Annotated in this window: 53 protein-coding genes and 2 pseudogenes (2 of these 55 only partly in view); 26 read left to right on the forward strand and 29 right to left on the reverse strand. The window is 66.8% G+C overall.

Features of this window, described 5'->3' with window-relative positions; genetic code table 11:
- Positions 1 to 821: the end of a PHA/PHB synthase family protein gene (locus ACZY0R_RS27965; protein ID WP_488862951.1), read on the forward strand. It extends 967 nt beyond the left edge of the window; 821 of the gene's 1788 nt are visible here — the last part of the coding sequence; its start codon lies off the left edge, out of view; its stop codon occupies positions 819 to 821.
- Positions 822 to 1059: 238 nt separating this feature from the next.
- On the opposite strand, the gene ACZY0R_RS27970 is transcribed toward ACZY0R_RS27965, so the two are convergent.
- From ACZY0R_RS27970 to ACZY0R_RS27990, 5 genes are all read right to left on the reverse strand, one after another.
- Complete coding sequence (locus ACZY0R_RS27970) at positions 1060 to 2418, reverse strand: MBL fold metallo-hydrolase RNA specificity domain-containing protein (protein ID WP_488862953.1); 1359 nt, start codon at positions 2416 to 2418, stop codon at positions 1060 to 1062.
- 12 nt (positions 2419 to 2430) lie between these two features.
- Positions 2431 to 3267: a universal stress protein gene (locus tag ACZY0R_RS27975; RefSeq protein ID WP_488862955.1), complete on the reverse strand. Its 837-nt coding sequence runs from the start codon at positions 3265 to 3267 to the stop codon at positions 2431 to 2433.
- Between the two features lie 56 nt (positions 3268 to 3323).
- Positions 3324 to 3746, reverse strand: coding sequence for an Hsp20/alpha crystallin family protein (locus ACZY0R_RS27980; protein WP_488862957.1), 423 nt, complete (start codon positions 3744 to 3746; stop codon positions 3324 to 3326).
- 116 nt (positions 3747 to 3862) lie between these two features.
- Entirely contained in the window at positions 3863 to 4507 is a 645-nt protein-coding gene (locus ACZY0R_RS27985) for a response regulator (RefSeq protein ID WP_488862959.1), read from the reverse strand.
- Complete coding sequence (locus ACZY0R_RS27990; protein WP_488866229.1) at positions 4504 to 5751, reverse strand: PAS domain-containing sensor histidine kinase; 1248 nt, start codon at positions 5749 to 5751, stop codon at positions 4504 to 4506. Before ACZY0R_RS27990 ends, ACZY0R_RS27985 begins: the two co-directional genes overlap by 4 nt.
- A 381-nt stretch (positions 5752 to 6132) precedes the next feature.
- Here ACZY0R_RS27990 and ACZY0R_RS27995 point away from each other — a divergent pair, with 381 nt between their 5' ends.
- Together ACZY0R_RS27995 and ACZY0R_RS28000 are read left to right on the forward strand one after the other, a co-directional pair.
- Positions 6133 to 6564 (forward strand): response regulator, encoded by a 432-nt coding sequence (locus tag ACZY0R_RS27995; RefSeq protein ID WP_488862961.1) that lies wholly within the window; start codon positions 6133 to 6135, stop codon positions 6562 to 6564.
- A gap of 110 nt (positions 6565 to 6674) precedes the next feature.
- Positions 6675 to 7469, forward strand: a complete 795-nt coding sequence (locus ACZY0R_RS28000; protein WP_488862963.1) for a helix-turn-helix domain-containing protein — start codon at positions 6675 to 6677, stop codon at positions 7467 to 7469.
- Between the two features lie 62 nt (positions 7470 to 7531).
- Here ACZY0R_RS28000 and ACZY0R_RS28005 read toward each other — a convergent pair whose 3' ends face one another.
- The 3 genes from ACZY0R_RS28005 to ACZY0R_RS28015 form a co-directional block, all read right to left on the reverse strand.
- On the reverse strand, positions 7532 to 8038 hold the full coding sequence (locus ACZY0R_RS28005) for a helix-hairpin-helix domain-containing protein (RefSeq protein ID WP_488862965.1): 507 nt from the start codon (positions 8036 to 8038) through the stop codon (positions 7532 to 7534).
- On the reverse strand, positions 8035 to 8301 hold the full coding sequence (locus tag ACZY0R_RS28010) for a hypothetical protein (RefSeq protein ID WP_488862967.1): 267 nt from the start codon (positions 8299 to 8301) through the stop codon (positions 8035 to 8037). Before ACZY0R_RS28010 ends, ACZY0R_RS28005 begins: the two co-directional genes overlap by 4 nt.
- 383 nt (positions 8302 to 8684) lie before the next feature.
- Complete coding sequence (locus ACZY0R_RS28015; protein ID WP_488862969.1) at positions 8685 to 8876, reverse strand: DUF2188 domain-containing protein; 192 nt, start codon at positions 8874 to 8876, stop codon at positions 8685 to 8687.
- Between the two features lie 46 nt (positions 8877 to 8922).
- Between ACZY0R_RS28015 and ACZY0R_RS28020 the strand changes: the two genes are divergently transcribed.
- The 5 genes from ACZY0R_RS28020 to ACZY0R_RS28040 all read left to right on the forward strand — a co-directional run bounded on the left by ACZY0R_RS28020 (position 8923) and on the right by ACZY0R_RS28040 (position 14377).
- Positions 8923 to 9147: a hypothetical protein gene (locus tag ACZY0R_RS28020; RefSeq protein WP_488862971.1), complete on the forward strand. Its 225-nt coding sequence runs from the start codon at positions 8923 to 8925 to the stop codon at positions 9145 to 9147.
- 69 nt (positions 9148 to 9216) lie between these two features.
- On the forward strand, positions 9217 to 9378 hold the full coding sequence (locus ACZY0R_RS28025; RefSeq protein ID WP_488862973.1) for a hypothetical protein: 162 nt from the start codon (positions 9217 to 9219) through the stop codon (positions 9376 to 9378).
- 161 nt (positions 9379 to 9539) lie between these two features.
- Positions 9540 to 9824 carry a DUF1488 family protein gene (locus ACZY0R_RS28030; RefSeq protein ID WP_488862975.1) on the forward strand — a complete coding sequence of 95 codons (285 nt, stop codon included), beginning with the start codon at positions 9540 to 9542 and terminating at the stop codon, positions 9822 to 9824.
- Positions 9825 to 10181: 357 nt separating this feature from the next.
- A complete protein-coding gene (locus ACZY0R_RS28035) occupies positions 10182 to 12902 on the forward strand; it encodes a bifunctional acetate--CoA ligase family protein/GNAT family N-acetyltransferase (protein ID WP_488862977.1) in 2721 nt (906 codons plus the stop codon).
- A gap of 158 nt (positions 12903 to 13060) precedes the next feature.
- Entirely contained in the window at positions 13061 to 14377 is a 1317-nt protein-coding gene (locus tag ACZY0R_RS28040; RefSeq protein WP_488862979.1) for an erythromycin esterase family protein, read from the forward strand.
- Positions 14378 to 14487: 110 nt separating this feature from the next.
- Here ACZY0R_RS28040 and ACZY0R_RS28045 read toward each other — a convergent pair whose 3' ends face one another.
- Positions 14488 to 14991, reverse strand: a complete 504-nt coding sequence (locus ACZY0R_RS28045; protein ID WP_488862981.1) for a BCAM0308 family protein — start codon at positions 14989 to 14991, stop codon at positions 14488 to 14490.
- 126 nt (positions 14992 to 15117) lie between these two features.
- Positions 15118 to 15498 (reverse strand): TraR/DksA family transcriptional regulator, encoded by a 381-nt coding sequence (locus ACZY0R_RS28050; protein WP_488862983.1) that lies wholly within the window; start codon positions 15496 to 15498, stop codon positions 15118 to 15120.
- 477 nt (positions 15499 to 15975) lie between these two features.
- On the opposite strand from ACZY0R_RS28050, the gene ACZY0R_RS28055 reads away from it, so the two are divergent.
- Positions 15976 to 17493: a bifunctional aminoglycoside phosphotransferase/ATP-binding protein gene (locus tag ACZY0R_RS28055; RefSeq protein WP_488862985.1), complete on the forward strand. Its 1518-nt coding sequence runs from the start codon at positions 15976 to 15978 to the stop codon at positions 17491 to 17493.
- A 209-nt stretch (positions 17494 to 17702) separates the two neighbouring features.
- Here the strand turns inward: ACZY0R_RS28055 and ACZY0R_RS28060 are convergent, their stop codons facing one another.
- The 5 genes from ACZY0R_RS28060 to ACZY0R_RS28080 all read right to left on the reverse strand — a co-directional run bounded on the left by ACZY0R_RS28060 (position 17703) and on the right by ACZY0R_RS28080 (position 20943).
- A complete protein-coding gene (locus ACZY0R_RS28060) occupies positions 17703 to 18233 on the reverse strand; it encodes a flavodoxin family protein (RefSeq protein ID WP_488862987.1) in 531 nt (176 codons plus the stop codon).
- Between the two features lie 10 nt (positions 18234 to 18243).
- The gene (locus ACZY0R_RS28065) at positions 18244 to 18744 is read right to left on the reverse strand and encodes a lipid-binding SYLF domain-containing protein (protein ID WP_488862989.1); all 501 of its coding nucleotides are present in this window, start codon (positions 18742 to 18744) and stop codon (positions 18244 to 18246) included.
- Between the two features lie 93 nt (positions 18745 to 18837).
- The gene (locus tag ACZY0R_RS28070) at positions 18838 to 19491 is read right to left on the reverse strand and encodes a BON domain-containing protein (RefSeq protein WP_488862991.1); all 654 of its coding nucleotides are present in this window, start codon (positions 19489 to 19491) and stop codon (positions 18838 to 18840) included.
- 36 nt (positions 19492 to 19527) lie between these two features.
- Complete coding sequence (locus ACZY0R_RS28075) at positions 19528 to 20358, reverse strand: universal stress protein (protein WP_488862993.1); 831 nt, start codon at positions 20356 to 20358, stop codon at positions 19528 to 19530.
- A 105-nt stretch (positions 20359 to 20463) separates the two neighbouring features.
- Positions 20464 to 20943: a universal stress protein gene (locus ACZY0R_RS28080; RefSeq protein WP_488866231.1), complete on the reverse strand. Its 480-nt coding sequence runs from the start codon at positions 20941 to 20943 to the stop codon at positions 20464 to 20466.
- 221 nt (positions 20944 to 21164) lie between these two features.
- Between ACZY0R_RS28080 and ACZY0R_RS28085 the strand changes: the two genes are divergently transcribed.
- From ACZY0R_RS28085 to mepK, 4 genes are all read left to right on the forward strand, one after another.
- On the forward strand, positions 21165 to 22172 hold the full coding sequence (locus ACZY0R_RS28085) for a zinc-dependent alcohol dehydrogenase family protein (RefSeq protein WP_488862995.1): 1008 nt from the start codon (positions 21165 to 21167) through the stop codon (positions 22170 to 22172).
- 98 nt (positions 22173 to 22270) lie between these two features.
- Entirely contained in the window at positions 22271 to 22726 is a 456-nt protein-coding gene (locus ACZY0R_RS28090; protein WP_488862997.1) for a universal stress protein, read from the forward strand.
- A gap of 174 nt (positions 22727 to 22900) precedes the next feature.
- Entirely contained in the window at positions 22901 to 24517 is a 1617-nt protein-coding gene (locus tag ACZY0R_RS28095; RefSeq protein ID WP_488862999.1) for a L,D-transpeptidase family protein, read from the forward strand.
- Between the two features lie 19 nt (positions 24518 to 24536).
- Complete coding sequence (gene mepK / locus ACZY0R_RS28100; protein ID WP_488863001.1) at positions 24537 to 25097, forward strand: peptidoglycan L,D-endopeptidase MepK; 561 nt, start codon at positions 24537 to 24539, stop codon at positions 25095 to 25097.
- A 185-nt stretch (positions 25098 to 25282) separates the two neighbouring features.
- Here mepK and ACZY0R_RS28105 read toward each other — a convergent pair whose 3' ends face one another.
- Entirely contained in the window at positions 25283 to 25876 is a 594-nt protein-coding gene (locus tag ACZY0R_RS28105; RefSeq protein ID WP_488863003.1) for a hypothetical protein, read from the reverse strand.
- A gap of 224 nt (positions 25877 to 26100) precedes the next feature.
- On the reverse strand, positions 26101 to 26292 hold the full coding sequence (locus ACZY0R_RS28110) for a DUF3562 domain-containing protein (RefSeq protein WP_045237101.1): 192 nt from the start codon (positions 26290 to 26292) through the stop codon (positions 26101 to 26103).
- Between the two features lie 462 nt (positions 26293 to 26754).
- Between ACZY0R_RS28110 and ACZY0R_RS28115 the strand changes: the two genes are divergently transcribed.
- Genes ACZY0R_RS28115 through ACZY0R_RS28130 form a run of 4 tightly spaced genes read left to right on the forward strand, consistent with a single transcriptional unit; the run spans position 26755 to position 33126 of the window.
- Complete coding sequence (locus ACZY0R_RS28115) at positions 26755 to 27741, forward strand: HlyD family secretion protein (RefSeq protein WP_488863005.1); 987 nt, start codon at positions 26755 to 26757, stop codon at positions 27739 to 27741.
- 4 nt (positions 27742 to 27745) lie between these two features.
- Positions 27746 to 30502: a ribosome-associated ATPase/putative transporter RbbA gene (rbbA, locus tag ACZY0R_RS28120; RefSeq protein ID WP_488863007.1), complete on the forward strand. Its 2757-nt coding sequence runs from the start codon at positions 27746 to 27748 to the stop codon at positions 30500 to 30502.
- Positions 30503 to 30517: 15 nt separating this feature from the next.
- Complete coding sequence (locus tag ACZY0R_RS28125) at positions 30518 to 31645, forward strand: ABC transporter permease (protein WP_488863009.1); 1128 nt, start codon at positions 30518 to 30520, stop codon at positions 31643 to 31645.
- 50 nt (positions 31646 to 31695) lie between these two features.
- Positions 31696 to 33126: an efflux transporter outer membrane subunit gene (locus ACZY0R_RS28130; RefSeq protein ID WP_488863011.1), complete on the forward strand. Its 1431-nt coding sequence runs from the start codon at positions 31696 to 31698 to the stop codon at positions 33124 to 33126.
- Between the two features lie 107 nt (positions 33127 to 33233).
- Here ACZY0R_RS28130 and ACZY0R_RS28135 read toward each other — a convergent pair whose 3' ends face one another.
- The gene (locus tag ACZY0R_RS28135) at positions 33234 to 34778 is read right to left on the reverse strand and encodes a serine hydrolase (RefSeq protein WP_488863013.1); all 1545 of its coding nucleotides are present in this window, start codon (positions 34776 to 34778) and stop codon (positions 33234 to 33236) included.
- 185 nt (positions 34779 to 34963) lie between these two features.
- On the opposite strand from ACZY0R_RS28135, the gene ACZY0R_RS28140 reads away from it, so the two are divergent.
- Both ACZY0R_RS28140 and ACZY0R_RS28145 read left to right on the forward strand, forming a co-directional pair.
- A complete protein-coding gene (locus ACZY0R_RS28140; RefSeq protein ID WP_045237106.1) occupies positions 34964 to 35305 on the forward strand; it encodes a zinc ribbon domain-containing protein YjdM in 342 nt (113 codons plus the stop codon).
- Between the two features lie 39 nt (positions 35306 to 35344).
- Complete coding sequence (locus ACZY0R_RS28145; RefSeq protein WP_488863016.1) at positions 35345 to 35674, forward strand: hypothetical protein; 330 nt, start codon at positions 35345 to 35347, stop codon at positions 35672 to 35674.
- 127 nt (positions 35675 to 35801) lie between these two features.
- Here the strand turns inward: ACZY0R_RS28145 and tam are convergent, their stop codons facing one another.
- The gene (gene tam, locus ACZY0R_RS28150) at positions 35802 to 36572 is read right to left on the reverse strand and encodes a trans-aconitate 2-methyltransferase (protein WP_488863018.1); all 771 of its coding nucleotides are present in this window, start codon (positions 36570 to 36572) and stop codon (positions 35802 to 35804) included.
- 61 nt (positions 36573 to 36633) lie between these two features.
- Entirely contained in the window at positions 36634 to 36933 is a 300-nt protein-coding gene (locus tag ACZY0R_RS28155; protein WP_488863020.1) for a hypothetical protein, read from the reverse strand.
- 104 nt (positions 36934 to 37037) lie between these two features.
- Here ACZY0R_RS28155 and ACZY0R_RS28160 point away from each other — a divergent pair, with 104 nt between their 5' ends.
- Entirely contained in the window at positions 37038 to 37952 is a 915-nt protein-coding gene (locus ACZY0R_RS28160; protein WP_488863022.1) for a LysR family transcriptional regulator, read from the forward strand.
- Positions 37953 to 38318: 366 nt separating this feature from the next.
- On the opposite strand, the gene ACZY0R_RS28165 is transcribed toward ACZY0R_RS28160, so the two are convergent.
- A complete protein-coding gene (locus tag ACZY0R_RS28165; RefSeq protein WP_488863024.1) occupies positions 38319 to 38966 on the reverse strand; it encodes a hypothetical protein in 648 nt (215 codons plus the stop codon).
- Between the two features lie 349 nt (positions 38967 to 39315).
- Between ACZY0R_RS28165 and ACZY0R_RS28170 the strand changes: the two genes are divergently transcribed.
- On the forward strand, positions 39316 to 41520 hold the full coding sequence (locus ACZY0R_RS28170) for a TonB-dependent siderophore receptor (protein ID WP_488863026.1): 2205 nt from the start codon (positions 39316 to 39318) through the stop codon (positions 41518 to 41520).
- 83 nt (positions 41521 to 41603) lie between these two features.
- Here ACZY0R_RS28170 and ACZY0R_RS28175 read toward each other — a convergent pair whose 3' ends face one another.
- The 4 genes from ACZY0R_RS28175 to ACZY0R_RS28190 form a co-directional block, all read right to left on the reverse strand.
- Complete coding sequence (locus tag ACZY0R_RS28175) at positions 41604 to 41927, reverse strand: FmdB family zinc ribbon protein (protein WP_488863028.1); 324 nt, start codon at positions 41925 to 41927, stop codon at positions 41604 to 41606.
- Positions 41928 to 42053: 126 nt separating this feature from the next.
- Entirely contained in the window at positions 42054 to 43286 is a 1233-nt protein-coding gene (fmdA, locus tag ACZY0R_RS28180; RefSeq protein WP_488863030.1) for a formamidase, read from the reverse strand.
- Positions 43287 to 43403: 117 nt separating this feature from the next.
- The gene (locus ACZY0R_RS28185) at positions 43404 to 43916 is read right to left on the reverse strand and encodes an AmiS/UreI family transporter (RefSeq protein ID WP_035873613.1); all 513 of its coding nucleotides are present in this window, start codon (positions 43914 to 43916) and stop codon (positions 43404 to 43406) included.
- A 315-nt stretch (positions 43917 to 44231) separates the two neighbouring features.
- Positions 44232 to 45407 carry a LuxR C-terminal-related transcriptional regulator gene (locus ACZY0R_RS28190; protein ID WP_488863033.1) on the reverse strand — a complete coding sequence of 392 codons (1176 nt, stop codon included), beginning with the start codon at positions 45405 to 45407 and terminating at the stop codon, positions 44232 to 44234.
- 335 nt (positions 45408 to 45742) lie between these two features.
- Between ACZY0R_RS28190 and ACZY0R_RS28195 the strand changes: the two genes are divergently transcribed.
- Together ACZY0R_RS28195 and ACZY0R_RS28200 are read left to right on the forward strand one after the other, a co-directional pair.
- Positions 45743 to 48493 carry an ATP-binding protein gene (locus tag ACZY0R_RS28195; protein WP_488863035.1) on the forward strand — a complete coding sequence of 917 codons (2751 nt, stop codon included), beginning with the start codon at positions 45743 to 45745 and terminating at the stop codon, positions 48491 to 48493.
- Positions 48490 to 49800: an EAL domain-containing response regulator gene (locus ACZY0R_RS28200; protein WP_488863037.1), complete on the forward strand. Its 1311-nt coding sequence runs from the start codon at positions 48490 to 48492 to the stop codon at positions 49798 to 49800. The genes ACZY0R_RS28195 and ACZY0R_RS28200 overlap by 4 nt, the downstream gene beginning before the upstream one ends.
- 252 nt (positions 49801 to 50052) lie before the next feature.
- Here the strand turns inward: ACZY0R_RS28200 and ACZY0R_RS28205 are convergent.
- From ACZY0R_RS28205 to ACZY0R_RS28215, 3 genes and pseudogenes are all read right to left on the reverse strand, one after another.
- Positions 50053 to 51203 (reverse strand): annotated as a pseudogene (locus ACZY0R_RS28205) (AAA family ATPase).
- A gap of 50 nt (positions 51204 to 51253) precedes the next feature.
- Positions 51254 to 51646 (reverse strand): annotated as a pseudogene (locus tag ACZY0R_RS28210) (RNA ligase family protein); the annotation flags it as partial.
- Between the two features lie 15 nt (positions 51647 to 51661).
- Positions 51662 to 51970: a hypothetical protein gene (locus ACZY0R_RS28215; protein WP_488863039.1), complete on the reverse strand. Its 309-nt coding sequence runs from the start codon at positions 51968 to 51970 to the stop codon at positions 51662 to 51664.
- A gap of 708 nt (positions 51971 to 52678) precedes the next feature.
- Here ACZY0R_RS28215 and iscB point away from each other — a divergent pair.
- From iscB to ACZY0R_RS28230, 3 genes are all read left to right on the forward strand, one after another.
- Positions 52679 to 54079, forward strand: coding sequence for an RNA-guided endonuclease IscB (gene iscB / locus ACZY0R_RS28220; protein ID WP_488863041.1), 1401 nt, complete (start codon positions 52679 to 52681; stop codon positions 54077 to 54079).
- Between the two features lie 113 nt (positions 54080 to 54192).
- Positions 54193 to 55149, forward strand: coding sequence for an energy transducer TonB (locus tag ACZY0R_RS28225; RefSeq protein WP_488863043.1), 957 nt, complete (start codon positions 54193 to 54195; stop codon positions 55147 to 55149).
- A 119-nt stretch (positions 55150 to 55268) separates the two neighbouring features.
- Positions 55269 to 55637 carry a hypothetical protein gene (locus ACZY0R_RS28230; protein WP_488863045.1) on the forward strand — a complete coding sequence of 123 codons (369 nt, stop codon included), beginning with the start codon at positions 55269 to 55271 and terminating at the stop codon, positions 55635 to 55637.
- 150 nt (positions 55638 to 55787) lie between these two features.
- On the opposite strand, the gene clpB is transcribed toward ACZY0R_RS28230, so the two are convergent.
- On the reverse strand, positions 55788 to 55930 hold the final stretch of the coding sequence (clpB, locus tag ACZY0R_RS28235; protein ID WP_488863047.1) for an ATP-dependent chaperone ClpB. 2446 nt of this gene lie beyond the right edge of the window; only the last 143 of its 2589 coding nucleotides appear in the window; the start codon falls outside the window, past its right edge; its stop codon occupies positions 55788 to 55790.

Genomic DNA, 55930 nt, shown 5'->3' on the forward strand with positions numbered 1-55930 from the left:
CGCGCATCCACGCCGCCGGCTATTGCCTGGGCGGCACCCTGCTGGCCATCTGCGCCGCGGCGCTGAGCCGCGACGACGATGGCGCGCCGCTGCAAACCCTGACCTTGTTCGCCAGCGAGACGGACTTCACCGAGCCGGGAGAACTCGGCCTGTTCATCGACAGCAGCGCCTTGTCCACGCTGGACGCGATGATGCACCAGCAGGGCTACCTGGATGGTCCGCAGATGGCCGCCGCCTTCCAGATGCTGCACTCACGCGACCTGGTCTGGTCCCGCATGATGAGCGAGTACCTGCTCGGCAAGCGGCTGCGCCCGAACGACCTGGTGTCGTGGAACCGCGATCTCACCCGATTGCCGTACCGCATGCATTCGGAATGCCTGCACAAGCTGTTCCTCTCCAATGAACTCGCCACCGGGCGCTACTGCGTGGACGGGCGGCCCGTGGCCTTGTCCGACCTGCGGTTGCCGGTGTTTGCGGTGGGCACCGAGCATGACCACGTGTCGCCGTGGCGCTCGGTCTACAAGCTGCATCTGCTCACCCCTGCTCCGCTGACCTTCCTGCTTACATCGGGGGGGCACAATGCCGGCATTGTCTCCGAACCTTCGCACCCTGGCCGGCGATATCGGGTGGAAACCCGTGACGCCAATGCGCCTTATGGCAGTCCGGAACGGTTTCTTGCCAGGGCTGAGCGGCATGAAGGGTCGTGGTGGCCATGCTGGCAAGCGTGGCTGGCGGCGCGTTCGACCGGGCGGGTTGGTGCGCGGGATGCGGCGCCTGGTGCGCTTGCGGAGGCGCCTGGGGGTTATGTGTTGGAGCGGTAGTGGGTGGATTTGATGGGGAATTGGGGTAGGGATGAGTGCTCGTGCATATCTTCAACTTCAACTTCAACTTCAACTTCAACTTCAACTTCAAAGGCCTAAAGTCAAAGGCGGTTTCGCCCCCCGCAGGGGTGGTGAAACTGCCTTTGACTTTAAGCTTTTGACTTTGACGTTAAGCAGTTGCAGTTGCAGTTGCAGTTGCAGTTGCAGTTGCAGTTGCAGTTAAACCCCACCCCCTCCCCTAATCCAACAAATACGACCGAAGATACTCCGGCATCGTAACCGCCCAACGCAACTCCCGCTCAATCCGCTGCCGCAAGGCATCACTGGCCGCCGGCTCCCCGTGCACCACGAAAGTCCGCCGCGGCGCGCTGCCGAAGCCGCCCAGCCATGTCATCAGTTCGTTGGCATCGGCATGCGCCGAGAGCGAAGTAATCTGCGCCACCGAAGCCTGGATCACCACCTGCTTCCCGTGGATCCGCAACTCCCGCATCCCCGACGCCAGCGCCGCACCGCGCGTACCGGCAGCCTGGAACCCCGACAGCAATATCGTATTGCGCGCATCCTGCCCATACGTCTCCAGGTGATGCACCACCCGCCCTCCGGTAGCCATGCCGCCGCCGGCCAGGATGATCTTGGGCGTATGGTCGCGGTTCAGCCAGACGGACTGCTGCATGCTCTGGATCAGGATCGCCATATTGCAGGCTGCCGCGCAGGCGGAGCGGTCGATCCGCAGTTCGTCCGGGTGCAACGCAAAGACCGTGGTGGCGTCGATGGCCATCGGGCTGTTGAGGTAGACCGGCACGTGCGGAATGCGGTTTTGCTGGCGCAGCTTGTAGAGGCAGTACAGCAGCGCCTGGGTGCGCCCGACGGCAAATGCGGGGATCACCACGCTGCCGCCGCGGCCGATGGTGCGGCTGACGATTTCACCCAGCGTATCGAGTGGATCATCCGCGGGATGGGCGCGGTCGCCATAGGTGGACTCCACCAGCAGGTGATCCGCCTCGCGAACGATCTCCGGGGCGCGCATCACGATGTCCTGCTGCCGCCCCAGGTCACCCGAGAATACGATCCGCTTGCCGTCCACATGCAACGTGACAATCGCCGAGCCGATGATGTGCCCTGCGCGATGGAACTCCGCCTCCACGTCGGGCGTCACCCTCACCCGCGTATCGTAGTGAAACGGGTCGAGCCGGCGCAGGGCGCGCACGGCATCCGCGCCGTCGTAGAGCGGCAGCGCGGGCTGATGGCGCGAAAAACCCTTGCGGTTGGCGTAGTGCGCATCCTCCACCGCCAGATGCGCGCTGTCGGGCAGCAGGATGTTGCACAACTGGGCAGTGCCCATGGTGCAGAACACCCGCCCCCGAAAGCCGTTGCGCACCAGCAGCGGCAGGTACCCGCTATGGTCGATATGCGAGTGCGTGAGCACTACCGCATCGAGCGTGGCCGGATCGACTGGCAAGCGGTCCCAGTTGCGCAGGCGCAGCGCCTTGTAGCCCTGGAACAGCCCGCAGTCCACCATGACGCGGCTGTGGCCGGTGTCGAGCACATACTTGGAGCCCGTGACCGTGTCTGTCGCGCCGAGAAATTGCAGTTGCATGGCGGCGCCCCGTCAATGCGACAGCAGCAGTGGCACCGGCGCCTGATACATCAGGGTGCGCGTGGTGCCACCCATGACCAGCTCGCGCAAGCGCGAGTGCCCGTAGCCGCCGGCCACCAGCATGTCGGCTCCCAGCGCACCGGCCGCGTCGAGAAGGTTGGCGCCGACCGGCCCTGCCTTCTGCACGTTGCGCACGCCGGCAACAATGCCGTGGCGCTGCAGGTAATGCCGCAAGCCGGCCACCGGCCCCGAGTCTGCCTGCGGTTCGCCGCGATCGTCCCACACGCCGACGACGGTGACGTGGCTGGCGCGCAGCAGCAAGGGCATGGCATCGGCCACGGCGCGGGCCGCCTCGCGCTGGCCGTCCCACGCGACGACCACGTGCCCGCCATGCAGGCTCCTGAGCTCCGCCGGCGCCAGCAAGACCGGGCGGCCTGCGTTGAGCAGCACGTACTCGGCCGCCCCGGCGCCTAGCAAGGACACATCCTGCGTTGCCACCGGCCGGGCCATCACCACCAGGTCGGCGACGCGGGCTTCCTGCGCCACGACCCAGCCGGCTTCCTCTTCCACCACGCGATGCGAATACGGTACGCCCGGCGCGTACGCTTTCATGGTTTCGCTCAGCAATTCTCCCTGCAGTACCGCCTGAGACAGCAGCCGGCCACGGGAAGCCGCCAAATGCCGCGCAGCGTCTTCGCCGCCGTCACGGATCGGGTCCATGCGCAGGCCGGTGGCGCTGACGCCGGTGATATGCGCGCCAAAGGCGGCAGCCAGGTCGGCGGCCATCCTGACGCGAGACGCGCAGGCGGGATCCGCCCCGAGCGCAACCAGCACGGTCCGGTAGTCCATGATTTACTCCGTGTATTGGCGAGCGCGCCCGCGGGCGGACCCGGAAGACGGCGATATCAGCGGATGGTCACGCGCTGCTGCGGCGAGGCTTCCTTCTTGGGCAGTACCACCCGGAGCACGCCGTTCTCGTAGCTGGCATCGACCTTGCTCTCGTCCACCGTGCTGTCGAGCGTAAAGACGCGTTGCATCGAGCCACTGTAGCGCTCGCGCCGGATCACACGCTCGCCTTCCTTCTGCTCGGAAGACTTTTCCACCTTGGCCGAGATCATCACGGTGCCGCGATCGACGGATACTTCGATATCTTCTTTCCTGGCGCCGGGAATTTCCGCGACCAGTTTGTAGTCCTTGTCGGACTCGGTCACATCGACCTTGAACGCGAACCCGCCTTCATTGCTGCCGCGAAAAGCGCGCAACATGCCTTGCAGCATGTCACCCACCGGTTCGATCGATAGCGGGTCGTAGATTCTGAGGTTGCTCATTGTTGCCTCCTTGGGTAAAGAGCCCACATCGGAAACGGGCCTTCATTCCATGGTGGCACAGCGCCCATATCGCACCTTGTCCCAGATCAAGCGCGGCGTGCTAGGGGTGCCAGGTGCTAGATATCCCCTTCGTCGAACAGGCGATGGCGGATCGCATAGCGCACCAGCGCCGCCTCGCTTGGCAACTGCAGCTTTTCCATCAGCCGCATCTTGTAGGTGCTCACCGTCTTGGCGCTGACGCAGAGCCCGGCGGCGATCTCCGTGAGCGGCTCGCCCAGCACAAGGCGGCGGTAAACCTCCATCTCGCGGTCCGACAGGCGCAGATGGGGATCCTCGCGGTGCTCGTCCTGCAGGCTGTTGACCAGTTTCTCCGCCATTGCAGGGCTCACGTAGGTGCCGCCGGCCGCGACCTTGCCGATGGCGCTGACCAGTTCAGTAGCCGCACTTTCCTTGGTCAGGTAACCCGCTGCCCCCGCCCGGAACGCGCGCACCACGTATTGCTCCTCGGCATGCATGGTCAGTACCAGGATACGCAGCTCGGGCTGCTCCACGCGCAACTGCCTGATCAGTTCCAGCCCGCTGCGGCCTGGCATGGAGAGGTCGAGCAGGATGACGCGGGGCTTGCAGTCGCGCGCCATCTGGAGCACGGCGTTGCCGTCCACCGCCTCGGCCACCACCTCGAAGCCCCCTGCGCGGCTCAAGATATGGCGCAGGCCGTCGCGTACCACGGCATGGTCGTCCGCGATCATCACGGGAATCATGTGCTTGCCTCCGCGCTCGAGGTCACGGCCAGCGGGAAGCGTACGGTCAGGCAGAAGCCGCCGCCGGGCGCCTGCCTGGTCGCCACGGTGCCCGAAAGCAGGCGTGCGCGCTCCCGGATCCCGACCAGCCCCAGCGATATGTGCTCGCCGCCGGCTGGCGGCGTGGCGGCATTGCCGCGGCCATTGTCCCGCACTGTCAGTTCGTAATGGTCGTCCTGGCGCACCAGTTCGATATCGACCCGATCGGCCTGGGCATGCTGCACGACATTGCTGAGTGCCTCCTGCACGATACGGAATACCGCGGTGGCCGCGCGCTCGCCAACGTCTTCCTCCTCCGCGGCGTGGGTGATGACGGTGATGCCATAGCGCGCCGAGAACTCCTTCGCCAGCCATTCGATCGCCGGGATCAGGCCAAGCTCGTCCAGCAATGCCGGGCGCAGGTCGGCTGCAATGCGCCGCACCGAAGCCACGGTCTCGTCAATCACCAGGTGCATCGCGGCGGCCTGGTCCAGCAGGTCAGCGGGCGTTCCCGCGTCCTTGAGATCACTTGCAAGGATCGCCAGGTCCATCTTCAGCGCGCTCAGCCGCTGGCCGAGGTCGTCGTGCAGCTCGCGGGCGATGCGCCGCCGCTCGTCTTCCCGCGACGCCTGGACCCGGTCGGACAACTGCTGAAGCTCTTCCCGCGAGCGCCGCAAGGCCGCCTCCACCCTCACCCGCTCCGTGGTGTCCCGCAGGATGACGGTAAACAGCTTGCCGCCGCCGTCCTGGGTCTGGGAGATCGAAGCCTCGATCGGGAACTCCATTCCGTCATGGCGCAACGCATGCAGCACACGCTGCTGGCCCATCTGCCGGTCCGTGACACCCGTCACGCCGAAGCGGCGCACGTGCGCCTCATGGGCTACACGGAAACGTGCTGGCATAAAGTCCCCCAGCGGCTTGCCGATCGCCGCTGCGGCGGTGCAACCGAAAAGACGTTCCGCCATGGGGTTGAACAACACGATGTGCTGCCCTTCGTCCACCGTGATGATGGCCTCCATCGACGAACGGATGATCCCTGCCAGCCGGGCTTCGCTTCCCTGGGTACGCGCCAGGTTCTCTTGCGCGGCGCGGCGCAGCCGCCGCAGCCGCGCCAGCAGCAAGGACAGCATGACAGCCACCGCCAAGCCCCAGGCGCCAAGCATGGGCGCGGCAAAGCCACTTGCCTCGGGAGCGAGCGCGTAGACGAACCAGAGCACCAGCAGCATGAGCAGCAAGAGCACCGCGCCGCCCGCCGCCAATTCGCCAAGCGTGACATACAGCGATGTTTTCGGTGAACAAGGCGGGCTCGGTGGAGGGGGCTGATTAGTCACCATGGCTGTTCGCGAAGTGCTCCCGGAGGCTCCCGGAGGGACAGCGAGCCCCGCGAGGATCGCCGCAGACTCTCTTGTAAAGGTAGCCGATTTGTGAGAAATGCACACGCCAACTGTGATGTGTTCGTAATTCTGAGAAGCGGAATCGATTTGCGCTATCGGCCAGATAGCCGAAGGCCCTTGTCAGGCTTCCCTGACAAGGGTCTTCTCTTTCCGGACGACACTCTCAGCCGTCCCTTCTTTCGAGCTGACCCGCCATTGACCATACTCGGACGCATGAACCTCCCCGCCGATCCTGCCCCCCTGACCGTGCTGCTGCTCGAGGACTCACCCCTCATCGGCTCGCGGCAGACCAGGATGCTGAGATCGATCAGGGAGCTGGAACTGCTAGCCTCGGCCCGGGATCCGCGTGCGGCGCTGCTGGCAGCCCAGATCCTCCTGCCCGATGTCGTCATTCTCAGCCTGAGCCGGTACGAAGGATCCTGGCTGAAGGTGCTGGAGGAACTGAAGCGGATGCGCCGCCACGCAACGGTGGTAGTGCTGAGCAACTGCTCGGTGCCGCCGATGCGCAGCGCCTACCTGCAGGCGGGCGCATCGCTCTTTTTCGACAAGACCATGGAGTTCGACGCGCTGCGTAGCGCGCTGCTCCGCCTCGCGGCGGACAAAAGAGCCGCGAGAACAACAGAACCGGAAGACGCCACGGCATAGCCCGCGCCGTCCTTTGCACCGGCAAGATCCAGCGCCGGCGCCGACAGCAAGAGCGCACCACAACCGTGGCCAGCCGAACCGGCGGGGGCCAGAAGACAAAGGAAACTGCCATGTCAGAGTATCTGCAGCGGGAAGCACCGTCAGACACGCACATAGGGTTCCTCGACGCCGAGGTCCTCGCGTCCCCGCACGGGGATAGTGCGCCACCTGCCGGCGTGGCCCACAGGGCAAACTGCTCAAGCTGCGCAATGCGCGCCATCTGCATGGGCGGCAACCTGAACGATGCGGATCGCTCCAGGCTCGACACCATGATCCATAACTGGCGCATGGTCCGGCGCGGCGAGGCGCTTTACCGCGCCGGCGACGCGTTCCAGAGCATCTACGCCCTGCGCTCCGGATCGTTCAAGACGGTGGTGTCGCACCAGAACGGCCGCGAACAGGTGAGCGGCTTCTTCCTCACTGGCGAGACGCTCGGGCTCGATGGCATCTGCACCGAGCGCCACGCCTGCGACGCCATTGCCCTGGAAGACAGCGCGGTATGCGTGATTCCCTTCCATCTGCTCGAAGCGCTCTGCCGGGAAATGCGCTCCCTGCAACAGCACGTGCACCGGATGCTAAGCAGCGAAATCGTGCGCGAATCAGGCGTCATGCTGCTGCTCGCCAGCCTTTGCGCCGACCAGCGCGTGGCGGCATTCCTGCTCAATATCTCGGCGCGCCAGCATGCGCGCGGCTACTCCCGCAGCGAACTCACGCTGCGCATGACGCGCGAAGAAATCGGCAGCTACCTGGGCATGAAGCTCGAGACCGTCAGCCGCACCTTGTCGCGCTTCCAGCGCGACGGCCTGATCGATGTGAAAGGCAAACGCGTGACGCTGCTGGATCTTGACGCGCTGGACCGGATCTAGAAGCAGAAGCCAGGGAACGCCTGCCGCCCTCAAAAAGCTGACGGGCGCAATTGCATGCCGAGCTAGAGATCAACGCGGCGGTTGCGCTCCAGATGGCCTTGGATCGCCTCGAGCAAGTGCTGCTCGCTGAGCGGGCCGAATCCCGGCAGTTCGCTGATGCGGTGCTCCTGCGCGGCGCGCGCAAGCTCGTCGAGCGTGATGATATCCAGGTCGCGTTGCAGCGTGTGCGCCCGCCTGGGCCCGATGCCCGGGATCTTCAGCAACTCGGCCACTGAGCCCGGCACCTCCCCGCGCAGACGCGCCAGCATGGCACACGACCCCGTCCCGGCGATCTCGCGCAACTTGCCGGCCATATCTTTGCCAATGCCGGGCAACCCGCACGGGTCGGCGCCGCGCGCCAGCATCGCCTGGACGCTCTCGCCCAGGCCGCGCACCGTGCGTGCCGCCTTCCGATAGGCGCGCACGTGGAACGGATTGGCGTCCTGGGCTTCGAGCAGATCGGCGATCGCGTTGAAAACCGCAGCGAAATCCTCATTGCTGCGCGTTGCCGTCAGGGCCGGTTGCATCATTGCGGATGGCCTCCGGAATCAAAGTCAGGAAACTCGTCGTCGAGAATATCGAACACCGCAGCGGCCTTGTTGCCGAGATCGTGAGCAAGGTTGCGCAACAAATATTCATCGGAACGCAACCAGGCATAAGCCGCCCGCACGTCGTCCACCGTAGGTTCGATCTCCAGTATCCGCACAATCACTTCCTCCTCGAAGGGGCCGATCACCTCGCGGATCTCGCCGGCGGTGGCAAGTTTTGCGTCTGGTCTTCCCGTGGTAGTCATGGCGCTGCCTCCATCCATGTGTTTTGCATGCCTTGCGTGCATGTCGCCGACACGCCCGGCGGATAGCGTGTTGCATGAGCCGCCCGGTAGTACGGTCTCGGTTCGCGCATCCTACTGCCTGCCTGTCAGGCCATCATCGGCCGGCCCATTCAGCGTGACACAGGCGCGGCCGCGCGCCTTGTCCCAGGTCAACCAGCCGGCGGGGAGCCACACGGTGCCCGGCATCACCGGCACCGGCCAGGTCCTGCCCGATCGGCAGCATCCTTGTCATGCATCAAGGCCGATGCACTCGGGCTAGACAATGCTGGCATATGGGAACTGGCGTAGCCGGAGAATGCCCCTTGAGACGCGTACCAACACCTGCCATCGCAAAAATGCCGGACCTACGCGGACGGCCCGGCTACTCCGCCATGGTGAGCGGCCCACTGCCGCACCCTTGCAATGGCGATGCGGATGGCCATGCCCTCGTCCATGCCTTCGCGCAGCAAGGCGTTGGCAATCTCGATGGCCTTCTCCCGTATGCCAGGGGACAGGCGTTTCATGGAAGCCGGATAGTAATCCGCGCGCCAGGGCATGTTTCACTCGCTGCGGCACGAAATCCTGGCGCCCCTGGATGGGATCGTGACCAGCATCAACAACCGGCGGCTGGCGCGCGCTGCCAAGCTGGCGGGCGCCCCCAACCGGAAGGAAGCGGGTATCGACATGCATGTCCGGTTGAACGACGTGGTGCGTGCCGGCCAGCCACTCTTTACGATTCATGCGATGGCGCAGGGTGAACTGGCCTACAGCCAGGATTTCCTGGCGACGCATCCCGCGATCGACATCGGCACGACGGAGCAACGATGACACCAGCCCTGTTCGCCTTGCCGGGCAACGAAAGCGCCGCGCGGGGCTGGCCTGGCGCCGCCCGTCTGCATGGCCGTGCATGCGGTGTTCGCTGGCTGCGCCTACGCCGAACTGCATGCAGTTGCCGCCGAAATCGTCAGTTGCAACACCGTGGCCCATCCGTCGAACGGAATCGCACTGACGGCGGCGCTGGCCGAAGCGGTCGCGGCAATGGTGGCGCGGCAGGCGTAATCCACGAGGCCTTGCGCCAGCTTGACGTCCGTCAGGAATATGCATGGTTCGACTTGCGGCTGCAACCGTAATGCCTAGACTGCAAAGAGTCGATGCGGCGTGCTCGCGGGCGGGCGCGCCGCTTTCGTCGTTTTCCTTTTTCTCGCCCGGGGGTCCATGCCATGACCATCAAACAGATCATTTTCCCCAAAGCCAGCCCCTCTTATTGCCCGGCCGACCTCTCTCTGGAATGCCCTGTCAGCTTGAACGGTACGCCGGCCAGCTACGCGATCACGGCCGAGGCGCTGGAAGACCACTTCGGTGCGCGTTCGCACCGGCCGGAGGACCTGATCCAGGCCTTCGAAGGACACCGCGACGATATCGAAGGGGTCGCCCGGCAACTGTTCGAAATGACCGCGGCACACAATATTGTGCTGCACAGCGGTCATTTTCGCTTCGCGGTATAGCGCGCCTGCGCCGGCACGCCTGGGCGGATCGTGGCATTGCGTGAACTGACCAGCCGCCCCTTGGCCGACGGGGCGGAATGCCACTGCGCGGCCCGGGACATCGTGCGGGCCCCGGGCGCGCGCGGATGGTGGCGCTCAGGCCCGGCGAGCGCCGCGCGCTGCGGATAAGGGGGGACCGGGAATTGCGGGTGCCAGCGTGAACGATGCCCCCGGACAAGCGGCTTGCGCTGGATCAAGTGCTGGCGCCGAGGCTGGCGGATACTCCGGTTAACACCGGCCAGGCGCACGGCTGAATACCGATCTGGCGCCCTCCCGTGCCCGCGCAAGCACGGATGCACCCCAACCACCCCGGCCACGATGAGCATCCGCAACCTGGAACACCTGTTCCGTCCGCGCTCGGTCGCGGTGATCGGCGCGTCCGGGCGACCGCACAGCGTGGGCGCCACCGTGTTCGCCAACCTCTGTGCCGGCGGCTTTGCCGGCCCGGTGTACGCGGTGAACCCGAAGTACCGCGAACTGAACGGCCAGCCCTGCTACCGCCGCCTCGCCGCGCTGCCCGATGTGCCCGACCTGGCCGTGATCTGCACGCCGCCCGCTACCGTGCCCGGCCTGATCGCCGAACTCGGCGAACGCGGCACCCTGGCCGCCGTGGTCCTGACCGCTGGACTGGCGCGCGCGGCCGAATCCAGCGGGGAGACGCTGCAACAGGCGATGCTCGGCGCCGCCAGGCCGCACCTGCTGCGCATCCTTGGCCCCAACTGCGTGGGCCTGATGGTGCCCGGGCTGGGGTTGAATGCCAGCTTTGCGCACGCGTCTGCCCTGCCCGGCAAGCTGGCGTTCGTCTCGCAATCCGGCGCCCTGACCACGGCGGTGCTCGACTGGGCGAGATCGCGCCAGATCGGCTTTTCGCACTTCGTCTCGCTGGGAGACAGCGCCGACGTCGACCTGGCGGACGTACTCGACTACCTCGGCAGCGATCCGGGCACGCAGGCGATCCTGCTCTACGTGGAAGCGGTCAGGTCCGGCCGCAAGTTCATGTCCGCCGCGCGCGCGGCCGCGCGCAACAAGCCCGTGCTGATCATCAAGGCCGGCCGGGTGCCCGAAGGCGCGAAGGCGGCCACCTCGCACACCGGCGCGTTGGCGGGCGCCGACGATATCTATGACGCGGCGATACGCCGCGCCGGCATGTTGCGCGTGTATTCCACCGAGGAAATGTTCGATGCGGTGGAAACGCTCGCGCGTGCGCGGCCGCTGGCCGGCAATCGCCTGGCGATCATGACCAACGGCGGCGGCGCGGGCGTCATCGCCACCGACGCCTTGATCCTCGGCGGCGGCCGGCTGGCCCGGCTGGGGGACGGCACCCTGGAGCAGCTGGACGCGGTGCTGCCGCCGACCTGGTCGCACGGCAATCCCGTCGACATCGTCGGAGACGCTCCCGTCGAACGCTATGTGGAAACCCTGAAGCTGCTTGCGGCGGACCCCGGCAACGATGCCATCCTGATCATCCACGCGCCCACGGCGATCGTGCCCAGCAGCGATATCGCCATCGCCCTGACAAGCACGCCGGCATCAGCCACGCCATTGGCAGCATCGCGCCCCGTATTTGCGAGCTGGCTTGGCGGCGACTCGGTGGCGCACGCGCGCCAGATCTGCCGGCATGCCGGGCTTCCCACCTACGACACGCCGGAGCAGGCTGTGCGCGGCTTCCTGCAGGCCGTGGCCTATCGCCATAACCAGGAACTCCTGATGGAGACGCCGCCATCGGTACCGGCCGGCCCCGAGCCGGACACCGAACGGGCGCGGCTGTGCATCCGCGACGCGCTTGCCGGCGGCCGGTCAATGCTGACAGAGCCCGAAGCCCGCACCATCCTGGCAGCCTATGGCATCCCTGTAGTGGAGACCCGGACGGCCGGCGATATCGACGCCGCCGTCGCCGCCGCCGAGGCCCTCAGCTTTCCGGTTGCCGTGAAGATCCTGTCACGGGACATCACGCATAAATCGGATGTGGGCGGCGTGGCGCTGGACCTGCAGTCGGCTGGCCAGCTACGGCAGGCCCTGGAGCGCATGCAGGCCCGCATTCGCGGCGAACAACCCCGGGCCCGGATCGATGGCTTCACCGTGCAGCGTATGATCAGCCGGCCGGGGGCGTTCGAACTGATCGTGGGCGCCACCACCGATCCGGTGTTCGGCCCGGTGGTACTGTTCGGCCACGGCGGCACTGCCGCGGAGCGCATCGCCGACCGCGCCATCGCCCTGCCGCCGCTTAACGTCAGCCTGGCGGAAGATCTTGTCGGCCGCACGCGGATTGCGAAGCTGCTCGACGGCTACCGGGACCAGCCGCCGATCCGGCATGACGCCCTGTACCAGGTCCTGATGCAACTGTCGCAACTGCTGTGCGACCTGCCGGAGATCGTTGAGCTCGATATCAATCCGCTGCTGGCCGATAGCGCCGGCGTGCTGGCGCTGGACGCGCGAATCGGCGTGGCCCCCGCCATGCAGCCTGGCGCCGCCCGCCTTGCCATCCGCCCCTATCCCAAGGAGCTCGAGGAAACGGTGACATGGCACGGCGCACCATTGCTGCTGCGGCCGGTGCATCCCGAAGACGAGCCCGCTTACCAGGCATTCTTCGCCGCCCTGACGCCGGAGGATATCCGCATGCGCTTTTTTTGCATGATCCGGCAGCCGCCGCACAGCCAGCTCGCACGCATGACCCAGATCGACTACGCACGCGAGATGGCGTTTGTCGCCGTCAGTCCAGCAGGCAGCGGGCCGAAGGCCATCCTGGGCGAAGTAAGGGCCGTGGCAGACCCCGACAACCAGCGCGCCGAGTTCGCCGTGACGGTGCGCTCCGACTGCAAGCACCAGGGCATCGGCGGCCTGCTGCTGCGCAAGATGGTGGACTATTGCCGCGCACACGGCACGCGGGAACTGGTCGGGACCACGCTGGCGACCAATACGGCGATGCTCCGGCTCGCCGAAAGCAGCGGCATCCACATTCTGGGCGGAGTCCGGGCGGCCGGCGATGGCGTAGAACTCCGCCTTTTGCTGACGGAGCCAGCTGCTGGCAACGTGCCATGACCGTCCGCCTTGCCACGGCTGTCGGCAGGGGTTGCGCTGGGTCAAGGCGCTCACTGCCATCTCATCGATACTGAATGTGGATGCGCGGCGGACTGCGGCGCCGCCCGCGCGCCTGACCCGTTCTCACAGGCAAGACACTCCATGAGGAGGGAAAGACCATGTGCCCGCAACTCACTCCATTCCTGGCTGTGCGCCTGTTGGCGCGGCGGCTCAATGAGAACGACAGTGACTACGACGAACTGATCGCGCTGGCCGAGGGACGCAACTTCATCCTGCTGGGAGAAGCGACGCACGGCACCTGTGAGTTCTATCGCATGCGCGCCGACATCACGCGCTTGTTGATCACGGGCGGAGACGTGGACGGCATTGCCATCGAGGGCGACTGGCCCGACGTCTGGCGCGTGAATCGCTTTGTCCAGGGCGAGGGCAGCGACGACGCCGAATCCGCGCTGGATGACTTCCAGCGCTTTCCCGCCTGGATGTGGCGCAATCGCGAGATGCTGGATTTCGTTGCCTGGCTGCGCGTGCACAACGCCACATTGCCCGCGGACGCCCGCGTCGGCATCTATGGCCTGGACCTGTACAGCCTGTATCGATCGGCGGACGCCGTGATCCACTACCTGGAGCAGATCGATCCTGGCGAGGCGGAGCTGGCGCGCGCTCACTATGCCGCACTGGATCATGTCCGGGAGCCGCAGACCTATGGCTACCAGGCGGCTACCGGCCAACGCCGCAGCGCGCGCGATGGCGCCATCGCGCAATGGCTCAGACTGCGCGCGGACGAGGCGGAACATCTCTCCCGCGACGGGCTTGCCGCCATGGACTCGCATTTCTATGCCGAGCAGAATGCGCAGGTTGTCGTGAACGCCGAACACTACTATCGCGGCATGTTCGAGCGGCGTGTCAACACCTGGAACCTGCGCGATGCCCATATGGCACAGGCCCTGTTTGCCATTTCCAGGCACCGCGTCCGCCGTGGCGGCACCGGCCGCGTCGTGGTGTGGGCACATAACTCCCATGTCGGCGATGCCCGGGCCACCGAAACGCACAGCCACGGCGAATGGAACCTCGGGCAACTGGTGCGCCAGGAAGCCGGCGCGGCTGCATTGCTGGTGGGCTTCACCACCTACACGGGCCATGTCGCCGCCGCCTCGGCCTGGGACGCCGATGTGGAGCACAAATGGGTCCGCCCCGCCCTGAGCGACAGTTGCGAGGCGCTCTTTCACGCCAGCGGGCTGGACCGCTTTTACCTCCCGCTGGATGCCCCTAGCGCCGCCGAATTGCGCGCGCCCTTGCTACAGCGCGCCATCGGCGTGATCTACCTGCCGGAATCGGAGCGGGCGAGCCACTATTTCGCCGCCGCCGTTGCCGATCAGTTCGATGCCATCTTCCATGTGGACGAAACCACCGCGGTGGAACCGCTGGGGCCGCCACATGGCTGGCACGGGCGCGAAGAGGCGCAAACGCTTGCCTGAGATCATGGCCGTGCATGCCACCGCCGCCCGGAATGGCCGGCACCACGGGATGGCTATCGCCGTACCCGGAGAGCGCTTCGGCCGGCCGCGCGGCTTACGGTTCGCGGCACTCAGTCGCGATGCCAATGAACATGCAGCGTCTCGTCGGCATCGGGATAGTCGATCTCCAGCTTGCCCCGATAGGCATGATGCACAGCCGAGCCGATGTCGCGTGCCAGGTGAAAGCCAGTGGTCGTGATCGTGACGCGATCGTCCTGCGCCTGCGTCGCCATGATGCGCTCCATCGGATGGCTCTCTCGCATCAGGGCCTCCCGATGCCGCACGAGCGCAAGAATGTCGTCCCGGTGCTCCGCCTGGAACGCCCCCTCCAGCGCCACCTGCGCCGCCGGCACGCGGTCGGCGATACGATGGCAGGCCGGGCACACCAGCGCCTTGGCACCGGGCGGCACGGCCCGCCATTGCCAGCGTCCTTTCAGGAAGACCGCATGGCAAGCGGGACAGGACGCGACGGCAGGAGCCTGCGCCGGCTGCTTGTAGGCATCATGGATGATATCCTCGGGAAGCCGGTCCCAACGGGCCGGCCTGACCTGGCTGGAACGCGCACGTACTTTCATGTCTGCCTCCTGAATCGAATCGGGCAACGCCGGGTGGCGCGGTGCCCCCCGGCCTGTCGGCTGTATTGCCGACTCACCGTGCGGACGCACCTTGGTGCGTTCGAACGCGGGAAAGCCCGGCGAGGCTCATCGCCTGCCGCTGGGCACCCCGAACATGTGCTCCTGCTTGCGCTGGCATGGCGTGCAGCGCTTCGCAGTGGGGTACGCTTGCAGGCGCGGAAAGGGAATAGGCTCGCCGCAGTCCAGGCACGCGCCGTAGCGCAGCTTGCCGATGCGGGCCCGCGCCGCCGCGATGTCGGCCAGTTCCATGCGGTAGTGCTCGGTCATGGCATCGTCCATGCGCTCCCCGGCGGCCTGCCCGGCAAGTTCGGCATTGCCGCCCGGCTCCCCTCCGGCGGACACCGTGCGGGTAACGGCCACCGCATCCATCTGGCCGCGGATCCTTTGCTCGATGCCGTCCAGCAAGGCAACCAGGCTGGAGAGTTGCTCTTTGGTCAATTCGGACATGGTGCACTCCCTGTGCGCGTCGAAGCGGGTCCACTCAATGATGCAATGACGTCGGGCACGCAGCTTGCGCCAGATCAAATGTCGTGATGCGGATCTTGTCGCCCCCGGCCGCATTGCGAATAGCGTCGGGGGCGGCGGGTACCCTGGTGTCGGCCCTGGGCTTAGGCGGCCGCCACCATTCGGATCCTGCCGCGCAGCCCGCGCAAAGGATGGCCGCAAGGCAAACCGCCAAGCCACGCAAACGCGCGGCTCCGCTGCCCAAGCCTTCATCGGAACGTTTCATCCTCATTGCCGCTCTCCCGTCGCCAGCGCACGGGCCGCCGGCGTGAAAACGAACCCCTGTTCCGCTTCAATATAGGCGGGTGGCTGCCGCTCAACTTGATCCGCGTCAAGCTAGCTTCCGGTGGCGCGCATAGCATGGGAGCATGACCTGTCCAAAGTACAAACAGGGAGACAGCCACCCAGGGAGAGCCCAGCATGGATTCGGCGGTACTCACGCAAGCGCTGATGTGCCCCGCGGCCTATCCGCACCCGGTAGATAGAGTCAGCCTCATCGAGACGCACATTTCGCAAGTCTTCCTGGCCGGCGCCTTTGCTTACAAGGTGCGCAAGCCGGTGCACCTCGACTTCGTCGATTTCTCCACGCTTGCCGCGCGTAAAGTGGATTGCGAGGCCGAACTGGAATTGAATCGCAGGATGGCGGCGGCGCTCTATCTCGGGCTGGTACCGATTGTGGCGGGGCCAGGCCAGCGCGATGTCCGCGTGGAAGGTACGGGCGAAGCGCTGGAGTATGCAGTAAAAATGCGCCGCTTCCGGCAGCGAGACCTGTTCTCCGCCATGGCGGAGACGAATCGTTTGACCGGACTCCATGTAGAAACGCTGGCCCGACGGCTTGCAGCGATCCACCTGGCTGCGCCCGTGGCCGGTGACGGCACCGTGCACGGCACACCGGCGCGGATCGAGGCGGTGATGGAACAGGTCTTGGCCGGCGTCTCCGCCCTCGCCTCCGGCACCGCCGCGGCAGCGCGCGTGGCGGCGCTGCTGCGCGAGCGGGCCGCGGCGCTGCGGCCCGTCTTTGCCAAACGGCTGGCAAGCGGTCATGTGAGGGAGTGCCATGGCGATCTGCACCTTGGCAATATCTCCATGATCGATGGCGCGCCCTCGCCTTTCGACTGCCTTGAGTTCGACGCCGGGCTGCGCTGGATCGACATGATCAGCGATGCCGCCTTTCTCTTCATGGATCTGCTGCATGCCGGCAGGCAAGACCTTGCCTATTGCCTGATCAATACCTACCTGGAGTGCAGCGGCGATTATGCCGGCCTGGCCGTGCTGCCGTTCTACACGGCCCTGCGCGCCGTGGTGCGCGCGCGCGTGCTGCTTGAGCGGGCGCACCAGCGCAGCGCGGCGGGAACCGGCACCGCCGAAGAAATGGCGGCGACGCAGGTGCGCTGCAACGATCTGCTTGCGCTGGCCTCTGGCGCCCTGACACGCCGGCCGGGCGCGATCATCATCATGCATGGCCTCTCCGGCAGCGGCAAAAGCAGCGTTGCCCAGCAACTGACACTGGCCGCGGCAATGGTCCGCGTGCGCTCCGACGTGGAGCGCAAGCGTCTGCCGCGTGGCAACCACGCCCTGCCTCACGATCATTACTCGCCCGGCAATACCGCCCGCGTTTACCGGCGGCTGCTGGCAATCTGCCGGCTTGGCAGCGGCGCGGGTTTCCCGATGATCGCCGACGCGACGTTCCTATCACGCGAGCAGCGGCTACGCTTCGCGTCGCTGGCCGCGCGCCGGGGCGTGCATTTTTCCATCGTCGATTGCAATGCCGACCTGGCGACCCTGCGCGAACGCATCGCCACGCGCGCGCGCCGGGGCGGCGACCCGTCCGACGCGGACCTTCAGGTGCTGGAGTGGCAACGGCGCGCGCAAGAGCCATTGGGCAGCGACGAATGGGGCCATGTGGTGCGAGTTGCCGACGCCGGGTCAAGCCGCTGAGGCAGACCAAGCTGCGCAATCGGTGCGGGGCCAAGCCCGAAACGCTCGCCGAAGCGATGTCGCTGAACGAGGGCCAGGTGGCATTGCCCGCGCAGAACGCAGGCTTACCCGTCAGCGCCGTAACGCGGTAAACGCAGTCAGCGAGGGCGTCAAGGCAACAACGCAGTGGCGCGCCGGCGCGGCATTGCCGGTCCTGGTGAGACGGCGGTTCAGGCTTCTTTCGGCGAAAGCCACGCAGGCCGCTGCGCGGTGCCGGTACGTCCGTTCGCGGCTTCCACCTGGTCCGCGAAGGCGCGCAGGTCCTGCAGTGCCGCCCCGCTGGCCACCTCGCTCTGGCGCAGCGCCAGTACCGGCGACGGCGGCGCCGAGGCCAGGCGGGAAACTTCCTCCGCCGCCCTGAAGGCGCCTTGCCGCGCCATCACGCAGATTATCGAAGTCTCGCAGAGCAGCGGCAGGTGGTCGCGCAGGAAACTGCGCATGGGAGCGGCCACGTGGCCGACCCAGATAGGTGCGACGATGACAAGCCGCTGGCACTCGTCCAGCGCCGGGCCGGCGTAGCGGTAACTCACGTGCCGGTGCAGCAGGATATCGAACACGCAGCGCGCATCGCCCAGCAAGCCGGAGCGGCCGGTCTGGTCGCTGACCTCCGCGAGCGGCCAGCCCGAGTACGCCGCCAGTTCTTCCGCGGCCTGCCGGGCCGTTCCTGTGCGCGAGTAATAGACGATCAGGACGTTTTCCATCAATGGCTCCTCAACTCTGGATCCGGGTAATCCGCGTGCCGACCAGCGACAGGTTGATCATGATGCCGCCGTTGGTGAGCACAAAGCCGGCGATGTCGCCCCGCACGGTATGACTATCCACGCTGGCTCCGATACCCAGGCTCAGGATCGACACCGATCCGTCCACGCCCACCGCCCAGCCCTGGCTGGCACGAAAGCGCTCGAGCGCGTACTCCGTGAGGAATACCAGCACGACTGCCTTGGATCCCATGCCCGCCTGCGCCCCCAGCGAGGCGCCGACGAGCCGGTAGTAGGCCTTGTCCCCGCCCGCACCGCGCATCATGCCGTCGCCCTGCTCCACGCCCGCCACCGCGCCGCCGGCGAGTATATGAGGAAAGACCAGCACGCCGCTGGCCTTGCCCACCAAAACCTGCGCGCCGGGATTGCGCGCGTACAGACGCACCAGCACGGCTTCGCAGCGCGTATCGAGCTCGTCAGCGTCCAGCACGTGCTTGTCGGGAGCGGCCGGCACGCCTGCTGCGCAGTACAACACGGCCGCCCCGGCGATCGCCTGGCATGCCAGGCGCCGCCGCCTGCCGCCTGCCGGCAGCCGGCAACGCAGGTCTCATGGCCCAACCTTCATCTGGTCCACCACCTGGGTCACCCCCGGCGCGGACCATGCCGTCTCGCGGGCCGCGCGGATCTCGGCCCAGTTGCGCAGCGTTCCGGACAGCGTGACCGTGCCTCCGGCGACGCTGATGCGCAGGCGCGCGGCATCGGAGATTGCCTGACGCGAGAGCGCATTGGTAATACGCTGGGCAAGATCGTCCGGGATGATCGTCGGACGCACGCTGATGCCGTTGGCAATGCTGGCCACTCCGCGCACCTGCCGCACCATGTCGGTGGCAGCCGCGCGCTGGTACCCGTGGTCCACCTCGCCCGTCAGCGTGACGGCGCCATGCTCTACCGTCACCTGGATCGCGTCGGCGGGCACGGCGGCGTTCCACAGTAGCGCGTTCTCGATCCCACGCGCGATATCGGCATCCGGCCGCTGATCTTCGGGCGACAGGCGCACCTCGAGCGCGACAACCAGTGCGCCCACGCCGGATACGCGCCGCACCGCTTCTTCCACCGCATGCTTCGCGGCGAAGCTATCGAGCTGGCCGCTCAAGGTCACCACGCCGTCACTGACCTGGACGCCGATGCCCTCGGCACGGATTTCCGGATCCCACTCCAGTTCCTCGCAGACGTCTTGCTTGAGCTGCGTATCGCTCTTCATCGCGCTCCCCTGTCCGTTCGTGAACCGCGCCGGCGCCTAATGTGACATCAGGACCGGCACCGTCATGGTGTCCAGCAAGGTCCGGGTGACGCCGCCCAGCACCAGCTCGCGCAGGCGGCCGCGGCCGTACGCGCCCATCACCACCAGATCAGCGCCAGAATCCGCCGCGCGGGAGAGCAACAGCTCGCCGATCGCCAGGTCCGAGCCTGCCTGGCAGTACTCAATATCGGCACGGACCCCGTGGTTCGCCAGCGCGGCCACGGCGTGGCCCGGCAGACTCGCATCGGCGCGCGCGCCGGCGCCTTGCGCGCAAAGCACCTTGGCCTCCCCGCCGGCGATCAGCGGCATGGCGTCGTGCAAGGCACGTGTGGCTTCGCGTCCACCGTTCCACGCCACCATGGCACGCGCGCCCGGCACAGCGAACTTGCCGGCGAATGGAACGACAAGGACCGGCCTGCCGCCGTCGAGGACGATGGTCTCCAGAAACTGGGTCGCGACAAAGCTGTCCGGGTCGGCCGGATCGTATTGCCCCGCGACGACAAGATCGGCCTCGCGCACTTCGCGCAGCGCCGTCACGAGGGGATCGCCTTCCACCGCGCGCCATTCGGTCTCCACGCCCAGGTCGTGCGTTGCCGCCTGAAAGCGTTGGCGCACGTCATTGCGCGAGTCGTCACGCCGCTGACGGTCTTCATCGATATAGCCAGGGGCGCCCTCCATCAGGGAGTACCAGGCGACATCCGGCATAAAGCCGGCAAACAGCCCGATCAGCCGGGCATGGCGGGCCACGGCGAGGCGGGCAGCGATTTCAAGCCGGTCCATCGCGCGTGGACTGGTGTCCAGGTGGACCATGATGCTGGTGTATTCCATGACATTCCTGCGCAGTTGGTGAACCTGCAACCAGTCTAGGAAGCGCCTGGAGGCGGCCATTGATTCAGGTCAAGCCAGCTACCACGCTTATGCCCCTACCCTCCGTTACGCCGGCCTTGCGCCGGCGTTCTCCGCGGCCGGGGGCGCATGCACCAGCAGTACCGGCTGGCGGCATTGCCGGACCAGCCCCTCCGCCACGCTGCCCATCAGCAGGCGCCGCATGCCGCGTCGCCCGTGCGTGCCCACCACGATCAACTCGGCACGCGTTTGTTGCGCCGCCTGCTCGATCGCGCTGGCGACGTCGCCCAGCGCCAGCGGCTCGTCCACGATCAGCGTCTTGCATGCCACCTGCTGCGCAGCGGCCTTGGCCTTGGCCTCGTCCAGCAGAGACTGCCCGCCTTCGAGCAGGCTGGTGCGCAGGTCTGTCAGGTCGACATAGCCGACCTCGTACCTGAGGTAGCTGTTATCGATGACATGCACCACGGTGACTTCCGAGCCCATCGCGGCGGCCAGGTGGAGAGCCTCCGCCAGCGCCCGGTCGGCCGATTCGCTGCCATCCACGGCAACCAGGATCTTGCTGTACATCATCTACCTCCCGCACCCGCGGCGAGCCCGCTTTAGACAATTCCAGTCTGGGCGTCAGCGCGAAGTCCATGTTGATTTGGATCATGGCTTGCGCAGCTTTCCGGCAGCACCGCCTTGCGTGCCCCCTTGCGTGCCCCCTTGACGTGGATCAGGCGCCGGCGGCCGGCATGGCCTAGCATGGAATCCGGGCGCCTCATGGTGCGGCCGCGGAGGATGGCAATATGCAGGATTCAATGCGCGCGATGATCTTCGACGGCGCCGGACCGGTTCTGCGCCTGGCACGTGTGCCGGTACCGCGTCCGGGCCCTGGCGAGGTCCGTATCGCCGTAAGCACCTGTGGCGTGTGCCGCACCGACCTGCACATTCTCGACGGCGAACTCGCGCACCCCAAAAACGCGCTGATTCCCGGACACGAGATCGTCGGCAGGATCGAGTCCTGCGGCGAAGGCGTGAGCGGCCTCGCCCCTGGCGACCGTGTCGGCGTGCCCTGGCTCGGGCAGACCTGCGGGCACTGCGGCTTCTGCGCGGCGCAGCGCGAAAACCTGTGCGACACGCCCCAGTTCACCGGCTATACGCGCGACGGCGGCTATGCCGAGTACGTCGTGGCAGACAGCCGCTATTGCTTCTCCATCCCGGAACGCTACGACGACGTGCATGCAGCGCCCCTGCTGTGCGCGGGCCTGATCGGCTACCGCACGCTGCGCATGGCCGGAGACGCGCGGCGTATCGGCATCTACGGCTTCGGCGCGGCGGCCCACCTGGTGACGCAGATCGCAGTGGCGCAGCAGCGCGAAGTCTTCGCCTTCACGCGGCCCGGCGACGACGCCGCCTGCCAGCTCGCCCGCGACACCGGAGCCTGCTGGACGGGTCCCAGCGACCAGCCCGCGCCACGGCCGCTCGATGCCGCGCTGATTTTCGCGCCGGTCGGCGCGCTGGTGCCGATGGCGCTGCAGGCCGTCGCCAAGGGTGGCACGGTGGTTTGCGGCGGCATCCACATGAGCGACATCCCTGGCTTTCCGTATCGCCTGCTATGGGAGGAGCGGTCGATCGTGTCGGTGGCCAACCTCACGCGCGGAGACGGCCTCGAATTGATGGGGATCGCACAGGCCACGCCGCTGCGCACCACCACCACCGTCTATCCGCTGGAGCAGGCGGGTGCCGCGCTGGACGACCTGCGCGCGGGCCGCCTGGCCGGCGCGGCGGTATTGCGCGTCGCCCAGGCTGCTTGACGTACGTCAATACGCCAACTGTGCCGCGCCTTATGCTGCTGGTGGACGCGGCGCCCATGCGCGCCCGCCTTGCGACATCCAGCCCGGAGGCACCGATCATGTACCAGAAAATTCTGCTCGCGGTGGACGGCAGCCGTTCTTCGGAACTTGCCCTGAGCCAGGCCATCACGGTCGCCAAGGCGACCGGCAGCGAGGTAAAGGTGCTCTTCGTGGCGGACGACAGCGATATCCTCTTCTCCGTTGGCAGCTACGATCCCGACAAGGTGATGGAAGGCATCCTTGCCGTGGGGCGCGACGCGCTGGCGGCCGCCGCCACGCGCCTGGCGGAAGCCGGCGTCCCGCATACGACCAAAGTCCTCGAGACTCCCGTTTCCCCCGGGCAGGTCTCCGCTACCATCGTGGAGGAAGCCGATCGCTGGGATGCGGACCTGATCGTGGTCGGCACGCACGGCCGACGCGGCTTCCGGCGCCTGGTCATGGGCAGCGTGGCTGAAGGCGTGGTGCACAAGAGCAACAAGCCGGTGCTGATGGTCCGCAGCGAGATCCCGGAGTGAATCCGCAACGGGGACCGCGGGCTCCATGCCGGCGGCACCTGTCCGCCGTATGGACGATATGGATGGCTGGAATACAGGAACCGATCCTTTGACAAGCACGCCACAGTGACAAGCGCTCCACAGCTAAGGGGCCGACCGCGCCCGACGTTTCCCCGACCGGCCATGCACGGGTTGATGCGTAGCACTTCCTTTTTCCGCCGCAACGGCGCGGCCGTGCGCGGAATCGTGGCCGGCTTGCTGGGCGCGTGGGCCTTGAGCTGCCATGCGGGCACGCTGGCCGCGGACGCCACGCTCTGGTTCTCGCAGGGCCGCCCCTCCACCGAAGCACGGCAGGCGGCCGACATCCTCGCCGCCGCCGCGGCCGACGGGCTGGAACCCCGCGACTATGACGCCGGGGACCTGCGCCGCGCGCTTGGCCAGGCGGCGGACGGACCGCCGCTGGCGCCTGAAGCCTTGAACTTGCTTGACAACAGGCTGACGGCGGCGATGGAACAATATCTCGCCGACCTGCACGGCGGCCGGGTCGATCCCCGCAAAATCCACGAGAATTTTGCCGCGGCGCCGGACGGCCAGTTCAATCCGTCGGCCTACCTGCGCGCAGCCGTCGCCGGGCACGATCTGCCCGAGGCAGTCCTGCGGGCGGCGCCGGCGTTCCCGCTCTATGGCACCCTGCGCGGGGCGCTTGCCCGCTATCGCGCGCTGGCTGGCCATGCGGCCTGGCAGGCACCGCTGCCGCCGCTGCCGGACAGGAAGCTGGTGAGCGGCCAGGCCTACGCCGGCGTGCCGGCGCTGACGCAGCGCCTGATCGCCCTCGGCGACCTGCCCGTGGGCACGCCGGCCCCGGAACGCTACGAAGGCACGATAGTGGATGGCGTCAAGGCGTTCCAGGCCCGCCACGGGCTGGACGCGGACGGCGAGATCGGCGCGGGAACTTTTGCCCAGCTGAATGCGCCGGTCGCCGGCCGGGTACGGCAGATCGAGCTGACACTGGAGCGCCTGCGCTGGACGCCCTTACTGGAGGGCCCGCGCATGATCGTGGTCAACGTGCCGGAGTTCGTGTTGCGTGCCTACGAGGTCCACGACGCCCATGTCCAGGTCAAGGCGGAAATGAGGGTCATCGTCGGCAAGGCGCTCGACACGCGGACACCGCTCTTCAAGGAGGACATGCGGTTTATCGAGTTCAGCCCATACTGGAACGTCCCGCCCTCCATTGCGCGCGCGGAAACCGTGCCAAGGCTGCGCCGCGACCCCGGCTATTTCGAGCGGCAAGGCTTCGAGTTCGTCGGTGGCGACGGCAAGGCGGTGACCACGCTGTCGGCGGCCAGCCTGGACGCCGTCCAGCGCGGGCAACTGCGCATCCGGCAGCGGCCGGGACCGATGAATGCGCTTGGCGACATCAAGTTCATCTTCCCCAACAACGACAATATCTACCTGCATCACACGCCCGCGCCCAGCCTGTTCACGCGCGGCCGGCGCGACCTGAGCCATGGCTGCATCCGTGTCGAGGAGCCGGTGGCGCTGGCCAGCTTTGTGCTGCAGGACACACCCGACTGGACCGAAGCGCGCATCCGCGAGGCCATGGAGCGGGGACAGTCCAGCACGCTGCGGCTGCAACAGCCGCTGCCGGTGGTGCTCGCGTACGGCACTGCCATCGTCAAGGCCGACGGGCGCGTCTATTTCTTCCCCGATATCTACGGGCTCGACAAGGTGCTGGACGAGGCACTGCGGCAACGGTCCGCCAGCCGGCGGACCGTTGCGTCGGCGCCAATGCGCCCACAATTGTCTTACTAGTCCCAGGGAAAAGCGTCCGATGACCAAACCGCCGAGCAAACCCCGCCGCCTGTTCCTGAGCCACACCGGCAAGCTGGCCCTGGCCGGCGCCGTGCTGCCGCTGGCGCCTTTGCCTGCCCTGGCGACGCTGCCGGACGCCCGCAGCCTCGCCTTCGACCACACCCACACCGGCGAGCGCATCGCCGTGGTCTACGCCGTAGGCGAACAGTTCGTGCCCGAGTCGCTGGCCGCGCTCAACCGGTTCCTGCGCGATCACTACTCCGGCGAGGTCGGCGTGATCGACCCGCAACTGTTCGCGCTGCTTTACCGCCTGAAACAAGCACTGTGCTGCGAGGCACCCTTCCAGGTCATCTCCGGCTATCGCAGTCCGGCCACCAACGCGCGCCTGCGCAAGACGCGCGGCGGCGGCGTGGCCAGCCATAGCCTGCATATGGACGGCAAGGCCATCGATATCCGCCTGCCCGGCGTGCCGCTGGCCGACCTGCGCGATGCCGCCCTGTCGCTGCGCGGCGGCGGCGTGGGCTTCTATCCGCAGGAGCAGTTCGTGCATGCGGACACGGGGCGCGTGCGCGACTGGTAATCAGGCGGCCACCCTCGCGCCCCCGTGGTGCACGGGGCCGGATATTGGGGGATTTAAAACAGGTAGCGAAGTGCGCGATGGCTTGCAGGATGACGGCGCTGGCAATCGCTCACCAGCGCCATCCGGACGACTGCCGCATCGGCCTGCCACCGTCGCTGGCAGCAGGCCCTGATGCAGCACACAGCCTACTTGGTCGCGGGCTCCACCGCGATGGCCACGGCCTCCGTATAGACCGCCTGCACCTGGTCGCCCTTCTTGATGTTCTTCAACTGGTCCGGATCCTCCACATTCAGGTTGACCTTTCCTTTCGGGCCCTGCAGCGTGACATGCTGCTTTTTCATGTCCACGGCGACGACGTTCGCAACGACCGTCACCTGCCGGCCTGCCGCCGCGCCCGGCTTCGCGCCCGCGGCGGTGCGGTCCCCGGCTTCGCGCTCGGTGCGTTCGGTAATCCCGTTCCCGCCCTTCTTCAGTTCCAGCGTCAGGGCCTGCTTGTACTCGGCGACGACCTTGTCGCCTACCTTGATCTGATCGAAGTTGCGCACTTCGTCCCCCACCGCGAGATCGAACACCCGGCCCTTGGGGCCCTTCAACGTGACAGTGCGGCTTGCCGCGTCGATCTTCATGACGGTAGCCGCCACTTTCGTTGTTTCGGAAAACGCGGCCTTTCCTGGCGCGGTCATCATCTCGCCCTTGGTTTCGGGCTGCGCAAACACCGGCTGCGCAAGCCCGGCCAGAGCGGCCGTCGTGGCCATGGTCAAAAGCAACTTTCGCTTCATTTTCTTCTCCTTGAATGACCCCAGGCTTGTGCCGTGCCTTTTGCCGCCAATGTGGGCGACAGGCACAGGCGATCCGTCACGGAGGGCATCAGGTAGGCTTATCACAACTCCCGGCCAACACTTTGCCCTGCCTCAACCATAGACGCAAAGCGCGCCGGGCGGGATGTTTGCGCGAGGCGCCCCGGTTTCTGCGCGCCCGATGGCGCGCGGCATGTCGGCACGCGCTACGCCTGCGGGCGCCTGCGCAACGCAGCAGTGACACGCTTCACAACGAACAGGCGCAGGTAGTCATGGATGCGCGCATCCGTACTTAAATCCCGCAGCGCCTCAAGATACACTTGCCGCACGGCCTCCAGAGGGGCGTCCAGTTCCTCCGCGATGCGCTGAATCCATTCTTCGTCGCTGTGGGTATGCATCGGTTACGTCTCTCTCGCGAGGCCGCAGTACCTGGCGCCCGGATGCGGATGGGCATCGGTGAAAGGCCATGCCCGCCAGCGGACAGGAATCCCAGCGCTTCTGCATTGAGTGTCGGCGAGCCCGGCAGGCGAGCGTTGATCCATGTCAACCGCGCCCGTCTCTTCGAAGGGGGCGCCTATGGTTTGCGCCTTTTGCAGAATAGCCCTTGGGGGCCTTTATCGCGCATGGCTTCCTGAATCCTGTGGCACCAGGAATTAGAACCCCTCTTCAGAAATGTGTCGTCGCCGCCACTGACTTGCGCTAGATCAAGTCACGGCGCCGACGCGACGGATAGCATTTCACCCACACCGTCGCCCCACGGTTCAAGGCTTGTCTTCATCGTCCTCCCTCTCACTTCTCCTGACGCCCTGAAACCCTGGAGCCCTTTGGCGGCATTCCCTTATTCAGCGCACAGGTAGCCGATGAGAATAAAACCAGGCTGGGGTATCGCGGCACTGTTCCTTGCCGCCGTCACTGGCACCGCACTGTGGTGGTTCGCCGGCCAACGCGATCCATGGCCGGCCTATGTCGTCCACAGCAACGGGCGCATGGAAATCGGCCGGCTCGACGTGGCCGTGAAGTATGGCGGCCGCGTGATCGACCTGCCGGTGCGCGAGGGCGAGGCCCTCTCCGCCGGTGCCGTGGTGGCCCGCCAGGACGACGCCGAACTGCTGGCCCAGCTGGACCTCGCCACCGCCGCACGGGAGCGCGCCGTGCAGGCCGCATCGCGCGCGCAGGCCGAAATCGATGCCCGTGCGAGCCGCCAGCGCCTTGCACGGCTGGAGCTGACCGAAGCCGTCAAGCTGTACCAGGACCGCCAGATCTCATCCGTCGAACGGGATCGCCGGCAGCTTGGCCTGGATGGTGAAAGCGCGAGCGTGACCGGCGCGCGGGCCGCGCTTGGCGAAGCCCGGGCGGCGGTCGTGGAAGCCGACGCGCAGATCGCCCGCCTGAAAATCCTGCGGGACGAAGCCACCATCCGCGCGCCCGTGGCCGGCCGCGTGGAGTATCGCGTGATCGAGGTCGGCACGGTGCTGCCGGCGGGCGGCCGCGTGGTGTCCCTGCTCAACCTGGCCGACATGTACTTCACCGTGTTCCTACCGGCCGGCGCGGCCGGCAAGCTGGCCATCGGCGACGAGGCCCGCATCGTGCTGGACGCCATGCAGGACGAACCCATCCCGGCCCGTATCAGCTTCGTGGCCAGCGAGGCGCAGTTCACGCCCAAGTATGTCGAGACCGATGCCGAGCGGGCCAAGCTGATGTATCGCGTCAAGCTGCAACTGACGCCGGAAGTGGCGCAGCGCTACGCGGCAAAGCTGAAGGCCGGCATGACGGGCGATGGCTTCGTGCGCCTGGATGCCACCCAGCCCTGGCCAGCCGGGCTGACGCTGCGCCAGCAGCCGGCCTGACGTCATGCCGGACCCGCACCCCGACCGCGCCGCGGCCATCCGGATCGATGGCCTGTCGCATCGCTATGGCGCCAGCGTGGCGCTGGACAACGTATCGCTCACGCTGCCCGGCAACGCCACCATCGGCCTGATCGGCCCCGACGGCGTCGGCAAGTCGACCCTGCTCGGCGTGATCGCCGGCGTCAAGCGCATCCAGCAAGGCAGCGCGTCGGTCCTTGGCGCGGACTTGCGCGACCGGCAGGCCCGGGAGGCGCTGTTGCCGCGCGTGGCCTTCATGCCGCAGGGGCTGGGGCGCAACCTGTACCCGACGCTCTCCGTCTACGAGAACGTCGACTTCTTCGCCCGGCTGTTCGGCCTGGGCGCCGCCGAGCGGCGCCAGCGCATCGGGCGCCTGCTCGCGGCCACCGGCCTGGCGCCCTTCCCGGACCGCCCGGCGGGCAAACTCTCCGGCGGCATGAAACAGAAGCTGGGGTTGTGCTGCGCGCTGGTCCACAACCCGGACCTGCTGATCCTCGACGAGCCCACCACGGGCGTGGATCCGCTCTCGCGGCGCCAGTTCTGGACCCTGGTGGAAGCCCTGCGCGCCGAGCACAGCAACATGACGGTCATCGTCGCCACCGCGTATATCGAGGAAGCGCAGCGCTTCGAGCACCTGGTGGCCATGGATGCAGGCAAGGTGCTGGTGTGCGACCGCACCGCCGATGTGCTGGCCCGCGCCGGCACCACCGATCTCGAGCAAGCCTATATCTCGCTGCTGCCGTCGGCGCGGCGCGGCGAGGCGACGGGCCTGCTGCTCCCGCCCCGCCCGCCCGACGACGGCGAACCCGCCATCGAAGCCGAAGGCCTGACGCGGCGCTTCGGCGCCTTTACCGCCGTGGACAACGTGAGCTTTCGCATCGAGCGCAGCGAGATCTTCGGCTTTCTCGGCTCAAACGGCTGCGGCAAGACCACCACCATGAAGATGCTGACCGGACTGCTCGATGCCACCAGCGGCACCGCGCGCCTGCTCGGCCAGACCATCGACGCCGGCGATATGCGCACGCGCATGCGGGTGGGCTATATGTCGCAGGCGTTCTCGCTTTACGAAGAACTCACGGTACGGCAGAACCTGGACCTGCACGCCCGGCTCTACCGGATGGAAGGCGACGCCGCGCGGCAGGCGGTCGGAAAAGCCCTGCGAGATTTCGAACTGGACCAGCACGCCGAGGCGCAGCCCGCTTCCTTGTCGCTCGGCATCCGCCAGCGCCTGCAGCTGGCCGCCGCATGCCTGCACCATCCAGAAGTGCTGATCCTCGACGAGCCCACCTCCGGCGTGGATCCCGGCGCGCGCGACATGTTCTGGCGCCACCTGGTCCAGCTCTCGCGCCAGCAGCGCGTGACGATCTTCGTTTCCACGCACTTCATGAACGAGGCCGCGCGCTGCGACCGCATCTCCTTCATGCATCGCGGCCGCGTGCTGGCCGTGGGCAGCCCGGAGGCCCTGCGGGAGCGCTGCCACGCGCAGACGCTGGAGGACGCCTTCGTCACCTATCTGGAGCAAGCGGAGAACCCGGACAACGGCGCTGCCGCCGCTACCGTATCCGCGCAACCGGCCCCGCCCTGCGCGCCGGACGACAAACCCGCGGGCCATCCGGGCGGATCGGCCCTGGCGCGCACCTGGGCCTTCGCCCGGCGCGAAGCGATGGAACTGGCGCGTGACAAGCTCAGGCTGGCATTCGCCATCCTCGGCCCGATCGTGCTGCTGTGCGCCGCGGCATGGAGCGTTTCCTTCGACGTGGAAAACGTGCGCTTCGCCGTGCTGGACCGCGACCAGAGCCGCGCCAGCCGGGAACTGGTGGAGCAGTTCTCCGGCTCGCGCTACTTCGTGCAGACCAACGACGTGCGCAGCGAGGCGGACGCTGACCGGCGCCTGCGTGCCGCGAACGACATGCTGATCGTCGATATCCCGCCCGGTTTCGAGCGCGACCTGCTGGCCGGCCGGCAACCGCAACTCGCCTTCCGCGTGGACGGGTCCAGCCCGTTCCCCGGCGCGACCACGCGCGCCTATGTCACCGGCGTGCTGCTGGCCTACGCCAATGCGCAGATGCGCGCGCTGCCGGCCCGCCCCGCCGCGCTGCCCGTGTCGATCGAGTCGCGCTTTATCTATAACCAGGAATTCCGCAGCATCTATGCCATCACGCCGGGCATCATCATGCTGGCGCTGATCCTGATCCCGACCATGCTGACCGCGCTCGGCGTGGTGCGCGAGAAGGAGATGGGATCCATCACCAACCTCTATGCCTCCCCCGCGAGCGTGGGCGAATACCTGATCGGCAAGCAGCTCCCCTACGTGGGGCTTGCCATGGTCAGCTACCTCACGCTGGTGGCCCTGGCGATCGTGCTGCTGCAGGTGCCGCTGAAGGGCTCCTTCCTCGCCTTGTCGCTGGGCGCCGCGCTGTTCGTGCTGGCTGCCACCGCGCTCGGCCTGCTGGTGTCCACCTTCGTGCGTTCGCAGGTGGCCGCCATCTTCGGCACCGCCATCCTGTGCCTGATTCCATCTGTGAACTTCTCCGGCCTGCTCTATCCCGTTTCCACGCTGACCGGCAGCAGCTACTGGATCGGCCTGGGCTTTCCGTCGTCGTGGTTCCAGCTGGTCAGCCTGGGCAGCTTCACCAAGGGCCTGGGCGCCGGCAGCTTTGGCGCCATGTACCTGGCCTTGCTGGGCTTTGCGCTGCTGTACCTGGCCGGCGCCCGCCTGCTGCTGCGCAAGCAGGAGGCGTAGCCGGGAGATGCTGCGATGAACCAATGGTGCAAGAACGTGGCCCGGCTGTGCAGCAAGGAGCTGCGCAGCCTGTTCAGCGATATCACGCTGATGGTGCTGATCGTGTTCGCCTTTACGCTGGCCGTGCACTCGGTGGCCAAGGGCATCAAGGCCGAGGTGTCGAACGCGTCGGTGGCGATTGTGGACGGCGACCACTCCGAGCTGTCGCGCCGCCTGCGCGACGCGATCCGTCCGCCGTATTTCAAGACGCCGGTCGATGTCGACAGGCACGACGTCGACGCGGAGCTGGACCGTGGCCGCTATATCTTCGCCATCGAGATCCCGCCTCGCTTCGAAGCCGACGTGCTGGCGGGCCGGACGCCGGCGGTGCAGGTGCTGGTCGATGCCACGGCGATGACGCAGGCGGGGCTGGGAGCTACCTACCTGCAGCAGATCTTCACGCGCGAGGTGCTTGAGTTCCTGCACGCGCGGGGCATCGAGGCACAACTCCCCGTGCGCGCGGAGAGCACGGTGATGTTCAATCCCAACACGGAATCGCACTGGTTCACATCCACCATGCAGATCGTGGTCAACATCACCGTGCTGGCCATCATCCTGGTGGGCGCGGCGGTGATCCGCGAGCGCGAGCACGGCACCATCGAGCACTTGCTGGTAATGCCGGTACGCGCCAGCGAGATCGCCGTGGCCAAGATCCTCGCCAACGGCGCGGTGATCTTCCTGGCGTCCCTGCTGTCGCTGTGGCTGGTGGTGCATCTGTGGCTGGCGGTGCCGGTCACGGGATCGCTGGGACTCTTCGCGCTGAGCACGGCGCTCTACCTTTTTTCCGTCACGGCGCTCGGTATGTGGCTCGCCACCATCGCGCCGGCCATGCCGCAGTTCGGCCTGCTGGCGGTGCCGACCTATGCCGTTGCCTACCTGCTGTCCGGCGCCGCCACGCCGGTGCAGAGCATGCCGCAGGCCATGCAGCACGCGGTCCAGTTCCTGCCGACGACCCAGTTCGTCAACCTCACCCAGGCCATCCTGTTCCGCGGCGCGGGCGTGGACGTGGTGTGGCCGCAGTTGCTGGGCGTGACGGCCGCGGGCGGGATCTTCCTCGCCCTGGCGCTGACGCGGTTCCGCTCCATGCTGGCACAGCAGGGTTAGACGCCATGCCTGATCGCTCCTCCCGCCCGCTCACCAAACGGACTTCTGCCTTGAGTACTTATCCAGCACGCGGCATCCTCACCGGCCTCATCGCATGTATCGCCGCGGGCCTGGCCGGCTGCACCACGGTCGACGTGACCGTGCCCGGCGGTATCGCGGCCCCGGCCGCGTTCAGCGAAACCCCCGCCCAGGGCACGCCAGCCGCGGAACAGGACCTGGCACAGTGGTGGCAAAACTGGGGCGACCCGGAACTGACGCAGCGCGTCACCCAGGCGCTGCAAGCCAGTATCGACCTGCGCGTCGCGCAGGCGCGCTTGGCGGAAGCGCGCGCCATCGGGCGGGTGGCCGATTCGGCGCTCTACCCCACGCTCTCGGCGCAGGCGCTGGCCGCGCGGGGCGTGGCCGACCTGCGCAGCCCCGCAGGGTTGCCCGACATGTCTCCCGGACTGGACGGCCACCTTGCCGGCGTGACCGTGGCCTGGGAGATCGACATCTTCGGCGGCCGGCGCAGCGACGCGCAAGCCGCGGCAGCCGTCGCGCTCAGCGCCGAGGAGCGCCTGCGCGGCACGCGCCTGGCGATTGCCGCCGACGTGGCCGAGAACTATGCCGCGGCGCGTGGTCTGCAGCGCCGCCTGCAACTGCTTGACCGCAGCATGGAAACCATCGGCGATCTGCTGCGCTACACCCGCGCACGCTATGCAGCCGGCCAGGCGCTGCCCTATGACATCGATCGCGTGAGCGAGCAGCTTGGCGCGCTGCAGGCGCAGCGGCCGGTGCTGGCCAACCTGATCTCGATCCGGGAGCGCCGGCTGGCGGTGCTCGCCGGCCAGGTACCGCAGAGCGCAACGGCATTGTCCCCGCCGCCGCCGTTCTTCGTGCCGGCCCCGCCGGCGGGGCAACTGCCGTCCCAGGTCATCGAGCGGCGCCCGGATGTCCGCGCCTCGGCCGCGCTGGTGCGCGCGCAAGCCGCCAGGCTCGGCAGCGCAAAAGCGGAGTTGTTCCCGCGCTTCTACCTGACCTTCCTCGGCCAGGATGGGCGCCTGCACGTGGACGGGCTGCCCACGCTGAGCGGCACGGGCGGCTTGCTGGGTGTCGGCGTGCAGTTGCCGATCTTCACCGCCGGGCGCATCCAGGCCAACATCGATGCCGGCGACGCCCGCCTGCAGGCCGCGCAGGCGAACTACGACCAGGCCGTGCTGCTCACGCTGGAGGAAGTGGACAACGCCTACGGCCTGCGTCATGGCCTGGACCAGCGCGGCGCCCGGCTGGATGCGGTCGTCGCTACCGCGCAGCGCAACAGCCAGAGCGCCACGCGCCTCTATGAAGGCGGCCGGCGCACGCTGCAGGACGTGCTGGACGCGCGTATCGACGCGCTGCGGCGCGAGGAGGAGCAGATCCAGACGCAGACGGCACAAGCCGTGGCGGCCGTGCAGCTATATCGCGCGCTGGGCGGTTCGTGGTCGCCTGGAGATAAGAGCTAGGCCTGGAAGCGAAAGTCGCGCAGGGAAATCATCCGGTGTCCCGTACAGGCATGGATGCCGTCGGCGGCATCGAGATCAACCGGCGGACACATGACGGTCCACGCCGCTCATCGCACGAAGGTGCCAACCTTGTCCGCATCGTAAAACTCAAGCGTGACGCGATCGCTGGAAAAGCTGGCCTTCGAAATCGTACCCGGCATGGCGTTCTCGTTGCGCAGCGTAAACGTGAATACGTCTCCGTCCCAATGCGTCAGCGGCAGCACCATGGGAACCGGCCCGATCGCCAGCGCCAGCGACCCGCCCTGCTCACTGACTTGCAGCGGACCGTAGTAATTGTTGCGATAGGTCCCGGTATAGATCGACAAGGCGCGCGCCGGCAATGGCGCGGCGGGTGGCGAAACGCCGACCAGGGAGCCTTCGGGCGCGAGCATCGGCGCCAATGCCTGCGCGAACAGCGCGCCCCAGTCGCGCTGGATGGCACCAAACTGCACCAGATCGAAGAACTGGGCGTTCAAAGTTTCCGGCAAGCCGATCGGATACCCATTGGTCAGGGTCACGATGGCCAGGCCGGTCGAGGGCACCACGGTGAAGCTTGTCGCCGCACCCAGCCCGAACGCGCCAGAATGGCTCCAGGAAGGTCGGCCAGCGGGCGTGACGCCCACATTGAAGCCATAGCCATAAAAACCCGCCGGCCGGCCGTTTCCCGGCGGCGAGGATTGCACCTGCGGGGACACGGCGGCAGCGAGCGCTGCCGCATCGACCACGCGCGTGCCGGCAAACACGCCCTGCCCAAGCAGCATCGCCAGCCACTTCGCCAGGTCGTTGACCGACGAACTCACGCCACCGGCCGGCGACTGCGCGTCCGGCATGGTGCCGGCGCCCTGCACCCAGTTGCCGTTCACCTTGACGTGCCCGAGCGCGCGATTGGTCCGCGCGGCAAAATCGGCAAAGCGCGAACTGGTACTGCCCATGCCGAGCGGCTGGTAGATCGCGCGCTCGGACAGCGTCGCCCAGTCGAGGCCGGCCGCCACCGCGACCGATTCGGCGGCGGCGGTCAGTCCGAAGTTCGTGTATTCATACGAGGCGCGGAATGCGCCCAACGGCAGGAAGCGCAGGCGTTCAATCACTTCCCGCTGGCCGTAGCCCATATCCTCCAGCCGGTCGCCCGCGTGATCGGGCAAGCCCGAACGGTGTGCGTAAAGGTCGGCGATGGTGACCAGTTCGCTCACCTCGGGGTCGGACAGGGTGAACCAGGGCAGATGCGCGCGCACCGGCGTGTCCCATTTCAGGCCGCCCTGCCCGACCTGGTGCGCCACCACGGTCGCGCCGATCGGCTTGGACAGGGAGGCGAGCTGGAAAACGGTATCGGCATCCACGGCGGCGGCCGAACCGACGACGCGCCTGCCGAAGCCTTTCGCGTACACGGTCTGGTTGTCCCGCACCACGGCCACCGCCATGCCGGGCACCCCGGAACTCGCCATCGCGCCGGCCGCCAGTTTGTCCAGCTGGCCGATCGCGTTGGCAACCTGCGCCTCCGGCACCGGGCCCGGCGGGCCGCTTTCCGCGGCGGAGCCATCGCCTCCGCCGCAAGCCGAAAGCGCTCCACCCAGCGCGGCACCCAGGAAACGACGACGCTCTTGCAATCGAGTCATGACAGTTCTCTCACGATGCCGAAGACCCGCGGGGGGCCGTTCTGGAGGGGGCGCAAGCACACTGCATCCTGCCTTGCGGCTCTGTACGCCGCCGCGCATCCGGGGACGGATGCCGGAACCGGCACCCACCCGACGTTATACTCTAGCCCCTCTGGCCCCTCAAGCCGCATCCAGCCAAAACCATCATGTCCACGATCCCCGCCTGCCCCCAATGCACCCTCGAAAACACCTACCCTGACGGCGACAATTTCGTCTGCGCCGACTGCGGCCATGAGTGGGCGATGGTGGCCGCCCCGCAAGCGGACGACAGCGCGGACGCGGTGGTGAAGGATGCCAACGGCACCGTGCTGAATGACGGCGACGCCGTGGTGCTGATCAAGGACCTGAAGGTCAAGGGCTCGTCCATCACGCTGAAGATGGGCACCAAGGTAAAGAGCATCCGGCTGGTGGGCGGCGACCACGAAGTCGATTGCAAGATGGACGGTGGCAGCTTCATGCTCAAGGCCTGCTTCCTGCGCAAGGCCTGAGCCCGCCAGCACGTCACAGCCCCTGCTGTCGCGAGGCGAATGAAACTCCGAACGCTGTTGGTTGCAGCCCCGGTTCTGGTGTTCGCGTTCCTCGCCGCGATGTCGGCGACCGGCTACGCGTGGCTGGATTGGAGGACTTACACGGTTGTCATGCCTGTCCCGGTGTATGGGGATATCGTCGATGTGCCTTCGTCCGCTTTGGTTGATGAAAAACCGATCGCAGTCCTCGCTCCAGGTACTAAATGCAAGCTGGTGCAGCAATACTTGAAGGACATCATCGTGTCCTCAAGGATGCGTTGCGAGAACGGGGTGGATGGTTGGATAAGCGAAAACATTGCGTTTGACCCCGTCCCCCCGAGTCCGCGCTAGACGTGGAATGGCCCCCCAGTCAGGCCGCCATGCCTGCATCGACTCCATCCATGACGGCGAACGGCAGATGTACGGGATGAACGTCAGCAAGCTGACAGCGGGCCGCTGAAGCCCGCCGGTTTCACCGCTAGCGCGTCGCCACGATAAAGAACCGCGGGAACGGCAGCAGCACGGAGCCGTCCGCCATCGGCGGATAGGCTCGCGCCACTTCCGCCGTATAGCGCTCCAGGTAGGCCACCCGCTCCGCTTCGTCCAGCGGATCCAGGAAGGGGCGCAGGCCGGTACCCTTGAACCACTCCACGATCGCGGCCGGGCCGTCTGCCAGCGCGTGATGGTAAGTGGTGTGCCACACATCGACCGTGGCGCAGTGCGCGCGCAACAGCGCGTAGTACCAGGCAGCGCCCGGCAGCGCGGTGCGCGCCTGCGCGGCGGCGGCCAGCTTGCCGGCCCACGGGCCGTCGGCGGCGACGTCGCGCATCAGGCGGTGCGCCGGCGTGTCCAGGGTGTCCGGCACCTGGATCGCCAGGCTGCCGCCCGGCGCCAGCTTGGCGGCGAGCGCGGGCAGCAGGCGGGCGTGATCGGGCAGCCATTGCAGCACGGCATTGGCGAGGATCACATCGTAGGGTCCCGGGTCGTCCCAGGTTTCGATGCTGCTGACTTCGAACTTCAGTTCCGGCAGCCGCTTGCGCGCGGCCTCGACCATGTCGTCCGAGCTGTCCAGCCCGGTCACGCGGGCGCCGGGAAAGCACGCGGCCAGCACCTCGGTCGAGTTGCCCGGGCCGCAGCCGATATCCACCGCCACGCGCGGCTCGCGCCCTGGCACGGCGGCCAGCAGGTCCCGTACCGGACGGGTCCGTTCGTTCTCGAATTTCACGTACTGCCGGGCTGACCAAGTCATTGCTGCTCCTTTGCGGGTTCGGTTCTGGTGCTTGGTGAATGCGTCGATACGCTGGCGTTCTTCACGCCGATGGCGGCCTCGCCCGGCGCAGCACGGCCTTGCCCTTCGCGGTGAGCAGGACCACAGCCTGCGCGCGCGGCACGCCCGCCGCGCATTCCATGTCGACCAGGCCGGCCGCGTTCGCGTCCTCCCACGCGGAAAGCCGCGGGCAGGAGGTGCGCCATGCCTCCATGGTGTCGGCATAGGTGCGCGGCCCGGCCGCCAGCCAGGCCAGGAATTCCAGCAGATTGCCCGCATGCGACGCGGCAGGCAGACCGGCATCCGCGGCCTGATCCTGCCCTCCATCCCTGTCTTGCTGCATGGCCGTGCTCCAACGCGATGCGATTCACGCCGTCAGCATAGGCCTGTACTGCTATGATTTCCAATGCATCCTGAGCACAAAATCCATACTCTGAGAGTATCGCAATGATCGAGCTACGCCGGCTGCGCGCCTTCGTCGTGCTGGCCGAAGAAGGACACGTCACCCGCGCCGCCGAGCGCCTGGGCATGCAGCAACCGCCGCTCACGCGCTTGTTGCGCGGCCTGGAGGACGAACTGGGCGTATTGCTGATGCGGCGCCTGCCGCGCGGTGTGCGGCCTACCGAGGCCGGGCTGGCATTGCTGGAGGAAGCCCGCGCCGTGCTGGCGCGAGCCGAAGGCGTGGCCGAGGTGGTGCGCCGTGCCGCGGCCGGGGAGCAAGGGCGGCTCGCCGTCGGCTTCACCAGTTCCGCCGCCTCGCACCCTTTCGTCCCCGCCGTGCTGCGCAGGTTTCGCGAGAGCGTGCCGGGCGTTGCCGTCACGCTGGAGGAAGCCGGCACCAGCGAACTGGTGGACGCGATCCTGCATGAGCGGCTCGACGCGGCCTTCGTGCGCTCGCCGGTGGGCAGCACCACCGGGCTGTTGCTCGATGCCGTGCTGGAGGAACCAATGCTGGCCGCGCTGCCAGCCGGGCACCCGCTGGCGGCGGATGCCGGCGCCTTGCCGCTGTCGGCGCTGGCGCGCGAGCCGTTCATTCTCTACCGCCGCCCGGCCGGGCCGGGGCTGTACGACGCCATCCTGACCGCATGCCGCGCGGCGGGCTTCAGCCCGCTGGTGGCGCAGGAAGCGCCGCGCCTGCCCGCCACGCTGAGCCTGGTGGCGGCAGGCCTTGGCATTTCGGTGGTGCCCGCCTCCATGCGCCGCCTGGGCGGCGACGACATCGCCTACCGCGCGCTTGCCGGCAGCCCGTCGCTGACTGCCCCGCTGCACCTGGCGATGCGCCAGGCCAATCTGCCAGCAGCCGTCATACGCTTGCGCGCGCTGGTGCGCGAGATGCTGCCGCCGGGAGGGCCGGCCGCATGAAGACCGGCATCATCGCCTGAGTCATGGGAAGCCCTGATCTGCCCGGCAGACAACAGGCCCTGAAGAGCGGATTTCCAGTGTTCCGGCGCTGGGCAACCAGGCCGTGGCCAGCGCCGCCAGCCGCGCGCCCGCGCCCAAGGCCGCCACTGTTTCGCCGCGGGCCGTTGCGCCGCGTGCAAGCGCTGCGGCTGCGCCGGCGGTTTCCTCATCGGCTTCGGACTGGTCGTCCTTCTGAAGCCGATACACACTCGCCCGCGTCAGTGCCTGGCCAGTTCCCATGCGCTGCGCGACCACCCGGCGTTCGCGGCAAGAGAGCCGCGCAATGTGCGCGGGTAGCTGAATGCGCGTCCGGGTCAGTCCGGCAGCCTAGTTCTCGCCGGCCACAAGCGATTTCGTGATCCGTTCGAGCACTGGCAGCCATGTGCCGCGCCCCGCGTCGCGGCAGGCCAGGATCAGCAGAAGCTCCTGGTCTGGCGTATAGATGTCGAAGTGCTGCACGTAAATCGTGCCCTGGTCGCCGCTTCGGGTGTAACTGATGGCAATGGCCGGCCAGCCGCCAACCGTCTCAAGGCGCGGACTGGTGATCGACAGCAATTGCCTGCCGGACTTCCTGAGCGAATCCCGGATCAAGCGTTCGAAGCCTGCGCCGAACGCCTTGAGCATGTCCTCATCGAACTTGCGCACCTGCCTGAACGAAACGCCCGGCGGCTGAATCGAGTTGATCACGACGGCTGCATACGGGCCACTGGAGTTCGACACGGCGTGAAGGAGGTTCAGCCGGTCCCCCTCCGATGCATGGCGCGTGATGTCGGTCGCGGCATCGAGCGTCACCTCGCGGCCCCGGCTTTGCGCCTCCGACAACAGCGTCCATCCCTTCGGCAACTGAATCTCAACGTGCCGCGGGAGCTTGACGGGCAATAGCGCTACGTCTTCGCCGCCCAGCCCGGACGCGGAATACGCGAGCACGCAGGCAAGCATGCCTGCCTGGACGAGCCTGCTGCAAAACCGTGCCATTCGCCCCCCTCCGCTCGCGACGTGTTGGTCTCGCAAGGCAATTCTAGGCCATGCCAGCGACGGCCGGTTCCGCGGTTTCAGGGAACACCGGGCGTCCCCGGACGCCAAGGTGCTTTCCGGCCTCGTCGCCGGACAGTCGCCCGCTGAATTCGCCATGCAAAACGGCGTATCCGAGAACACGGTCCGAGAGCAGATAACCCTGTCGCGCTATCACCTTTGTAATCCTTTCGACACATTCAGTTACAATGCAAACGGTAGTGATAATGATTTGCATTTATATTTTTTCAAACAACAGGCCAACGGTTTCCCGCCACCTCCCCGGCCGTCTCGCAAGATCCTGAAAATACCGATGAACCTGAACATGCCGAAGCGCGCCGCACTCCGCCAACCCCGCCGGAGGCGCCACACCGTTTCCCTGACCACCCTGGCATTGAGCCTCCAGGCCATCGGTACGGCCTTCGCCCAGGCGCCGGCGGCCCAGCCGTCAGCTGGCAAGGCGGATGCAGCGGAACTGCCAGCGGTGACGGTGCGGGCCAGCAACGCCGACGAAACGCCGACCGGTCCGGTGCACGGGTTCGTGGCCAAACGCAGCGCGACGGCGACCAAGACCGACACTCCCTTGATGGAAACGCCGCAATCCATCTCCGTCATCACCCGCGACCGCATCGAGGCGCAAGGCGCCCAGTCGGTGCAGCAGGCGCTGGGCTACAGCGCCGGCGTCCATGCCGGCCCGTATGGCAATGACAACCGGGGCGACTGGGGCAAGTTCCGCGGTACGGACTTCACGCAATACCAGGACGGTTTGCTCAACCAGGTCGGCTTCTATAACAACGTGCGCGCCGACGTCTACGGGCTGGAACGCATCGACGTGCTGCGCGGCCCGTCGTCGATGCTGTTTGGCCAGGGCGCGGTCGGCGGGATCCTGAACCTTGTCAGCAAGCGCCCGCAGGCGGAAGCCGCCCGCGAGATCGGCGTGCAGTTCGGCAACTACAACCGCAAGCAGGTCCAGGCCGACCTGACCGGGCCGCTGGATGCAGATGGCAAGTGGCTGTACCGGCTGGTGGCCCTTGCGCGCGACAGCGATACCCAGGTCGACTACGTCAAGGACAACCGTTACCTGATCGCGCCTTCCCTCACATTCCGGCCCAGTGCCGACACGTCGTTCACTTTGCTTGCCAACTTCCAGCGAGATGAAAGCGGCACGTCGGTGGGCTTCTATCCCTGGCGCGGGACGCTGTACTCCAACCCGGCGGGCCAGATCCCCGATCACCTGTTCAGCAGCGAACCGGGCTTCGACCGGTACACCGCCGAACAGGCCTCCGTCGGCTACCAGTTCGAGCACAAGGCAAGCGAAACCTGGACGGTTCGCCAGAACCTGCGTTATTCGCACAGCACGGTCGACTACCGCAGCATCTATGCGGCGGGCTTTACCGGCGCGACGCATGGCTGGGTGCCGGGCAGCGATACGCTGATGCGCCGCACGGTCTACCTGAACCAGCCCACGCTGAACGCATTTGCCATCGATAACCAGGCACAGGCCACGTTCCGGACGGGCAGCATCGGCCATCGGCTGCTCACCGGCGTGGACTACCAGCACGCCGAGATTACCGGCCGCACCGGCGTGGGGGGCACCGCCGCGCCGCTCAACGTATTCAATCCCGTCTATGGCAACTTCGTCGCGCCGGCATCGACGCGCGACCTCAACCCCAGCACGCAGGCGCAGACCGGTATCTACCTCCAGGACCAGCTTTCCTGGAACAAGTGGCTGCTGATGCTTGGCCTGCGCTACGACTGGTCACGCGCATCGCAGGACAACACGCCGTCGGCCTCGCGCGACGACAGCGAACTGACCAAGCGATTCGGCCTGATGTACCAGTCCGGCATCGGCCTGAATCCATACGTGAGCTACTCGGAATCCTTCCAGGGCCTCGCCGGTTTCAACAAGGCCAACCAGGCATTCAAGCCGCTGCGCGGCTCCCAGTGGGAAGCCGGGATCAAGTACCAGCCGCCGGGCAAGAACGCCATGCTGACCGTGGCCGCCTTCGACATGCGGGAAAAGAACCGCAAGACCGCCGGCGTGCTCAACGGCGTGCCGGATACCGTGCAGGTGGGCGAGGCGCGTACGCGCGGCATTGAAGTGGAAGCCACGGCCTCGCTGTCGAACCGGCTCGACGTGATTGCCAGCTACACCTACCTGGACGCCCGCGTGACCGAAGGCAGCGCCGCCGAGATCGACAAGCGCCTGGCCAGCACGCCGTCGAACATGGCCTCGCTGTGGGCAACCTACAAGTTCAACCTGTTCGAACTGCCGGGCTTCGCCGCCGGCGGCGGCGTGCGCTATGTCGGCCCGAGCTACGACGGCACGGACCAGAACAAGGTCAGCGGCGTGACGCTGTTCGATGCCATGCTCGCCTATGACCATGGCCCGGTACGCGTCGCGCTCAACATGACCAACCTGTTCGACAAGCAATACGTCACCACTTGCCTGGCACGTGGCGACTGCTACTTCGGCGCGCGGCGAACCGTTGTGGGCAGCGTGACCTACCGCTTCTGAAACCGGCCGCAGGGGTGCCAGGGCGCGCGCTTGCTGCCTTCCTTCGATCTGTGCATTGCGTAGCCCGTCGCCAGATGGACTCGCTAATGGCTGATCATCCATGGCCGCGTGCCGGGAAAGGACTTGGCGGCGTCCGGCGTGCCAGCCAGCCGGGCGCCCCCCCCCGAGCAGCCGCAGCCGGGCCCGTGGCGGTGCCCCTGCGAACTGACCGGCGCATGGGCGCTGCGCTCGTTACCGGCATGCGCGGCACGCCGAGCCGACGGCATCAGCGCCAGCATCGTCGCCGTGACCATGCGCGGCGCTTGCTGGCCGCAGCCGGGACACGCCTGAGGCGCATCGCGATCGTCGATGCGCCGCACCGCGCTGAAGCTGCCGCAATCCACGCACGCGTATTCATAAATGGGCATTCAGGTCTCCGCTCGGTTGGAACCGGCCGGCGCGGTCCGTGCGAATACGGGAATCCGCGCCGGCCGCCGGTTGCTTCAGATCGCTTCACATCGATTCACATCGACCCGGCGCTCGTCAGCGCTACGTCAGGCCAGGTCGGGTGAGAGCAGGACATCGGCACCTCCCTTGATATGCACAGTGGGTCCACTGGCCTGCGGCCGGATATCGAAGTCGAAGATCTGTGTCGGTATCCACAGCGTGGCGCAGGAGTTGGGTATGTCCACGACGCCGCTGATATGCCCCTGCACCGGCGCCGTGCCCAGGATGGCGTAGGCCTGCGCGCGCGAGTAGCCGAACTTGGTCAGGTATTCGATCGCGTTCAGGCAGGCCTGCCGGTAGGCGACGTTGACATCCAGGTAGTGCTGCTTGCCGCCTTCATCGACCGAGATCCCCTCGAAGATCAGGTAGTCGTTGTAGGTCGGCGTGATCGGGCTGGGCTTGAAGATGGGATTCTTGATGCCGTACTTCGCCATCCCCCCCTTGATCACGTTCACCCGCATGTGCACCCACCCGGCCATCTCGATGGCGCCGCAGAAGGTAATCTCGCCGTCGCCCTGGCTGAAGTGAAGATCGCCCACCGACAGCCCCGCGCCATCCACATACACCGGGAAGTACACCCGCGAGCCGCGCGACAGGTCCTTGATGTCGCAGTTGCCACCATGCTCGCGCGGTGGCACGGTGCGCGCGCCCTCTGCCGCCGCCCGTTGCGCGGCGTCGCCCTGGAGCCTGCCCATGTGCGCGGTCGCGGCGAACGGCGGGTTGGCCAGCGGCGGCACACGGTCGGGGTCGGTCTTGATCAGGCCTACCTCGCGTTCGTTCCAGGTCTGCAGCAGCTTGGGGTCGGGCAGGCAACCGATCAGCCCCGGGTGGATCAGCCCCGCGAACTGCACGCCGGGCACGTGGCGCGACGTGGTGTAGACGCCGTGGAAATCCCAGATGGACTTCTGCGCCTGCGGGAAATGGTCCGTCAGGAAGCCACCGCCGTTCTTCTTCGAGAAGAAGCCGTTGAAGCCCCACTGGCTCTCCTGCCTGGCGCCCACATCGAGCAGGTCCACCACCAGCAGGTCCCCCGGCCCGACGCCATGCACGCCCACCGGCCCGGACAGGAAGTGGACGATCGACAGGTCGATGTCCCGCACGTCGTCCGCGGACTCGTTGTTCTTGATGAAGCCGCCGGTCCAGTCGTAGGTTTCCAGGATGAATTCGTCGCCGGGATTGACCCAGCAGGCCATCGGGATATCCGGGTGCCAGCGGTTGTGCACCTTCTCGTTCTCGTACGCCGACTGCGCGAGATCGACCTTGATAAGGGTATCTGCCATCTGCCTGTCTCCTTGGTGTGGATCCGGTCAATCGCCGGATTGCGGCCGTGAAACCATGCAGCCGTGGTGGCTGCCTGAACCTGCTTCGTCGCGCGCGATTGCGCGCCCCGTTACTGCCTATTTGAATGACTCGCTCAGCAGCAGATAGCCTGGCAGCCAGCCAGTCGCGATGCCTGCCAGGACCGTGGCGAAACCGGTGAACTTCAGGATGGGGCGCTGCATCGCGAGCAACAGGAAATACAGGAACCACAGCACGCCCCAACCGACCCAGCACCAGGCGAACCAGGTGTCCCAGACGGAGTTCGCGTTGCGCAGCGCGTCGATGGCGACGGGAATCACCGTGACCGAGACGAACAGGCTGAACCAGCCAAGGCCGCGCCCGTCGGCACCATTGAAACGGTTGAGCGCAACCCACAGGTAGGTGAAGGTGAACAGCAGCGTCAGCGCGCCGGCCTTGATCGATGCGCTATCCGCCTCGCCGCCGAAGATGAGCCGCAGCGACACCAGCATCGTTACTCCGCCGGCGAAGATATTCACGACCCAGATCTCGCGGTCGCCAATTTTTCCGAGCAGCCAAAGGCCGTTCAGGCATAGCACTGCTCCGACGTACAGCAAGGTCAGGCCTAGCATGGCGTGTCTCCCCCGTGAGGTGGTCTTGTTTTATTGGGTGCTCGTATTCGTGTTCGTGTTCGTGGGCCCTGGCGCCGCGCCCTGCCGTGTGGCGACGGGTCAACTATATGCAGGGCCGTGCTCATGCGAATCCCTCACGGCGAGGATTTCCGTCTCATCCGGCTGGGTGAGGCGATTTCACCCAGGCGCATGAGGCAACGGCGCAAGCGGGATACGAAACACGCGTGTCAGTTCGCGCCGGGGAAGGATGGTGCGCCGCGCCAATGCGGGCCTGCGCGGATCCCGGCCCGCAAGGGTTTTGCCGCTTCCGGGCGGTCAGGCCGGCGGGCAGTGCTGGGCGTGCAGGCGCACCAGTTCCATCTGGCCGTGCGTGTTGGTCTTCTGGAAGATTTGCTTGAGGTGGCTGCGCACCGTGTTATCGGAGACGTGCAGCACCTCGGCCAGGCTGGCGATGGAGTGGCCGGCAAAGACCAGCGCGTTGACCCGCGCCTGAGCCTCGCTCAACTTGAACTGGCGTGCGAACAGGCAATCGTGGTGCGCGTGCTCCGTGCCCTGCCGGCGCGCGCTGACCACCACCACCGCGCGCTCCTCGCCCAGGCCGGTACGCAAGGACGCGCCGGCGGGCTGCAGCGTCAGTGTGGTGGGCAACGCAAATCCCGGCGCGCAGACCGACAGCACCTGGGTCGGCACCAGGGCGGCATGGACCGCATGGGCCGCGTGGGCATCGCGCATGTCGCCGGCACCGCGCGCCAGCCCGGCCAGCATCTCGCGCAAGGCACGGTGATCGGTGGGCATGACGGCGGCGAGATAGTCCCCGTCCCGGTACAGCCCGCTGCCCTGCCCGCACAGCGCCTGGGCGCTGCGGTTGCAATAGACGATGCGTCCGTCCTGCTCCACCAGGAAGGTAGCGCTGGGATGACCGTCGATGATGCGCATCAGCGCCTGGCTCAGGTCGGCGGCGCTGTGCCGTTGCCAGCGGTTCTCCAGCGACAACGCCATATGCGCCAGCAGCCCGCGGAACTCGGCCTTTTCCTTCGCGCTGAATCGCCGCTGGTCTTCGCGCCGGTACAGCTCAAGGAAATAGACCACGTCGGCCTCGCGGGCAACGACCCCGCACAAGCGGTGCAGGTATTGATGGGGCCGCAGCAGTGCATGGTAGAAGTCCGTCCTGACCAGGTCGCTGCTGCTGAGCATGTCTTCGCCGCCGATCACCTGCAGCGGCTGGTAGGCGTTGCTGGAGAGAAACCAGGGATTGCGTGGCGAGTATTCCGCGAAGGTGCGGAAGAACGCCGCATCATCCGGCGCGCCGCACAGTACCGCTCCCTGTCCGCCAGCCAGGTGCCGCCGTGCCAGCACCGCCGTGCCCGCGGAGAACTGGTCGCGCAGCAGCGCAATGACGCCGCGCAACCCTTCGTCGTCGCGCGCGGCGTGGATGCGGTAGACCAGTTCACCGGTCAGGGGATCGGCGCTATCGGCATTCTTGGCGGTCAACCGCGCGTCCTCCATGACTTCTGGCACAGTGGATTCGGGCAGCGCTCGGGTAAATGCCGTCTGCCCCGCTCTCTTCAAAATGAGGATTGCCGGCCAGTGTTTCCGCTGGAACCTCAAAAGTCAAGACGCGCGCGCCTGCTGCCGCGCAGCATTCCGGCCGTGCGCTATCGCTGCATCCGCCCCCTCCCGCGCGTGGGATGCATGTCATTGCGCAGGGACCGGATTCAGTCAATAATCGAAGCGCTCGCTGCCAACCCTCCGCCTCGATTCGCATCCATTCGACCCAGATCGCATACGCTTCCCCGGACCCGCATCGCACCCGACGCCCCCACGCCATGCGCATCAAACGAGAATATCAATCCTGGGTCGCGAATGAAACGCTGGAGGATTACGCGCTGCGTTACGCGGCGCGCTCGTACCGGCGGTGGTCCCCGTTCACGCTGGCCAACACAGCCATCGGCGGCGTGTCCTTCCTGGCGCTGGAGGCGATAGGCGCCAGCATCACGCTCAGCTTCGGCTTCCAGAATGCGTTTCCGGCCATCCTGCTGGTCTGCCTGCTGATTTTCCTGATCGGCCTGCCCGTGGCCTACCACGCCAGCGTGGCCAATGTGGACATCGACCTGCTCACGCGCGGCGCGGGCTTCGGCTATGCCGGGTCCACCATCACCTCGCTGATCTACGCGTCCTTCACCTTTATCTTCTTCGCGCTGGAATCGGCCATCCTGGCCCAGGCGCTGACCATCGCCACCGGGCTGAACCTGACCCTGGGCTACCTGGTCTGCTCGCTGGTGATCGTGCCGATGGTGTTCTTCGGCGTCACGCTGATCAACAAGCTGCAGATGTGGACGCAACCGCTGTGGGCGGTGCTGCTGGTGCTGCCGTTCGTCTATATCCTGCGCCACGATCCAGGTGTGCTGGCGCAATGGGCCGCCTTCACCGGGCGCGACGGCGCCTCGCCCGCCTTCAACGTGCTGGCCTTCGGCGCCGCCACCGGCGTGCTGTTCTCGCTGATGGGACAGATCGGCGAGCAGGTGGACTACCTGCGTTTCCTGCCTGAGCGCACCGCGCAGAACCGGTGGAGCTGGTGGAGCGCGCTGCTGCTGGCGGGACCCGGCTGGATCCTGATCGGCGGGCTCAAGGTGCTGGCGGGCAGCCTGCTGGCGGTATTGGCGGTGCAGGCCGGCCTGGCCACCGGCAAGGCCATGGAACCCATGCACATGTACGTGTGGGCGTACGGGCAGGTCTTCGACCAGCCCGAGGTGGTGATGGCGGTGGCGCTGCTGTTCGTGGTGGTCTCGCAGATCAAGATCAACGTAACCAACGCCTACGCGGGCTCGCTGGCCTGGTCCAATGTGTTCGTGCGGCTGGCGCACTACCATCCGGGCCGCGTGGTCTGGCTGGTGTTCAACGTACTGATCGCGCTGCTGCTGACGCTGCTGGGCATCTTCAGCACGCTGGAGGCCGTGCTCAGCGTTTATTCAAACCTGGTGATCGCCTGGCTCGGCGCGCTGGTGGCCGACCTCATCGTGCTCAAGCCCCTGGGCATCAGCCCGCGCCACATCGAGTTCCGGCGAGCCTACCTGTATGCGTTCAACCCGGTGGGCTGCGGCGCCATGCTGATCGCCTCGATGGCCGGTATCGGTGCTTACTCCGGCCTGCTCGGCTCCCTGGCGCAGGCCTATTCGGCCTTTATCGCGATGGGCGCCTCGTTCGCCAGCGCCATCCTGATCGCCTATGCGACCCGCGGCCGCTACTATATCGCGCGCCAGGAACCGCAGATCCGCGCCGCCGGCGCCGACGAGCCGCTGCGCTGCTGCATCTGCGAGCGCGACTATGAAGCGCCGGACATGGCGCACTGCCCCTTCTACGAGGGGCCGATCTGCTCGCTGTGCTGCGGCCTGGACAACCATTGCCACGATGCCTGCAAGGCGCCCGGCACCGCCGCGCGAGAGCAGGCATCGCCGCGCAAGAGCAGCTTCCTGCGGATACTGCCTCCGCATTTCCTGCGCCGCCTGGTGCGTTTCCTCGGCCTGTTCGTGATCGCGTCGGCGGCCATGGGCGCGGTGTTCCTGCTGGCCTACCGGCTCCTCGGCGAGGGCGCCCCGCCGTCCGCCGGCGGGCTCGGGGACCTGCTGCTGCGCGTTTACTCGGCCACCCTGCCCCTGCTGGCATTCGGCGCGTGGTGGATCGTGCTGTCGCACGAAAGCCGCGAGCTGGCGCAGGCCGAACTGATGGAATCGCTGCGGCATCTCGAATCCGCGCGCAAGGACCTGGTGGAAGCCGGGAAGATGGCGTCGCTGGGCGGACTGGTGGCGGGGGTCGCGCACGAGATCAATACGCCGGTGGGCATTACCGTCAGCGCCGCATCCTACCTGCAGGACCGCACCAGCGCCACGCAGGCGCTGGTGGCAGGCGGCGGGCTGACGCCGGCGGAGCTGGAGCGCTACCTGTCGGACGCCGCGCAATCCGCCCGGTTGCTGTTGTCCAACGCCAACCGCGCGGCGGAGCTGGTGCAGAGCTTCAAGCAGATGGCGGTCGACCAGACCAGCGAAAAGCGGCGCAGCTTCGATCTCGGCGACTACATCCGCGAAACCGTGGTCAGCCTCGACCCCAGGCTGCGCGACACGCGCGTGGCGTTGCAGATCGACTGTCCGGCGGGCATCGCCATGACCGGCTACCCTGGCGCGATCGCCCAGATCCTCACCAACCTGATCATGAACTCGCTGGTGCACGCCTTCGGCGGCGGCGACACAGGCCCTGTCCGCGGCACCATCCGCATCGCCGCGCGCCACGCGCCTGGCGACGAGGTGGTGATCCGCTACGCCGACAACGGCCGTGGCATACCGGACGCGCTGCACGAGAAGATCTTCGAACCCTTTTTCACCTCGCGCCGCGGCAAGGGCGGCAGCGGGCTGGGCCTGCACCTGGTCTACAACCTGGTTACGCAGCGCCTGGGCGGCACCATCGCGGTGGGCAACGGCGTCAGCCAGGATGGCGGAGGCATTGTCTTCACCATCCGGATGCCGAGAGTCACGCCCGCCACGAAGGCCACCATTCCGATCGCGTCCGTAAAGAGTCCGTCATGAACACCTCCTTGTCTGTGCCCGCGTGGCAGGTCCTACTGGTCGACGACGATCCCGACGTGCACGAGATCACGCAGCTGGTGCTGGCGGACCTGACGTTTTCCGGTCGCGGGATCCAGTTCCACAGCGCCTACTCCGGCGAAGAATGCAAGGCGTACCTGGCCGCGCATCCGGACACGGCGCTGGTGCTGCTCGACGTGGTGATGGAAACCGATGACGCCGGCCTGGAGACGGTGCGCTATATCCGCGAGCAACTGCGCAACGCCGACCTGCAGATCGTGCTGCGTACCGGACATCCGGGCATGGCGCCGGAGCGCGAGGTCATCACCGGGTACGAGATCAATGGCTACTTTCTCAAGACAGAACTGACCGCGCAGAAGTTGACGTCCGTCGTGATCGGCGGCCTGCGCACGTACCAGTATGTCAAGGCATTGCAGCAGGCCAATGCGCTGCAACCGGAGGGTGGGCTGCCCGCCGCCCGTCCATTGCCGGACCTCGCAAGCGCTGCGCCATCCGGCGGCCCGGGCGTGGAAGACGCCGTCGAAGAGAGCCTGCGCGGCGGGCAGTACCGGCTGCATGCGGTGTCCCAGTTCGACTTGAGTTCCGCCGCCATTGCAGCCATCGCACTACTGCCGGAGTGGCCGGTCGCGGACGGCTGGATGCCGCATACCGAGATCGCCTGCCGTATCCGCCGGCCCGCCCTGGTTACCGAGATCAACGCCGCGCTGCTGCGCCGCGCCTGCGAGCTTGCGCAAGCCTGGCACACCGACCCGCAAGCTGCCGTCTCCAGCCCGACCCGCGTCAGCGTTCCCATCCTGCTGCCGCAGGTGGCCGGCGCGGAGGAATCCGCGCTGTTGGCCTTGCCGGAGCTGCTCAGGCAGTCCCTGCGCGAGACCGGCCAGCCCGGCAACCAGCTTGACCTGCAGCTACCCGGCATCCTGCTGGGCACGGCGACGGAAGCCGCCCGCCTCGCCTGCGCCCGGATCCAGGAGCAAGGCGCGTCGGTCACGCTGGCCGACGTGGGCAACACGCCGATCTCTCTCGCGAACCTGCAGCGCCTGTTGCCCGACCGGCTGCAGATTCCGCTTGGCTACGTGCGCAACGTGGCAACCGACGCCAGGCGCGCCGCCATCGCGCGTGCCGTGATCGCACTGGCGCATACGCTGGGCATGCAGGTGCTGGCCAACGGGCTGGCCAGCACGGACGAACTGCAGTTCTTCAAGTGGGAAGGCTGCGACCACGGGCAGGGAGACGTGCTCGGCACGGCGTGGGAGACGACGGAGTGGATGAAGGCTGCCGTGAGTAAGTAGGGATGGCACGGCAGGTTCTTGCCTGACATTTGGCCGCTGCGTGCCACCCACCTTGCCCAGCCGGACTATCGGCATGTTCTGGCGGCCCGTTTTGAAGCGAGGCACACCGCTCCAGTCCCCTCACCCGCCCGCCATCGCCTGGATGGCCTAACCTCTTCCGCGACGTTCCTCCGAGCGCGCCCGACAGCAACTCACCGCAGCCAGCCACCTCGGCCGAAACCGTCGGGGTGCCGGACTCGGACGGCCCGGGGCTCAGTGGCCGATGTCGTACGTCACCGAGTGCGCCTCCACCGGGGACACCACCTCCCATCGATGCAACATCCTCCCGATCGCCGCATTCGTCAGCGTGGTGTCCCGCGTGCAGTTGCGCGACAGGATGGTCTGCTCCGCGGCTTCCAGATAGACGACATTGACTTCGGCGCCATACGCGAACAGCAAGTCGAAGGTCTTCGCGCGCATCTGCCGGCTCAGGTGCGTCGCGTTCCAGACGAACGGGCGGCCTTCGCGCAGCAGGGCTTTTGCCTGGTCGACAGCGAAGTGCATCGCCGCGCCCTCGTTCTTCCCGTACCGGAGGCCCAGGGCCTCGCGCGCATCGTCAAACCCCACGACCGGCAGGCCGGGACAGTACTTACCGATCCAGGTGCTTTTTCCCGTTGCCGGCAGGCCGCTCAGGACCGTGACGGAGGATCCCGCCTCACGGTGGTACGCATAGTCCGGATGGACATCCTCCCCACGGAGATAGCGCATGCGCGTCCAGCGGTCCGCGAACGCACGCGGCTGGCCGTAGCAGCCCTCCTCGCGCGCCAGCTCGCGAAAGAGTGCGATTTCGACCAGCACGTCTTCGCTATCGGCGCATATCCGCCCGCGCATGTCGGCCTCGGCCAGCGCCGCCAGTTCACGTATGTCGAGTTCGAGCGACAAGCGCCGCACCACCATCTCCGCGGACTCGCCGGACCGGTTTCCCCGGATGGCATAAAACGGGAGCTGGTGCACCTGGATCAGCCGGCAAATGGCTTCCCGCAGCGCGAACGGCACCCCGCTGCGCCACAGCAGCACGCGTGCGTCGACCGCGCCGCGGGCCGAGTGGCCTGGCTGGCCGATCGCCCGGTTTCCGGATCCACCCGTGTGGTGGCGGGATTCGCGATGTCGTGCAATAGCGCCGCATAGAACAGGACGAAGCGGCGTTCTGAACTGGCGGCCGCATAGTTCTCAAGGTGTACGAGGGACTGGACCAGCAGCCTGGTGTGGGTCCAGACGTCGCCTTCCGCGTGATAGCGTGGATCCTGCGGCGTGCGGCGCAACGGCTCCAGGCAGGGGAGCGCCTCCATGACGGCTTTCCAGTCCGGATGGGTGCCGGCTGGCGGAACGTGTGCCGCCAGGCTTGCATATGCCGGCGCTCGCAGCACAGGTGAGGCCCGCAGCGATTGCAGATTCGTAGCGGTCAAAAGATCGGTCATTTCCATTGCGACTCTCCTGTTTGTTCGCGCATGTGGTTCTGCTCGAACGCATGGTTATGCATCCAGTGCTCGTCCGTCTGCACATGCCCGCTACGCACGAACTTCGCCACGCAGCGCCTGAAATCGGCGTAACGGATCTCACCCGCGACCCGGACCACATAGCCCTCGGTCCGCTCGCGCTCGCGCTCGCTTTCGCGCCAGAGCGCCTGGATCGCCGCGGCATCGAACTTGCCGTCGTAAAGCACAGGGACCGGCTCGATGCCGAGCAAGGCGAACCACTCCACCGTCTCGTCCCAACCGAGGCATAGGTTCTGCGCATTCCAGACCGAGAATCCCAGGAAGAAGGAAGCCAGGTCCCGGTACCGGATCGAATGCGTCGCGAACAGGTTCTCGCCGCAGACTCGTCATCGCTCCGGGATATCCATCCGCATCGCGCCCCAGAATCCCTTGAGCCAATCGCGGCTGGGATGGTGGCGGCTGTCCAGGCTTCTGGCGTGCATGCCGGTGCGGTAGAGCGAGGTGTTTTCTCCGTCCATCTTGGACGTGACAATCACGCGGCGCCCGTGGAATGCATCCAGGGCCCCGATCCTCCGGTCGTCGTCGCCGAGCCCGGGCGACCACGGCAAATGCGGGGTACGCGGGTACTTCACGCGATCGGCAACTACGTGGGCAGGTTTGATTTCCCGAAGCGTTTCGGGTTCTTGCATCGTCATTCGAACTCCAGAAAAATTGGAGCCGACGATGGGATGGCGCGTGGCGGACTGGCAGTCGCCGGAAGGCAACTCAGGTCTGGAACAGTGTAAAGCGCTTAACGCAAGCACAGCAGACGATTGCGCGGGCGCGCCATCGGCACTCTGCGTGTGCAGGTGTCGTCGGCATCAGAGGGTGATGGCGGACATGCGGGGCACTTTACTCTCCAGGAAAAAAGGGGGTGAACAAACAACAGCACAAGTGTGCGGGTGTCGGATATTACACAGGCGGCGCAGGTGCGTAAATCATGCGTTGCTGGTTTTCCACACGACAGCTGTCCCGCTAGCCGGGGAGGACGTGGCATCCCGCGCCACGGTACCAAGGGGCTGTGACAGCGCCCCGATCCCGGCATAATCTGCAGGAAATACAAAACGAGCCAATTCAATCCGTCAACTACCCCGCCCTGAAGGGCGGAGCTTGAAAGGCAACTGACAAGCTCGGGTTGACCAGGCAAAGCGGTAACCAACCCGCTACGTTGCGAATAGGTGCAAGACCGACGTTGGGATGCTTCCTTAGTCCCAACCTCTCGAAGCCCCGGTTGCAGACAAGCGACAGGGTAAGCACGAAACGGATCAGGGCAGATCGCCGGTTCGCAACATTGCCGAAGGGAGACGCCCCCGCGAGGGGCGCGTAACCAGGCCCGTAAGGGTAACTATTTAGGAGAGATTGCCTTGGCAGTCTTTGTGTTGGACAAACGCGGTAAGCCGCTCATGCCATGCAGTGAGAAGCGGGCTCGCCTGCTCCTCGCGCGCGGACGCGCCCGGGTGCATCGGCTGATGCCATTCGCCATTCGACTGATCAACCGGCACCAGGACGACAGCGCGCTGCAACCGCTGCGCCTTCAGTTGGACCCGGGCAGCAAGGAAACGGGCGTCGCCATCGTTCGCGAAACGACTGACGAAAATGGCGCCAGGCACGTCTTCGTGCTCTCCCTCGCCGAGATCCTTCACCGCGGCCGTCAGATCAGTGAGGCCTTGACGGCTCGCCGAGCGATGCGCCGGGGCCGCCGCGGACGCAAGACTCGGTACCGCGCCGCCCGGTTTGACAACCGCCGTAAGCCGGAGGGCTGGCTGGCACCCAGTCTGCGCCACCGCATCGACACCACCATGTCGTGGGTCGCCCGCTATCGCGCGCTGGCGCCGATCACGGCTATCAGCACGGAGCTCGTCCGCTTCGACATGCAGGCGATGCAGACCCCTGAAATCTCCGGGGCCCAGTATCAGCAAGGCACGCTGCAGGGCTATAATGTACGAGAGTACCTGCTGGAAAAATTCGGTCGCACCTGCGCATATTGTGACGCGAAGGATCGACCCCTCGAGATCGAACACATCGACGCCCGTGCCAACAACGGCTCGAATCGGGTATCGAATCTGACGCTGGCGTGCCGGCCCTGCAATCAGAAGAAAGGCTCTTTGCCCATTGAAGTGTTCCTGCGCAAGGACCCGGAGCGGGCCAGGCGAATCCGGGCACGGGCGAAAGCGCCGCTACGGGATGCCGCGGCAGTGAATGCCACGCGGTTCGCTTTGCTTGCCGCACTGAAGTCCACCGGACTTCCCGTTGAGACCGGCAGCGGCGCTCAGACGAAGTACAACCGCCGGCGCCTCGACATTCCCAAGACCCACGCCCTTGACGCGGCCTGCGTCGGGGATGTGATGACGGTATCGGACTGGCAACGGCCGACGCTACGCATCAAATGCACTGGGCGGGGCAGCTACCAGCGCACCCGTCTCACCGCGCACGGATTCCCCCGCGGCTACCTGATGCGTAGCAAGCGCGCCTTCGGCTTCCAGACCGGTGACATGGTCAAAGCAGTGGTTCACTCCGGGAAGAAGGCGGGTACGCACGTCGGTCGCGTCGCGATCCGCGCAACCGGCTCATTCAACATCCAAACCGCCGAGGGGGCGGTGCAGGGTATCTCCCATAAGCACTGCGTGATCCTCCAGCGCGGCGACGGCTATGGCTATTCACTCGTAGCGCACTCACAAAAGGAGAGCGAGGACAGGGGCGACGCTTCGCGTCGCGCGCTATCCCTCCTCGGCCTGAAGGCCGGGGTATCTCGCGCAAACGGATGAACGACTGTCCCCGATGCAGTCACCCAGGCCTGGCCGTTCGCCAGGGCGCTGGCAAACCGGATGCGCCTCCCCATTGCGTTCCGGCCCCTGGGCTGATCGGGAAGCCTGCGATCTTGCCGGCGGTCCTGCTGGCATTGGCACTCGTTCACAGCCACGACGGCCGGGCGACGCCGCTGCGCGCGTTCACCATCGAAGATGTCGCGACCGAAGCGAAGTCCCAGTGCTACACCGAATGGCCAGCCTATCCAGCGGAACTCGACCGGGCCGGGATGCGCGGCCGCGCGTCGGTATCGCTGTCCATCGCGGCAACAGGCAAGGTGGCATCGGTGTCCATCAAGGTCAGTTCCGGCAACGCCATGCTCGACAGCCTGGCCCTGGCAAACCTGCGCAAGGCCGATTGCCAGCCGTTCTGGAGCGCCGAAACCGGGCAAGCCATCCCCGGCACCGCCGTGGTGCAGGTCGGTTTCCCGCCCGACAACGGCAACGTCCCGAGACGTCCCCAGCCAGAGCAGCTTGCGGTAACCAACGAAGAGCGCGCTGCGGAGCCGCCGCAGTTGTTCCCGCCGACCTACGATGAAGCCGTCACCGCGCTGATCCGCGCGTTCGATGTCGGCGCCATCCTTGCCGTCGGCCTGGACCATGCGTTCGCAAGGTTGCCGGCGAAGATCGGACCGATCCCGAAAGACCGCTACGTGGAGTGCACCCGTATGAAGCTCTCGCCCGAACTGGTGGAGAAGGCTGTCAGGCCCGCGCTGGCAGCGGAGATACAGGATCCCGGCCTGACGATGCGGCTGGCGCGCTTGCTCGGCTCCCCGATCGGGCGCAAGACCAAGGAAGCGGCATTGTCAGGCAAGGCGCTGGCGGATGCAGGGATTACCGGGGCCGACCTGCTCGAGTTCAACCGGTATATGGAGAACCGGGACTTGAAAGCCTTTCTTGAAAACGGAGGCCTGCGCCGCATAAAGGATGCCGTCTCCCGCGTGATCGACGTGGAAAGCAAGGCGGCGGCGAACGCCTGCGTCAGGCAACTGATGCCGTTGTACCGCCTGAAAAACGAGCGCTCGGCATGACCTCGCCTGGCACCCGCCGCATCCGGTCCCCTGCGTGAAATATCGTTACAGTTGTATCCCGCGGCAAGGCGGCGGCAGGGCTAAAGTCAAATCATGGCTACTGCACGACGAGGATCGAAATGAGACATGTTTTTTTCTGCGCGCTGGATGTCGGCGCGCTGGCCTGGGCGGCCTCCCAGCCCGCTCTGGCACGCGTCGATGTTGACCTGAATATCGGTGTGCCCGCGCCGGTGGTCGTGGCGCCGGCACCCGTCTATGCCGCCCCGGCCTATCCGGCTCCGCCGCCCCCGGCGGTTTATCCGGCCCCGCCGCCTGGCTATGGGCCGCCCCCGGTCGCCTACGGGCCGCCCCCCGCCTACGGCCCGCCGGTGGTGGTCGCACCCGCGGTGGTCATCGGGTGGCATGGGGAGCGCTACTGGGACGGACGCCGCTGGTGGGGACGCCGCGACTGGTACGCCTATCACCACCCTTACCCTTATCACCGGTAGCCGCCCGCGGCAGCCGGCGCTGCTTGTAGCAAAGGCGCAACGGGCCGGATGGAATTCCGTTAATTCTTATTACACGCAGGAAAACAAAAAGCCGCCCCGGCAAGGGGCGGCTTTTTGTCTGGCGTGAGCCTTGGTGGGCCTGGGTGAGCGTTAGTGGGCCTTCGGACCAATGACGAACTCTCCGTCCTGGTAATCCACCGGCACCACATCCTTGGCGGCAAACTTGCCTTCGAGGATGGCGCGCGCCACCGGGTTCTCGATCTGCTGCTGGATCGCGCGCTTGAGCGGACGCG

The sequence above is a fragment of the Cupriavidus sp. F041 genome (assembly GCF_057814235.1).

Bases quoted from the DNA above. Each gene is read 5' to 3' on its own strand.
- ACZY0R_RS27970 (WP_488862953.1), bottom strand. From the start codon at position 2,418: ATGCAACTGCAATTTCTCGGCGCGACAGACACGGTCACGGGCTCCAAG.
- ACZY0R_RS27975 (WP_488862955.1), bottom strand. From the start codon at position 3,267: ATGGACTACCGGACCGTGCTGGTTGCGCTCGGGGCGGATCCCGCCTGC.
- ACZY0R_RS27980 (WP_488862957.1), bottom strand. From the start codon at position 3,746: ATGAGCAACCTCAGAATCTACGACCCGCTATCGATCGAACCGGTGGGT.
- ACZY0R_RS27985 (WP_488862959.1), bottom strand. From the start codon at position 4,507: ATGATTCCCGTGATGATCGCGGACGACCATGCCGTGGTACGCGACGGC.
- ACZY0R_RS27990 (WP_488866229.1), bottom strand. From the start codon at position 5,751: ATGCTGCTGGTGCTCTGGTTCGTCTACGCGCTCGCTCCCGAGGCAAGT.
- ACZY0R_RS27995 (WP_488862961.1), top strand. From the start codon at position 6,133: ATGAACCTCCCCGCCGATCCTGCCCCCCTGACCGTGCTGCTGCTCGAG.
- ACZY0R_RS28000 (WP_488862963.1), top strand. From the start codon at position 6,675: ATGTCAGAGTATCTGCAGCGGGAAGCACCGTCAGACACGCACATAGGG.
- ACZY0R_RS28005 (WP_488862965.1), bottom strand. From the start codon at position 8,038: ATGATGCAACCGGCCCTGACGGCAACGCGCAGCAATGAGGATTTCGCT.
- ACZY0R_RS28010 (WP_488862967.1), bottom strand. From the start codon at position 8,301: ATGACTACCACGGGAAGACCAGACGCAAAACTTGCCACCGCCGGCGAG.
- ACZY0R_RS28015 (WP_488862969.1), bottom strand. From the start codon at position 8,876: ATGCCCTGGCGCGCGGATTACTATCCGGCTTCCATGAAACGCCTGTCC.
- ACZY0R_RS28025 (WP_488862973.1), top strand. From the start codon at position 9,217: ATGGCCGTGCATGCGGTGTTCGCTGGCTGCGCCTACGCCGAACTGCAT.
- ACZY0R_RS28030 (WP_488862975.1), top strand. From the start codon at position 9,540: ATGACCATCAAACAGATCATTTTCCCCAAAGCCAGCCCCTCTTATTGC.
- ACZY0R_RS28035 (WP_488862977.1), top strand. From the start codon at position 10,182: ATGAGCATCCGCAACCTGGAACACCTGTTCCGTCCGCGCTCGGTCGCG.
- ACZY0R_RS28040 (WP_488862979.1), top strand. From the start codon at position 13,061: ATGTGCCCGCAACTCACTCCATTCCTGGCTGTGCGCCTGTTGGCGCGG.
- ACZY0R_RS28045 (WP_488862981.1), bottom strand. From the start codon at position 14,991: ATGAAAGTACGTGCGCGTTCCAGCCAGGTCAGGCCGGCCCGTTGGGAC.
- ACZY0R_RS28050 (WP_488862983.1), bottom strand. From the start codon at position 15,498: ATGTCCGAATTGACCAAAGAGCAACTCTCCAGCCTGGTTGCCTTGCTG.
- ACZY0R_RS28055 (WP_488862985.1), top strand. From the start codon at position 15,976: ATGGATTCGGCGGTACTCACGCAAGCGCTGATGTGCCCCGCGGCCTAT.
- ACZY0R_RS28060 (WP_488862987.1), bottom strand. From the start codon at position 18,233: ATGGAAAACGTCCTGATCGTCTATTACTCGCGCACAGGAACGGCCCGG.
- ACZY0R_RS28070 (WP_488862991.1), bottom strand. From the start codon at position 19,491: ATGAAGAGCGATACGCAGCTCAAGCAAGACGTCTGCGAGGAACTGGAG.
- ACZY0R_RS28075 (WP_488862993.1), bottom strand. From the start codon at position 20,358: ATGGAATACACCAGCATCATGGTCCACCTGGACACCAGTCCACGCGCG.
- ACZY0R_RS28080 (WP_488866231.1), bottom strand. From the start codon at position 20,943: ATGTACAGCAAGATCCTGGTTGCCGTGGATGGCAGCGAATCGGCCGAC.
- ACZY0R_RS28085 (WP_488862995.1), top strand. From the start codon at position 21,165: ATGCAGGATTCAATGCGCGCGATGATCTTCGACGGCGCCGGACCGGTT.
- ACZY0R_RS28090 (WP_488862997.1), top strand. From the start codon at position 22,271: ATGTACCAGAAAATTCTGCTCGCGGTGGACGGCAGCCGTTCTTCGGAA.
- ACZY0R_RS28095 (WP_488862999.1), top strand. From the start codon at position 22,901: ATGCGTAGCACTTCCTTTTTCCGCCGCAACGGCGCGGCCGTGCGCGGA.
- mepK (WP_488863001.1), top strand. From the start codon at position 24,537: ATGACCAAACCGCCGAGCAAACCCCGCCGCCTGTTCCTGAGCCACACC.
- ACZY0R_RS28105 (WP_488863003.1), bottom strand. From the start codon at position 25,876: ATGAAGCGAAAGTTGCTTTTGACCATGGCCACGACGGCCGCTCTGGCC.
- ACZY0R_RS28110 (WP_045237101.1), bottom strand. From the start codon at position 26,292: ATGCATACCCACAGCGACGAAGAATGGATTCAGCGCATCGCGGAGGAA.
- ACZY0R_RS28115 (WP_488863005.1), top strand. From the start codon at position 26,755: ATGAGAATAAAACCAGGCTGGGGTATCGCGGCACTGTTCCTTGCCGCC.
- rbbA (WP_488863007.1), top strand. From the start codon at position 27,746: ATGCCGGACCCGCACCCCGACCGCGCCGCGGCCATCCGGATCGATGGC.
- ACZY0R_RS28125 (WP_488863009.1), top strand. From the start codon at position 30,518: ATGAACCAATGGTGCAAGAACGTGGCCCGGCTGTGCAGCAAGGAGCTG.
- ACZY0R_RS28135 (WP_488863013.1), bottom strand. From the start codon at position 34,778: ATGACTCGATTGCAAGAGCGTCGTCGTTTCCTGGGTGCCGCGCTGGGT.
- ACZY0R_RS28140 (WP_045237106.1), top strand. From the start codon at position 34,964: ATGTCCACGATCCCCGCCTGCCCCCAATGCACCCTCGAAAACACCTAC.
- ACZY0R_RS28145 (WP_488863016.1), top strand. From the start codon at position 35,345: ATGAAACTCCGAACGCTGTTGGTTGCAGCCCCGGTTCTGGTGTTCGCG.
- tam (WP_488863018.1), bottom strand. From the start codon at position 36,572: ATGACTTGGTCAGCCCGGCAGTACGTGAAATTCGAGAACGAACGGACC.
- ACZY0R_RS28155 (WP_488863020.1), bottom strand. From the start codon at position 36,933: ATGCAGCAAGACAGGGATGGAGGGCAGGATCAGGCCGCGGATGCCGGT.
- ACZY0R_RS28160 (WP_488863022.1), top strand. From the start codon at position 37,038: ATGATCGAGCTACGCCGGCTGCGCGCCTTCGTCGTGCTGGCCGAAGAA.
- ACZY0R_RS28165 (WP_488863024.1), bottom strand. From the start codon at position 38,966: ATGGCACGGTTTTGCAGCAGGCTCGTCCAGGCAGGCATGCTTGCCTGC.
- ACZY0R_RS28170 (WP_488863026.1), top strand. From the start codon at position 39,316: ATGAACCTGAACATGCCGAAGCGCGCCGCACTCCGCCAACCCCGCCGG.
- ACZY0R_RS28175 (WP_488863028.1), bottom strand. From the start codon at position 41,927: ATGCCCATTTATGAATACGCGTGCGTGGATTGCGGCAGCTTCAGCGCG.
- fmdA (WP_488863030.1), bottom strand. From the start codon at position 43,286: ATGGCAGATACCCTTATCAAGGTCGATCTCGCGCAGTCGGCGTACGAG.
- ACZY0R_RS28185 (WP_035873613.1), bottom strand. From the start codon at position 43,916: ATGCTAGGCCTGACCTTGCTGTACGTCGGAGCAGTGCTATGCCTGAAC.
- ACZY0R_RS28195 (WP_488863035.1), top strand. From the start codon at position 45,743: ATGCGCATCAAACGAGAATATCAATCCTGGGTCGCGAATGAAACGCTG.
- ACZY0R_RS28200 (WP_488863037.1), top strand. From the start codon at position 48,490: ATGAACACCTCCTTGTCTGTGCCCGCGTGGCAGGTCCTACTGGTCGAC.
- ACZY0R_RS28215 (WP_488863039.1), bottom strand. From the start codon at position 51,970: ATGACGATGCAAGAACCCGAAACGCTTCGGGAAATCAAACCTGCCCAC.
- ACZY0R_RS28230 (WP_488863045.1), top strand. From the start codon at position 55,269: ATGAGACATGTTTTTTTCTGCGCGCTGGATGTCGGCGCGCTGGCCTGG.